This is a genomic window from Micromonospora arida (genome assembly GCF_003857035.1).
GTDB classification, from domain to species: domain Bacteria; phylum Actinomycetota; class Actinomycetes; order Mycobacteriales; family Micromonosporaceae; genus Micromonospora; species Micromonospora arida.
Window position 1 is genome coordinate 1 of sequence record NZ_QGSY01000218.1, and the last position, 46,047, is coordinate 46,047.

Genomic DNA, 46,047 nt, shown 5'->3' on the forward strand with positions numbered 1-46,047 from the left:
TGGGGGGGGGGTGCCGTCGCCGAAGGGGCGGCCACCGAGGGACTCCCGACCGTGCGGGGTGAGCCAGTTGGACAGGTCGGGGCCGAGCGGAACGATCCCGGTCGGGTTGATGTCGCGGTGCACCTCGTAGTAGTGCCGCTTGATGTGGTCGAAGTCGACGGTGTCGCCGAACCCGGGGGTCTGGAACAGGTCCCGGGCGTACGCCCACAGCACCGGCATCTCGCTCAGCTTCTGCCGGTTGCACTTGAAGTGGCCGTGGTAGACCGGATCGAAGCGGACCAGCGTGGTGAACAGCCGTACGTCGGCCTCGGTGATGGTGTCGCCGACCAGGTAGCGCTGGTCGGTCAACCGCTCGGTGAGCCAGTCCAGCCGGTCGAAGAGCTGGTGGTACGCCTTGTCGTACGCCTCCTGGCTGCCCGCGAAACCGCACCGGTAGACGCCGTTGTTGACGTCCCGGAACACCACCGCGTTGACCTCGTCGATCTGCTCCCGCAGGTGCTCGGGGTAGAGCTGCGGGGCGCCCTCGCGGTGGTACGCGCCCCACTGCGTGGACAGGTCCAGGCTCATCTGCGCGTAGTCGTTGGTCACCACCTGCCCGGTCGGCACGTCCACGATCGCCGGCACGGTGATGCCGCGCTCGTAGCCGGGGAAGCGCTTGAAGTAGGCCTCCTGGATGCGCTCGATGCCGAGCACCGGGTCCCGGCCGTCCGGGTCGAGGTCGAAGGTCCAGCTCCGGGCATCGTGGGTCGGGCCGGCCACCGCCATCGAGATGGCGTCCTCCAGACCGAGCAACCGCCGCACGATAATCAGTCGGTTGGCCCACGGGCAGGCCCGGCTGACCGCCAGCCGGTACCGGCCCGGCTCCACCGGATATCCGTCGCGCCCGTCCTGCGTGATCCGGGTGGCGATGTACCGCTGGTCGCGGGTGAACTCGCTCCCCGGCTCGACGTACTTGCCGCCTTTTTCCTCGCCCACGTCACCCTCCCGGTCTGGATCAGTGTGTCTCTACCCCATCCTTACGGATCTACGGCTCAACAGCGGTGCCGGATACCCTGCCGGCATGACGGATGTGGAGGCGGCGGCCCGGCGGTTCATCGCCGACGTGTGGAATGCCCGCCAGGAGGAGTCGGCGTACGAGTTGGTCGCCGAGGAGTGCCCGGGGCTGGGCGGCACCGGGCCGGAGGCCACCCTCGCCTGGCACCGTGAGCGCCGGGCGGCCTTCCCGGACCTGCGCTACAAGATCGTCGACGTGGTCGCGGCCGGCGAGCGGGTGGCCGTGCACTGGAGGGCCGCCGGCACCCACGTCGGGCAGTTCGGGCCGGTACCGCCCACCGGTCAGGTGGTCAGCTACTCGGGGGCGACGTTCCTGCGCTTCGACGCGGCGGGCCGGATCGTCGAGGTGTGGAGCTGCAACGAGCTGTTCCAGTTGCTGCAACAGCTCGGCGTCGAGATGCTCCCACCGGCTGTCGTCAGCGGACCCGGGGCGTGATCCGCCAGTAGGGCGGGTGGACGCTCTGCAGGGCGGCGGTCATGGCAGGTCCTTCCAGGTGCGTTCGTTCTCCCCGCGACCACGGTACGGCCCTGGACCTGTGGGTGGTGGTCGCGCGCGCCGTGGCCACAGGGCAGGATGGTCGACATGAGCGACCCCGGCGAGCGCGGTGACACCAGCGGACGCGGCCTTCCCGGCGCGGGCCTGGTGAAGGGGCTGGCGGTCACCCTCAAGACGATGACCAGCCGTTCGACCACCCAGCAGTACCCGGACGTGGCCCCCGACCTGCCGCCCCGCTCGCGTGGCGTGATCGCCCTGTCCGAGGAGAACTGCACGGTCTGCATGCTCTGCGCCCGCGAGTGTCCGGACTGGTGCATCTACATCGACTCGCACAAGGAGGAGGTGGCGGTGCCTGGCGCCGCCCGCCCCCGCCAGCGCAACGTGCTCGACAAGTTCGACATCGACTTCTCGCTCTGCATGTACTGCGGCATCTGCATCGAGGTCTGCCCGTTCGACGCGCTCTACTGGTCGCCGGAGTTCGAGTACGCCGAGTACGACATCAAGGACCTGCTGCACGACAAGGACCACCTCGGTCAGTGGATGGCCACGGTTCCGCCGCCGCCCGCGCACGACCCGAACGGCGAGCCGGCCAAGGAGGAGACGTCCGCCGCCCGCAAGGCGGCCGCGGCCCGTCCCGCTCCGCCAGCGGTACGCCCCGACGCCGACCAGGACCCGGCGTCGTGAGCGCCCGAGCCGGAAGGGCGCCCCGATGACCGGCGCGGACGTGCTGCTGCTCGCCCTCGGCGCGGTGGCGGTCGGTGCCGGCGTGCTGGTGGTGACCACGAAACACCTGGTCCGGGCCGGGCTCTACCTGGTGGTGTGTCTGGGCGCGTTGGCCGGTGACTTCCTGGTGCTCAGCGCCGAGTTGGTGGCGTGGGTGCAGGTGTTGATCTACGTGGGCGCGGTGGTGGTCCTGCTGCTGTTCGCGGTGATGCTGACCCGGGCTCCGATCGGCGCCTCCGACGACCTGGACCGGCCCGGTTGGCCAGCCGCGCTGATCGGTGGCGGCGCCGGGCTGGGGCTGACCGCCCTGCTGGTCGACGCGTACCGCTGGAGCACCGTCACGCTGCCGCACGCCGGCACCGCCGAGCGGTTGGGCGAGCAGATCTTCCAATCCTGGGTGCTGCCGTTCGAGGTGCTCTCGGTGCTGCTGCTCTCCGCCCTGGTGGGCGCGATCGTGCTGTCCCGTCCGGACATCGGCCGAGCTGCCCCGCACCGCGACGGCACGGCAGCGGACCTGGTCGACAGCGAGCCCGGGGGGCGCCGGTGAGGCCGGTCATCCCGTACGTCACCGCCGCGCTGCTGTTCGGCCTCGGCGTGTACGGCGTACTGCGCCGCCGCAACGCGGTGCTGGTGCTGATGTCGGTCGAGTTGATGCTCAACGCGGTCAACCTGATCCTGGTCACCGCTGACACCACCGCCCGCGCCGTGCTCCCGCACTCGGGGCAGGTCTTCGCGTTGTTCGTCATCGTCCTCGCCGCCGCCGAGATCGGGGTGGGGCTGGCGATCGTCCTTCAGCTCTACCGGCTGCGGGCGACCGTCGCCGTGGACGACGTGCCGCTGACCGAGTCGCCGGACCCCGTCACCGGCCGCGAGCCGGCCGTCGTGGACTCGGAGGCGGGCCGGTGACCGGGCTGCTCGGGGCGCTGCTGCCCGCCGTACCGCTGGTCGCCGGCCTGCTCGGTCTGCTGCTGCCACCGGCCCCCCGGCGCGACAGCGCGACCGGCGGTGACCGGGCCCGGACGGCCGCCGTGACGCTCGGCGTCGCCGGTGCGGCCGGTGCGCTGGCGCTGGCCGTCGCCTTGCTGCTCACTGTCGACGGGCCGACGGAGACGTCGGCCACCTGGGTCGACTTCGGCGGGCTGGCGGTGACCCTCGGCGTACGGCTGGACGGCGCCGCCGCGCTGGTCGCGGTGGCGGTCACCGCGGTCGCCCTCGCCGTGCAGGTCTACTCGATCGGCTACCTGCGGCGCGGTCCCCACGACGACGTCGACGTGGACCACCGCTACCCGCCCTACGCCGCCCAGATCAGCCTCTTCACCGGTGCCATGCTGCTGGTGGTGGTCGCCGGCGACCTGATCATGCTGTTGGTCGGCTGGGAGGTGATGGGCCTCTGCTCGTATCTCCTGATCGCCCACGACCGCCGACTGGCCGGCGCGCCCGCCGCCGCCATGAAGGCGTTCCTGGTGACCCGGGTCGGTGACGTCGGGTTCCTGCTCGGCATCGCGCTGCTGGGCGTGTCGACGGGCAGCTTCCGGATCGCCGACGTCCTCGCCCACGAGCACTCCGGCGCGACGTTGACCGCCGCGGGCCTGCTGCTGCTCGCCGGAGTGGCCGGCAAGAGCGCGCAGTTCCCGCTGCACACCTGGCTGCCGGACGCGATGGCCGGTCCGACCCCGATCTCCGCGCTGATCCACGCCGCGACGATGGTCGCCGCCGGGGTGTACGCGGTGGCCCGGCTCTACCCGCTGTTCACCGCCGCGCCGGTGACGCTGACCGTGCTGGGCGTGCTCGGTGCGATCACGCTGCTGCTCGGCGCGCTCGCCGCCACCGCCCAGGACGACATCAAACGCGTGCTGGCCTGGTCGACAGTGTCCCAACTGGGCTACATGACCGGCGCGCTGGCGGTCGGTTCACCGTCGGCCGCACTGTTCCACCTGCTCACCCATGCCGCCTTCAAGGCGCTGCTGTTCCTCGCCGCCGGCGCGGTGATCCACGCCGTCGGCACCACCCTCATGTCGGAGATGGGCGGGCTGCGGCGCAGCATGCCGGTGACGTTCTGGTGCACGGTGGTGGGCCTGGGCGCGCTGGCCGGGGTGCCGCCGTTGGCCGGTTTCTGGAGCAAAGACGGCGTACTGACGGTCGCCGAGTCGGCCGCGCTGGAGGGCACCGGCCCGGCCCCGTCCTGGGTGGGCTGGATCGTCTGGATCGCCGGGCTGGTCGGCGTGGCGATCACCGCCTGGTACGCGGGTCGGCTGCTGCTGCGCGCCTTCTTCGGCACCCCGCGCCTGCCCCTGGTCCAGCCGCACGACCCGCCGGCCGTGCTGCGCTGGCCGGTGCTGCTGCTGGCCGTGCCGGCCGCACTGCTCGGTCTGGCCGGGTTCGTCGGGGCGTTCGCCGACCGCCTGCGGTTCCCCACCGTCCCGGTGGCGGGCTCCGAGGACGGCCTGGTCCACCTGGGGTCGGGGGTGCTGCTGCCGCTCGCGTTCCTGCTGCTCGGCGCCGCGCTGGTGGCGCTGGGCTGGCGGCGCGACCCGGCCGCCGACCCGGCCGCGGCGCTGGGTCCGCTGCGGCCGGTCTTCGCCCGCGCGTTCCGGCTCGACGACGTCCAGCACACACTTGTCGTACGCCCCGTCCGCGCGCTGGCCCGCGCCGCGCGCGCCGGCGACGAGGTGGTGGTAGACGGCGCGGTCGAGGGCAGCGGGCGAGCCGCGTCCGGTCTGGGCGCGGGGCTGGCCGCGCTGCACCGCGCGGCGCTGCCCCGGGCCGCCGCCGGCGTACTGGCCGGCGCGCTGCTGATCGGCCTGGCCGCCGCCCTGGTTGGAGCCAACCAGTGAGCGTGAGGAGTGAGCCGGGTTTGCGAGCCCCGCAGTCGCGAACAGAGGCGGTCCAGTGAGCGTGAGGAGTGAGCCGGGTCTGCGAGCCCCGCAGTCGCGAACAGAGGCGGTCCAATGACGTTGGGGCAGGTGTTGCTGGTCGCGGTGCTGGCGGTGCCGGCGCTGGGTGCGGTAGCGGTGGCGGCGACGCCCCGGGACCGAGCGGCCCGGCTGGTCGGCACGATCGCGGCGGCGTTGACCCTGCTGGCCGCGGTGCCGCTGGTGTTCGGCGGTCGGGGCTGGGTCGCCTGGTCGGCGGACGCGCCGGCGGTGCGCCCGTGGCACCAACTGGACCTGCCCTGGGTGCCCGGTCTGGAGCTGCGCTTCCATCTCGGCGTCGATGGCATCTCCTGGCCGCTCGTGGTGTTGACCGCGCTGCTCACGTTGCTCTGCTGCGCGTACACGATGTGGCGGGTGCCGGACGGCGGCAGCGGCCGGGCGCTCGTCGCGTTGCTGCTGGTGGTCGAGGTGGGCATCCTGGGCACCTTCCTTGCCCTGGACCTGGTGTTGTTCTTCCTCTTCTTCGAGGTCGTCCTGCTGCCGATGTACGCGATCATCGCCGGCTGGGGTGGGGCGGACCGGCGTCGGGCGGCCCGGAAGTTCGCCCTCTACACGCTGTTCGGCTCGGTGCTGCTGCTGGTCGGTGTGTACGTCGTGGTCGCCGCCGCCGGCACCGCCGACCTGGTGACACTGACCGGTGGCGCGGGGATGTCCCGGGGCACCCAGTTGGCCGCGTTCACACTGCTCGCGTTGGCGTTCGCGGTGAAGAGCCCGCTGTGGCCGTTGCACTCCTGGCTGCCCGACGCGCACACCCAGGCGCCCACGGTGGGCAGTGTCGTGTTGGCCGGTGTGCTGCTCAAGATGGGCACGTACGGCCTGATCCGGGTAGCGGTGGGGGTGGCGCCGGAGGGCGCCCGTTGGGCGGCGCCGGTGCTCGGCGTGCTCGCCGTCGCCGCGATCCTGATCGGTTCGCTGGTCTGCCTGGCCCAGTCGGACGTGAAGCGGCTCATCGCGTACTCCAGCGTGGGGCACATGGGCTTCGTGCTGCTGGGCGTCGCCACGCTGACCGCCACCGGCATCCAGGCGGCGTTGATCGGCAACGTCGCGCACGGTGTGATCACCGGCCTGCTGTTCTTCCTGGCCGGGGCGGTGAAGGACCGTACCGGCACGGGCACCCTCGCCGAGCTTTCCGGGCTGCGGGAGACCGCGCCCCGGTTGGCGGGTCTGCTCGCGTTCGCGGCGATCGCGTCACTGGGCCTGCCCGGGCTGGCCGGTTTCTGGGGCGAGGCGTTCGCGGTGATCGCCGCCGTGCAGGTGGGCGGCCCGCTCTGGACCACTCTCGGTGTGCTGGCGGCGGTCGGTGGGGCGCTCACTGCCGCGTACTTCCTGCGGTTGCTGCGCCAGGTCACCCACAACCGGCCGAGCCCCGCCGTCGGTCAGGTCGGCCCCGGTCTGGCCGGTGCGGAGCTGACCGCCTGGGTGCCGCTGGTGCTGCTCGCGTTGGCCATCGGGTTGGCGCCGACGCTGGTCCTCGGCGTCGCCGAGGCCCCCGTCGACGCCCTGATCGGAGTGGTTTCCCGGTGAGCGCGAGGAGTGCAGCGGAGCGGAGCCCCGCGGTCGCGAACGAAGGCGGGCATCGGTGAGCGCGAGGAGTGCAGCGGAGCGGAGCCCCGCAGTCGCGAACGAAGGCGAGCCCCGATGAACGTCGTGCAGAGCGTGGACAGCGTCGCGCTGCTGCCGGCCTACCTGGCCGCCGGCACGGCCGTACTCGTGCTCATCACCGATCTGCTCGTGGCCCGGCCACGGGCCACCATCGCCGTGGCCGCGCTCGGCGCGCTCGGCACCGCCGTCGGCTCCGCGCTGGTCGGGGCGGGTGCGGAACGGCGGACGTTCTGCGTGGGCGCCGACTGCTCCTGGATCTTCGGCGGTCGCGCGGCCCTGGTCGCCGTGGTGGTCGCGCTGATCACGGTGGGCGTGCTCGGGCTGTCGGTGCCCGCGCTGCGGGCCGGACGGTCACCGGTCGGGGAGTACGCATTCCTGTTGGCCTGCTCGATGACCGGCGGCGTCGTGCTCGGCGCGGCCGGCGACCTGATCACGCTGATCGTCGCCCTGGAGACGCTGACCCTGCCGCTGTACGTGCTGGTCGGCCTGCGCCGGGGGAGCCTCGCGAGCGCCGAGGCGGCGGTGACCTTCTTCGTGGTCAGCGTGGTGGCGACCACGCTGACCCTGCTCGGCGCGGCACTGCTGTACGCGGTGACCGGTGGGCTGCACCTGGACCGGCTCGGCGCGTTGCTCGCCGAGCAGCCGGAGCTGCGGGACCTGCCGTTGACCACTGCCGCGGTGGCGGTGCTGCTGGTCGGCCTGGCCTTCAAGGTGGCGGCGGTGCCGTTCCACGCCTGGGCACCGGCCACCTACGACGGTGCGCCGCTGCCGGTGGCCGCGTACCTGTCCACCGCGTCGAAGCTGGGCGGCCTGGTCGCCCTGCTCGCCGTCGTGCAACGGGCGCTGCCGGCGGACCAGACCGGTCCGGTGCTCGCCCTGCTCGCCGTGCTCACCATGACCGTCGGCAACCTGGTCGCGCTGCGTCAGCGGCGGACCGTCCGGCTGCTCGCCTGGTCGTCCGTCGCGCAGGCCGGGTACATCCTCGCCCCGCTGGGAGCGTTGGCTCTGGCCGCCGGACGCACGGACGAGGCACGGTCCGCCGCGTACGCCGCCGCCATGGCGTACGCCGTCTTCTTCGTGGTGTTGGAGCTGGCCGCGTTCGCCGGAGTGACCGCGCTGCGGCCGGCGGGTGCGGACGGCGGCACGCTGGACGACCTGCGCGGGGCAGCCCGCCGGCACCCGTGGCGAGCTGCGGCGTTCGGCCTCGCGCTGGTGGGTCTGGCTGGTCTGCCGCCAGGGCTGGCCGGCCTGTTCGCGAAGGTGACAGTGGTCCGGGCGCTGCTGGACGGTGGCGCTGCCTGGCTGGCGCTGGTGGTGGCGCTGAACGCCGTGATCGGGCTCGCCTACTACCTGCGGGTGACCGCCGCGCTCTGGGCACCGACGCCCCTCGCCGCCCCGAACGTCGGCGGTGCCGCGGCCGTACCCGTGGTGGGTGTGGTGGGTGTGGTGCTGGCGGTGGTGACGGTGGCCACCGTGGTGCTGGGCGTCGCCCCGCAGCTGGTGCTCGACCTGGCCGGCCGTTGACCTGACCTGCGACTTCGGTCTCAGTGAACTCTCAGCGTTGTAACGGATGGTTGGCGGGTACCGGGTTGTTGAACCGGTCAGCGGATCCCGGCGATCCGTGCACCGAAGGAGACATCGTGCACCACAACCGTCTGAAGACCGCAGCGCTGCTCGGCCTGCTCAGCGCCCTGATCCTGGCGGTGGGCTACTGGTTCGGCGGCAGCGGCGGTCTGGTCATCGCCGTCGTCGTGTCTCTTGTCATGAACGGCGTCACCTACTTCTACTCCGACAAGCTCGCGCTGCGCTCGATGGGGGCGCAACCGGTCACCGAGGCACAGTTCCCCGAGCTGTACCGGATGGTCCGGGAGTTGGCCACCGACGCCCGGCAGCCGATGCCGCGGCTCTACGTCAGCCCCACCGCGCAGCCCAACGCGTTCGCCACCGGTCGTAACCCGCAGCACGCGGCCGTCTGCGTGACGCAGGGCATCACCGAGATCCTCGACTACCGTGAGCTGCGCGGCGTGATCGGGCACGAGTTGTCCCACGTCTACAACCGGGACATCCTGATCTCCAGCGTGGCGGCCGGCCTGGCCAGCATCATCACCCTGCTGGCGAACCTCGCCTTCTTCATCCCGCTGGGCGGCGGGGATGACGAGGACCGACCCAACCCGGCTGTGCTGCTGCTCACCCTGATCCTGGGCCCGATCGCGGCCACGGTGATCCAGTTGGCGATCAGCCGGAGCCGCGAGTTCCAGGCGGACGCCTCTGGCGCCGAGCTGAGCCGCGACCCGCTGGCCCTGGCCAGCGCGCTCCGCAAGATCGACGCGGTGGCCCGACGTCGGCCGTTGCCGGCCCAGGGCCAGCTCACCAGCACCGCCCACCTCATGATCGCCAACCCGTTCCGGGGCGGCGGCATGGCAGCGCTCTTCTCCACCCACCCGAAGATGGAGGACCGCGTCGCCCGGCTGGAGCAGATGGCCCGCAACTCGGGGCCGGTGCAGTTCCAACGCTGACCCGCTGATCCACCGCATCCGCCCGTACCCGGCCAGCGCCGGGTACGGGCGGAGTGCTGTATTTCCGTTGTCTGCCGGCCGGGCGCTGGCGTTAGGGTCGTAACGGCTCACGCTCATTACATCCTCGGGAGGTTCACGGTGACCGCGCTGCGTCAGTACCTGGGTGTCTGGCGGATCCCCGGCGCGCCCATGCTGCTGATCACCGGCATCATCGGGCGGCTCGGAATCGGCATGACCCCGCTGGCGCTGCTCCTGGTCGTCGAGCAGGTGACCGGGCGCTACTCACTGGCCGCCGTCGCCGGCGGCATCTACGCCCTCGCCGGTGCAGCGCTCAGCCCGGTGGCCGGACGGATCGCCGACCGGGTCGGTCCCAGCCCCGTCCTGCTGCTCACCGCCGTGGCCCACCCGCTGGCGCTCATCGGGCTGCTGTTGGCCAGCCGCTCCGGCGACGACGCGCTCCCCGTCATCTACCTCGCCGCAGGCGTGGCCGGCGCCACCTACCCGCCGCTCAGCGCCGCCATCCGAGGCGCCTGGAACGACCTGACCGGCCCCAACTCCGGCCGATACCACCTCCGCAACACGGCTCTGGCCGCCGAGACCACGCTGTTCGAAATCGTCTTCGTCCTCGGTCCACTGCTCGTCGCCGGGTTCGTCCTCGTCGCCGACGCGGCGGCCGCGCTGATCGGTGCGGCCGTGGTCACCCTGGTCGGCACGACCGCCGTGGCCCTCGGCCGGGTCATGCGCGGCTGGCGTCCGCACCCGCAGGAACACCACGCCCGTGGGCTCGGCCCGCTACGGGTCTCCGGCTTCCCAGCCCTGCTGATCTGCGTCGCCGGCCTGGGCATCGCATTCGGGGCCGCCGGTGTGATCGTGCCGGCATTCGCGAGCGACCACGCCACCGGCGACCCGGAGAGCCTCGCGGGCATCCTGCTCGCGGTCTGGGGGGTCGGCAGTGCCATCGGTGGACTCTGGTTCGGCGTCCGCAAGCCAGCACCGAACATGACCCGGCAGTTCGCCCTGCTGCTCGCCGCGCTGGCCGCCACCTTCGCCGTGTTCGCGGTGATGCCCACCCCGCTCGCGCTGGGTGTCGCGCTGGTCGCCGGCGGGGCCACCATCGCGCCCGCGCTGACCCTGGAGAACACCCTGGTCGGCCGGATCGCCCCGACCGGCATGTTGAACGAGGCGTACACCTGGGTGGTCACCGTCGCGGTGGCGTCGAGCGCCGCCGGCGGCTCGGTGGCCGGCGTGATCGTGGACCACGCCGGCGGCGTCCGCTGGGCGTTCCTGTTCGCCGGGGCGGCGGTCGCCGTCGGGGCCGCGGTCGCCGCACTACCCGCCGGGCCCATCGCCCGCGCGGAAACCACAGCGGTACGCGCCGAACACCCCGTGCCCGTCTGACCTGCTGGCTTCTGGCTGTCTTCCCTGCGGCTTCGTGCCGGCTTGACTCGCGCGGCTTCCTGTTGGCTTGATCCGCGCGGCTTCCTGTTGGCTTGATCCGCGCGGCTTCCTGTTGGCTTGACTCGCGCGGCTTCCTGTTGGCTTGATCCGCGCGGCTTCCTGTCGGCTTGATCCACCCGGGTTCCGCCCGCCTATCCTGGGTCCATGGCCAAGGTTCTATATTCGGCGACGGCGTCGCTCGACGGCTACATCGCCGGCCCCGGCGGCGACATGTCGTGGCTGACCGACCACCTGGGCGGCGACAACCCGACGGCGGAGCGCCTACTCGACAGCGTCGGCGCGATCCTGGCCGGCAACGGCACATTCGGCGGCGACGACCCCAACCGTGGCACCGACAGCGAAGGCGCCTTCGGCGGCCAGTACCACGGGCCGGTGTTCGTCCTCACCCACCGGCCACCGGCCGAGCCACCCGCGGACGTCGCGTTCGTCGGTGACCTGCACACCGCCGTCGCCCAGGCCAAGGAGGCCGCCGGGGACAGGTACGTCAACATCCTCGGCGCCAACGTCGCCAAGCAGTGCATCGAGGCCGGGCTGCTCGACGAGGTCCTCATGTTCTTCGCCCCGGTGCTGCTCGGCGACGGGGTGCGCATGTTCGACCACCCCGGCGGCACCAAAGTGCGGTTGGAGTCGCTGCCCGGCGAGACCGAGCACTGGTACCGCGTCGTCTACTGAGCTGTCGCGCAGACAATGGGAGCTGGCGGCCCACTGCGCCGCGCACTGGGCCGCCGTCGCCAGCAGCGTGGGCCACGAGCAAGAGGCGACCGTGCTTGCGCTCTGTCCACGCACTCGTATGGTCGACGGACTCCGTGCGGAGTCAGCCTGACCGGCGGGGTGAGTCGACGCCGACCTGGGTGGGTCGACGCCGACTCGGGCGGGTGACTTCCTCAGCTTCAGTGGGCCTGATGCCTGCTCATCGGGTGGCGTCCCCGGTTCGTCTGGGCTTGACGCCTGCTCGGCGGTTGGCGTCCCTGGTTCGGGTGGGGTTGAGTCCGGCTCGGGTGGGTCGGAGAGGGCCGCCGAGGTCCGTCGTGAGTGACGAACGACGGCTGCTCGGCTGGCCGCATGCCGCCGGCCCGATCGCCCAGCCGGCCAGAAGTCCCTACCTGTAGTTGTTGAACTGGAGGGATACCGCCCGCTACCAGCCAGAACGTAGCCATGATCGCTGTTAGGCCGTCGCCAGGCCGTCCGAGGGTGACCCGAACACCTTGTCCACAGCACGCCGTGTGCGGTCCTCGCTGGTCGGCATTAAATGCGTGTACGTGCGCAGGGTGAAGCCCGGGTCGGCGTGGCCCAGGTACTCCGAGAGCGCCTTGACGCTCTCCCCAGCGTCGAGAAGGACCGAGGCGTAGAAGTGCCGCAGCGCGTGCATCCCGGTGGCCCGTGAGGACTGAATTCCGGCAGCCGCCAACGCGTGATGCCAGGAGTCCCGGTTGAATGTGTGCCGGTCCATCGCGACGTTTGTGCGCCCGTGGACGACCAGATTGGCCGTGACCGGAGCGCCGCCGGGTACCTCCCAAGGCAGCGTCACCGGCACCGGAGGGAACGCCTCCAGGTGACTGGTAAGGGCAGTCCCCACCGACACGGGCAACGGGATGTCTCGCGTCTTGCGACCCTTGGGCAGCGCATAGACGAGCCGGCTACCTACGATCTTCAACTGACGGACGACATGCAGGGTGCCCCGAAGGAGGTCGATGTCTTCCACGGCCAGGGCTAGAACTTCACCTTGACGAAGTCCGCAGCCCGCGCCCAGGTCGACGGCGACCCGGTAGCGCGCCGGCAGGCCGGCACGGATGCCGAGCACCTGTTCCCGGGACCAGGGCACCACTTTGCGGGGCGGCACCTTCGGCGGCCGGACAGTCTTCGCGTGGCACGGGTTCCGACCGATCCGACCGTCGTCGACAGCCGCGTTGAGGATCGTGGCGACATTGCTGTAGGCGACGACGCGGTAGGTGGCCGCCAGGCCGCGCTGCTGTAGTGAGCGGTCCAGCTCGCGCAGGTGAGTCGGCAGGATCGCGGCGAGGGACCGGCTACCGAGGAACGGAAGGATGTGCCGACGTAGCCGCCGCTCCGTTGCCTCCCGGGTCGACTCGTCGAAGGTCTGTGCAGCCAACCACTGCTCGGCGTACTGACGAAACGTCAGCTTCCCGGCGGCCGGGTCAATGTAGGTGCCCCGCAACTTGTCGGATTCCACCGAGACGAGGAATGCCTCAGCGGCCCGCTTTTCCTTGTCAGGAAAGGACTTCGACCGCTCCCGACCATCCGGCGCGATGTATCGCACCCGGTAACGAAGCCCCTTCCCATGGAGGGATGTCTTGACCCGTTCCGACTTGCCCTCTGGGCGGACAACCGTCTTGAACCAGCGATCTTCGACGTGAGCCAACGACGTCTCTCCCCTCAGGCTGCGGCTTGCTGCTCGAACCAGGCCCGGACGGCGTCCGGGTCGTAACGCAGATGACGACCGACGCGGCCGGCGGGCGGACCTATCCGGCGCTTGCGCCAGGTGTAGAGGGTCTGGACCGGGACGCCGAGGTAGGCCGATACGTCGTCGACGGTCCAAAGCGTGAGGGGTTTTGCGGTGGTCATGTCGTCTCCTGTGAGTGAGCGGTGATCAGGCGGCAGCCGGCGCGGTGCCGGCAGGGGTGGTGCTGAGTTCGTGGGCGAGTTCTTCGCGGCCGGTGGTTCGTCGTTCGCGGGCGAGGGCGGCGGCGGTGTTGGCGAGGAGTGCGTCTCCGGTGGTGTGCCAGCCGACGCCGGCGAAGGTGAGGGTGCCGACGATGAGCGTCGTGTCTTCGTCGAGGTGGTCGACGGCGCGGAGGGTGCCGGGCTGATCGTCGGCCTGGTGCTCGTGCTCGTGGCGTCGGTAGGTGACGCGGGTGTCGCGCAGGAGTTGGAAGGTGACGGAGTAGCGGCGGGCTTTGGTGAGGAAGTGGCCGCCGAAGCCGAGCATGTGCGCCCAGCGGCGCAGCCGGGCGTAGGGATTGGTGGCCTGTGGTCTGCTGGCCGGTTGGGTGTCAAGGGCGGCTTGACGGTGGGCGACGCAGACGGGGCAGGCGGGGTATCGGGTGTGGGTGCCACAGTCGGGGCATTCCCAGCGCTTCACGTAGCCGGGTGTGGGCCGGTGGTCCCGGGGCCGTTCCGAGAGGGGGACGGGTGTGGTGGTGGGTCGGCCGGTGTGCCAGCAGGCGTTGATGAGGCGGGCGGTGTGGTCGCCGTCGGGGTCGGCGTAGTCGCCGATTGAATCGGCGTCGAGCCTGACGGAGCGGTGCCCGGTTACCTCGGTGCTTTTGGTGGCGTACTTGGCAAGGTATCCCGCGACCATGCTGTCAGTGACGTCACCGTCTCCGGTGAGGCTGATGGGTCGGATGTCGAGGCCCTTACCCGGGTCACCCCAGGCGACCGGCCAGCCGCCAGGCTGGTCAGGGTGGGTCGGGGTGGTGAACGTGACCTGCTCGACAGCGGTGCGGATCGCGTCGTCCAGGTCCGCGACGGTGAAGGCAGCCGGCGGTGGGATGACCGCGGTGGGGTCGTCGGGGTGGACGCCGTCGAGGCGGACCAGGACGTGGAAGTGCACCGCCCCGCGTGCCTGGAACTCGGCCACCTTCCCGTGTGACAGCCGAACCGGCGGGACCGTGCTGATGTTGCCGGAGGCGGTGACGACGTGGACGCGGGGGATGCCCCGGCGGCGGGCAACCTTGGCGAGGTGACGTTCCGCAGCTTGCTTGGTGCGGTGCCACAGCTCCCCGGAGAAGAGGTTCCACACGACTTGGTGGGTGTGGTCGTAGCAGTCCAGACACAACGGCTGCCCGAGGATGGCGTCACCGGTTTCGTGCCTGGCCCAGCAGACGGCGGGTCGGCCGTGCTCGCAGAGTCCGGTGTCGCGGCGGGCGTGACAGGGCTCAGCGCGGCAGTCGCAACGCTTCCGGTTGCCGCAGGTGTGCCGCTTAACCGCCCGGGTGTGCACGGTCCCGAAGGACGGTGCGGTGAAAGTGGCGAACACCGCCGGATGTGAGGCGACGGTCTCGGGGACACCCTTGCCGCCAATGAGGCCAGCGCGCAGGAGTTGGAAAGCATCGCGTTGGTAGGTGTGGGCGCAGGCGGGGCAGACGGTGGCGCGGCGGTTGCCGCAGGCGGTGTAGATGGCGGCATCGGGCATGGCGTCGGTGTGCCGGGCGTCGAGGATGCGGCCGGTGCCCTGCTCGACGGTGAGGAGTTGGCCGGCGAGGCGGATGGGTCGGGTGCAGCCGGCGGCGGCGCGGACGTGTTCCAGCCAGCCGAAGTAGTCCGGCTTGGTGGCTCGGGTGAAGGCAGAGCCTTCGGCGGTGTAGTCGTGGACGGGGATGGTGTCGGCGTTCGAGCCCACACCCCGGGCCAGAGCGGTCCGGGGTGTGAGGTCCAGCGTCGAGGCCATCAGCCGCGTACCTCGGTGAGGTGGCGGGTGGTGATGGTGTGTTCGGTGACGATGACCCGGCAGGCGCCGCACTGGCGCTTGACCGGTTCGTGCCTGCGGCACGGGATCAATGCGGTGGTGTCGCCGCAGCGGATGGTGACCGGTGCCCGGCAAGGACCACCAGGGATGACGTCGACCAGGGTCCGGCGGATGTCGAACGGGTGGGCGTCGGGGTAGGCGGGGCAGGTGTGGGTGACCTGCTCGATGTCGACCAGAACGATGGTCATCGGACACCACCGATGGTGGCCAGGAGCTGCCCGGCGACGGCCGGGCTGATGTCGAGGCGGTCGGCCAGCTCGGTGGGCGTGATTGGTGCTCCGGTGGCCTGTTGGTGCTGCACGGCTGCGAACCGGGCGGTAGGCAGCAGGTGGGCGGGGACGTCGACCGGCTCCGAGGCCGGCACGGTGACGGGGTCCGGCTCGACGGCCGGGGTCGGCTCGGGAGCCAGGGTGATGGCGGCCGGTGGAGCCGGCTCGGTGGTGACCTGCTCGGCCACCTGAACGCGGATCGGCTGCCCCGGCTCAGAGGGAGCCGTCATGGGTTGCGCGGTGGGTGCGGGGGCGAGGACGAGTTTGACCAGGGCCATGAACGCCAGCGCGGGAACCGCCGAGAGAAGCCACCCGGACGGTCCGGGCTTGGCGACCGCGAGTTGGGCGGCGAGGGAGAGGCCGGCGGCGGCGATGAGCAGGACAATCGGGTAGCCGATGGGAGCGCCGGTGCGGCGGCGTCGGCGGATGGTGAGCAGGGCGGCGATGGGGACGAGTTCGGAGATGACGGCGTTGGCCCAGCCGAACCATCCCGGGGTGTTGTCGGGGCTGTTGGCCATGGTCCAGTCGTGAACGTGGGTGAACGAGGCGGCCCCGGCGGAGCCGCCGACGGCGATGAGGATGAGGACCAGGACCAGGCCCTCCAAGCGGGTGCCGGCGCTGGCCGGAGTGGTGGTGGTCATTGGTGGCCTCCGTGGCAGTCGAGGCAGCAGCCGTAGCGGCGGGGGATGTAGTAGGGCTTCACCTGCTCGCAGTGGCGGCAGGTGCGGCGCGCGAGTAGGGCTTTGGCGATGGCCTCCCGCTGTGCGGGGGTGGCGGTGCGCTTCGCCTTGGCGAGGTCAGCGCGGTAGAGGTAGGCGACCCGGCGGTTGCTGCGGTGTCGCCAGAGGATCTGGGCGACCGGGTCGTGTCCGCCGGGGCGGAGGCCGGCGGCGCGGAGCTGCCGCAGGGTGGCCAGGCCGGTAGGGGCGCAGTGGTAGGGGAAGGTGGGGAATCCGTAGCGGGTGCCGAGCGGGTCGTAGAACTCGACCCGGATGCCGGTGCGGTCGGCCAGGTTGTCGAGGTCGACGGCGCGTAGGTCGGTCATGGCTTGTCACCGCCCCAGCGCTGTTGGGCGGCTTGGCGGGTGATGCCGAGGCGGGAGCCTATTTCGGCCCAGGAGTAGCCGAACGCGCGCAGGCCGATCACGGCTTCTCCGATGGCGTCGTCGATGACGGTGGAGAGGGCGATGAGGTCGCGGAGTGCTTCGACGTCTCCGGTGGCGACGCGGCGGCCGTGGGCGCGGATGATGCGCCGAGCGAAGCCGGCGAACTGGTCGTTCTCGACCACGTCCCGACGCCGTTGCCGTGGCAGGTTGGGCGTCAAGGACTTCTTGACGGTGTTCATCGGATCTCACCTCCGTTGGTGCGGAGGGAGTCCCACTCGTTGGCAGCCGCCGTCAGGGCGGTGATGACCTGCTCGACGGTGCGGGCGGGGTCGTCGTTCCACGAGTAGGGAGAGGTGTGCTCGTCGAGCAGGTAGCCGTCCTCGTCGATGTGGAAGACCGGGGCGGTGGTGTCGAGGTAGTCGACGAACACGCCCAGGGCGGCGAGGTAGTCGGCGAGGGCGTCGGGGTCGAGTTGGGAGAAGTGCTCGACGGTGTGTCCGGCGCAGGCGATGCCGATGGCCCCGGCGGCGCAGGCCGGCGGGGTGAGGGTGTCGGGGGTCTTGGCGTAGTAGGTGCCCTGGTGCCAGCCGTGCCGGCGCAGGTAGAGGGCAGCCATCCGCAGCAGATCGGCCGGTGTGACCTGGATCTGTGTGGGTGGGTTTTGGGTAGCCTTCATGGCAACCACGTCCTTTCAGTAGGGCGGTTGGTGGAGGTCGGCAGGACCAGCGGTTGCTGGCAGGCGTTGACTGGTCCTGTCGACCGGCTATCGGGCGCGCAGCCGCAGGTAGCGGCGGTGCCGGTTGTCGTCACCCGGCATCTGCGTGGGTGCGGAGAGGTAGACCAGTCGCCCACTGCGGGCGACGGCCTGGACCAAGGCGGCGATGTCCTCAGGACTGCCGGTAACCCACAGCTCGGTGAACTGCGCGGCGCGTTGGTTGTTGGCCTTGGCGTAGGCGCGCTCGCGGGTGGTCATGCCGCCATCTCCCACTCGGTGGGGTTGACCGCCGGGGTGCCAGTGCTGCTGGTGGGGCGGCGGGTCCAGGCGGCGTAGTCGGCGATGTTGTAGATGTCGGTGTCGGTGAGGTAGGCGGCTTTGATGCGGCGGGGTACGCCGCCTTCGGCGAGGAGGTAGGCCGCGCCTTGGTTGGTGGGTGAGATGTCGGAGGCGGTGTAGCCTTGCTCGGCCCAGCCCTGGCCGAGGATGATGTTCGAGCTGTTCAGCGAGGTGCACCGGAATGCGGCCCGGTAGCCGAACAGGTCCCGCAGCGAAGCGGGGATGATGTCCCACGACGGGCGCTGAGTCGCGGCAACGACGGGCATACCGCAGGCCCGGCCGAGGGAGACGAGCCCTCGCAGGAGAGTGGAGAATTCCTCCTGTTGCTGCTTGGTGCCGAGCACCGTGGAGAACATGGCGAGTTCGTCGATGATGGTGACGATGACGGACATGCCGTCGCCGTCGGCGAGCTTGCGGCGCCGGTTGGCAAGCAGCCAGGCGTAGCGGTTGGTGGCGACGACCAGGAGGCGACGTAGGACGTCGATGCCCTGGTCGATGTCGGGGCCGATGAACGCGTCGGCGAGGTCGCGCCAGGGGCCGAGTTCGACGAGTTTCGCGTCGAACAACACCAGGCGGGTGTTGTCGCACAGGGCGGCGTGGCCGCAGATGTTGTTGATCAGGCCGGACTTACCGCCGCCGGGTTCGCCTGCGGTAAGCAGGTTGCGGTAGATGACGTCCAGGTAGACGGGTTGGCCGAACTCGTCGATCCCGATGAAGATCGGGTCGAACATCGACAGGCCGGGCCCCACCGGCACCGCATCAGCGGTGGTGGGAATCGTGGTGGTCATGACAGCCCTCCTGGGCGTTGTGGGCGCGAGGAGCCACACGAACGAGCCGCCATGGCTCCTCGCGTCCGGGTTGGGTGGGGTCAGATCCAGTCGGAGACGTCGTCCGCTTCGGGCGACGCGGACGAAGCCGCGGGCTTACTGCCGTTGGCCGTAGACGCGGCCGGCTGCTTCGTGGCCGGCTTGCCCTGGGCAGGGATCCTGATCGTCGGAGCGTCGACGTCCGGCAGGTCCAGGGCAGTGGGAACCGTCAACGGCGATGCCGAGACGGGGGCGCTCGGGTCGATCACGTCGACCAGCGGGGAACCGACGTGAGCGGTCAGCACCTCACGGCGTTTGATGTCGAACCGCAGGTAGGCGGCGTTGTTCTCCGAAGCGCGCTCGATGAGCACGGTGGAGGCGTGACAGGTGACCGCGATCTTGTCGAGGCGGCCCTCTAGGTCCTTGGCGGACAGGCCGGGGCGCAGGTAGACCCAGACTCGTTCGCCGACCGGGGTGGGCTTGGCCCAGAGGATCAGCGGCAGGCTGCCGGACTGGTTGGCGATGATGAACTGCGCGAAGCACACGCGCAGCCGGTGCCGCACGATCAGGCACCATGTCCAGGCTTTGACCTGGCGGCGGACCGGGCGGATGGCGGCGGGGACGCCGACGACCAGGGCGACCACGAGCAGGGTCACCAGGGTCGGGGTGTGGTTGGCGAGCTGCACCCACGCGGTGAGCAGCAGAACCGCCAAGGTGGTTTCGAGGCTCCACCACCACAGCAGCCGAATCACCGGCCAGACGCGGACGAGCAGCCACACGGCGGCTCCGGTCGGAACGCCGATCAGCGCGCCGACGACCAGGGAGACGATGGGGTGCCAGTAGGAAGCGGCCACCACGGCCGACAACAGGCCGACGATGACCGCCGTCAGGATGAACGCCATCTTGGCGTTCCGCGCGGAGGAACGGTGGACCTTGGCCTCGATGACCGTCACCGTTCCGGTTGACCTGCCGGCGAACCGGCGGGGGCTAGACTTGGACACGACGAGTCCTCCCAAGCACATTGGGTTGGATGAGTGGAGGGCACGGGGTCGGCAGGTTTGGACGCCAGTACCGACCCCGCGCCAGCTCTTGCGGGATGTGACCACCGATCGTGATCACCAGGCCGAGAACGTTGGACGCCAGAGCCGCCCTCGGACTGCTTGCTTCACTTGTTGGTCAGCGGACCTCAGCCGCTTCGATTGCCACGGACACCGGTGGCGAACACAGCACGGTGATCGAGGACCTACTTAGCCGCCGAGTTACCAGCCTTCGGCTTCAGCGTGATCGCACGGAACGCGACGCCGTTACGCCCGTTGGTCGCCCACGGAATAGCCTCCAACTGCTCGACAGCGACGAGCTGTCCCACCGTCACGCCCGGCTTCTCTCCCGCCGTGGTGATGGTGATGATCTCGCCGCCAGTCTCGTCGAGCACGAAGACCTGGGTCGACCACATGAGCCGGCCAGTGTTCTTCTCCGACCGCTGGTTGCCGTTCTGGTCGTTCTTCGGCTCCGGGTCCTTCGTCACCTGGACCTGCTTGCTCTGGGTGTCCACGTACAGCTTCACAACGAACCTCCTGTGTCTAGGCGCATCCCTTGTTGGATGACTGCCTCGAAATCAAAGTACCAACTGAGTTGGTACTACGCCAGACTGTCGCCGTCTTTCTTTCGGCGTTCTGCTGACACCCACAACGATGACCTTGAGTGCGATAGAACGACAGGTGTCACTGCGGTGACAGGGCAAAGTCCCCTCGCCATGTCCCCTGTGTCCGGGCGATACTGGCTGTATGGCTGACGTTGCTGCTGACCTCGATCGACCAGCCTGGGCATCGCGCCTCAGGGCTGAACGCACCGCGCGGGGCTGGTCGCAGGGCGAGGCTGTCCGCGCCATGCGAGCCCATGCCAGCGAGCAACTGCCGGCGGATAGCACGCTCCTGCGGAATTGGAAAAGGTGGGAGGCCGGCAGCTCTGAGCCTGACGGCTTTTACAGGTCGCTGATCGCGAAGACTTTTGGGACGGTCACAGCCGCCTTCTTTCCGCCGACCGTTCGGCATGACGCTGATGCTGAACTGATCGCCGGCACCGGCATGGAAACGGTGGAAATCCTCGCTCGTCTACGGACTTCCGACGTATCGAACGCAACGTTGGAAGCGCTGCGTATCACCGCCGACCGGCTTTGCAGCGAGTACCCGTACATGTCATCCGAGCAGCTCCGGGTCGAGGGGCGAGCGTGGCTGCGCCGAATCACTGCGCTGATGGATCGCCGGCTTACCCTCGCGCAGCACCAGGAGGTGCTGAGCCTTGCGGGATGGGTCGCGTTGCTCGTTGGCTGCGTCGAATACGACATGGGGCTACGCCGCATTGCTGAGGGAACGCGCAAGGCGGCGTTGACGCTCGGCGAGGAGGCGGGAAACACTGCTGTCTCCGGATGGGCTTACGAGATGCGAGCCTGGTACGCGCTGACACAGGGCGACTATCGAGGTGTCATCGCTGCGGCAGAGACCGGCGAGTCGATCGCGGCCAGCAGCAGTGCTGCCGTGCAGCTTGCCGCCCAGCGTGCCAAGGCGTGGGCCCGACTCGGTGACAGACGGCAAGTTGAGATGGCGCTAGACAAGGGCCGGGCGCTGCTTGATTCGCTGCCGTATCCCGAGAACACGGATCACCACTTCGTCGTGGATCCAGCAAAGTTCGACTTCTACGCCATGGATTGCTACCGGCTGGCAGGCGAGGATCGCCTAGCGGAGATGTACGCCGGGCAGGTAATTCGCTCGTCAACCGACCCGGATGGCACCGAGCGTAAGCCGATGCGAATCGCGGAAGCGCGGGTCACGCTCGGGGTAGTCGCTGCCCGCTCAGGCGACCTTGAGCTTGCGGTCGCTGAGGGACGCCGGGCCTTGGAGGGCGACCGCAAGTCGTTGCCGTCTCTCTTGATGTGCTCTAGGGAGTTGGCGACCTTGTTGCGGGAGCGGTACCCCAACGAGCCGGAGGTCCTGTCGTACTTGGACGAGTTACGGACCCTTAGCCCGAGCTGACATCGGGTTCACTCACGCCTGTGCTGACTGGACTGGGGCGACCGCCGACTCCGGGACGCGGTCGGTTCTCGTGCCAGGTCACGACGCGGATCGGGCGCCACATGTGGGTCCGACCGACGGTCGCGTCGGGCTCGGGCATCTGGCCCCGCTTCCGGTAGTTGGAGACGGTTGCCACCTTGACCCCGAGGTACGCGGCCACGTCGGAGGTCGTCCACCACTCCGCGGTTGTGTCTGGGCCAGCTCCCACGCCCACCATTCTGGCATTCCTTACTCCCGCGCCGCTTCTCACTTCCGCCTATCGAACATGTGTACGATGTTCATGTGGCGAAGGAGCTGGTCACGCGTTGGTGGAACGGCGTGTGGGGACGACTGACCCGACGTGACGTGTGGCTTGCTCGGGAGGTGCGGTGGCACGTCGTCGCCAGGGCGGGCGACTCCGAGACGGGCAGGGTGCTCCGCTGGGAGTTCGACACGGAGGACGAGGCTCGTCGGATGGTGCGGCGTCTCGTCCAGGCTGACGGGAGTCCCTGGCGTGAGCACTCCCGTGATGCAGCCACGCAACCACCGGAGTGAGGCCAGCGGCCGGACTGCCGGCACGAAGTGGTTCAAAGTTTCTGTACGTCTTCAAGGCGGCCCTGAACGGGCCGCACGCGCCGCCGCCTGGGCGCGCGTCCGTCGCTCCGCTGACGCTCCGACTCCGGCCACGCAACACGCCCGGCAGCTGGCGCGGAAAGCGGAAAGCCCCAAGGGGCCGCCGCAGAACGACAGGGCGGTTGACCGGGTGGTGGTGGGCCGGCAGCCGGCCGGGCCGCGCGGCCAGCACCGCGCGGCGTGAAAGGAGCGCACGCCGCCCGCGTCGGCGAGCCGGCGGCGGTCGCGGGGTTGCGGTCACTGCGCCTCCGGCGGGGGCGCTCCGGCTCCAGGATGGCCAGGGCTGCGTCGGCGGGTCACGGCCCATGGGTGGTTGCGGTAGGCCTATCCCGCCTGCCATCGACCCGGGCAAGCCGAGCAGACCACCGCCCGACCCGCCAGCGTCCGAACATGCGTCAAGGCCCGCTTGACGTGGCGGGCCGGGCGGTGGCCCGCTCCCCAGGAGGGCGGGTCGACGGCAGACGGGATGGCAGCCGCGTTGCTAGGCGACGCGCAGGGAGAAGCCTCGGACAAGGTCGCTGAACGACTTAAAGTATCGGGCGTGCGTTCGGCGGAGCTCATCCTCAGAGTCAGCGACAAACACGACGATCTCTATGTCCGGGTTGTCCTTATTTGAGCGCTCCAAGGCGAAGCGCTGCCGCATTGCGGCTTCCTGGTTCGGGAACCGGTCCAGTCGCAGCACGTCACCCTTGGCTCGGTCGTACACCATCAAAAAGTTACCCATGGGTACCTAGCCCTTCAACGACGTCCGCAACGTCCCCGAGAGCACCTCGGATCTGGTGGCGGGCCTGCCCAAGAGTATCCCGCGCTTCCTCTACATCGTGCCACAGGTTGTCGGATGCTGGCTGCTCGGTGAACGAAAGCTGCACCTCTGCCTTGTCGACGGTGTACTGAGCTTCCTCGTATGTGGCAATGCTGCCAGCGAGGTCTTGCAGCAGCTTCACGAACCGCCCTCGCGTTATTACCGAAGGGGGGAATACTAATTTTTCCGGTTCGTCCGGGCCGGCTCCGTAACGTAGCCCCCGTCCCCATCGGTCTCCAAGACGCTCCGTGGCCTCAGCCCACATGTGTTGTAGTTCTGTTCGGACCTGCACTTCGACAGGAACGCCTTCAAGAAACACAATCACGTGTACTGCTCGGTATCCATGACTTGGATTAGCGCGTCGGTCAATTTCTTTAGGGGCCTTCGACGCTAAGGGAGGTACAAACACGTTCAATATCTTGCGTACCGCTATTTCCTGCGCGAAGAGCCCGTCTCGCACTTCGAAATCCCTCTTGCATTCTGCATCCTGAACCCGGAAGCCCTTTGGTAGGGTTACCGGCCGAACAAGCACACGACTGCCAGCGAGGTCATGTACGCCCCGTATCGTTAGGCCGGGCGTTCGGCGTAGCTTGTCAACGAGAGTCCCTGTCGTCTTTACCCTGCCGGTCGCGGGGAGTTCCAAGGCAGAAAGGCCAGCTTGGGCAAGCTCTAGCGCGCGTCCGTATCGGATGCGAACTTCCTCGAACATCTTCTCGTCATCATCGCTGGCGGTGCCGTCGGCCAGACGCTTACCCAGACGGTCGAACTGCGAGCCAGAGAGTGGCAGAAGCGTCACGGGTGCAAGATACCGCAGGTTTTGACGAGGGTCGACGAAGTAGATGAGCGGGCTGTCTACCGACCAGTGAGGTGTTCCTAGGCCGTCGCCAGGCCGTCAGGGGCTCATCAACGATGGCCAACGCCGACCAATGGCGACGACGTTTGAGCAGGTGACTGTATGCGACCAACCTGACGACCGGCTACTACGGCGACGCCCTACCTGTAGTTGTTGAACTGGAGGGCGACGCCGAAGTCCTCGCCCTTGAGCAGCGAGATGACCGCCTGGAGGTCGTCCCTCTTCTTGCCGGTGACCCGCAGCTGGTCGCCCTGGATCTGCGCCTGCACGCCCTTGGGGCCCTCTTCGCGGATCTTCTTGCTGATCGCCTTGGCCTTGTCCGTCTCGATGCCCTGGATCACCTTGCAGTCGATCTTAAAGATCTTGCCCGACGGACGCGGCTCCCCAGCATCCAGCGACTTCAGCGAGATGTTCCGCTTGACGAGCTTCTCCTTGAACACATCCAGCGCGGCGCGGACGCGCTCCTCGGTCTCCGCCTGAAGGCCGATCGCCTCCTCGCCAGACCAGGAGATCTCAGCGCCGGTGCCGCGGAAGTCGAACCGCGTCGCAAGCTCCTTCTCCGCCTGCCGAAGGGCGTTGTCGACCTCCTGACGGTCAACCTTGCTCACGATGTCGAACGACGGGTTCGCTGCCATGTTTCTGCTCCTGCTGTCCGGCGGTCTGGGCCTGCCGTCGGCCGCGACCAGCGGCACGACCCCCTGACCGTACCCGGTTGCGTAGGCGCCGGGGGGAGCCGCTATCCTTGCTTCCGCCGCCGCGTTACGACGCGGTGGGGTGCCCTGGCGGGTTGCCCGAGCGGCCAATGGGAGCGGACTGTAAATCCGTCGCGAAAGCTTCAGAGGTTCGAATCCTCTACCCGCCACCAGGGAACGGCGAGGCCTCTTACCTGCGGAAACACAGGTTGGGGGCCTTTGTCGTCTCCTGCTGCCGTTGACCGCGAGCGCCCCCGGTTTACTGGGTGATCGGGCACGCAACGGGCACGTAGGCGAGTTGTCGGTGAGGTCCGCAGAAGCGCCGGCATGGTTGGGAGGCACGGTTTGACTGTCAGTGCCGCTCACTCTGCTGCGTTCAGGAGCGAGGCTCCTGCTGCCGGGCGTGTTTGGACCCTCCTGGAAAATGACGGCTCCTACATCGCGCCTCACAAGCCCGATGGGAGCCGGGCGATGCCCTTCTGGTCGCTGCGGTCACGAGCGCAACGTGTGGTCGAACAGGTGCCCGCTTACAACGGGCTCGAGATCGTCTCCATGCCGTTCGATCAGTGGCTGCGCGATTTTGTGCCCTGGTTAGCGGAGCAGGGAGTCCTGATCGGCGTCAACTGGAGCGGGGAACGAGCCACCGGCTACGACGTGAGCCCTCAAGACATGCTCGGCTGGTTCACCGGGCTTGAAGGCAGCTCATCGCCTACAGCTGCGATTGATTGACCGCCGGGCTGCCCCCATCCCTCTCAGGTTCGGCAGGCGTACCGGCTGCTGTCGCAGATCATGGCCTCGGCCGTCGACAACGGGCTGATCCCGGTGACCCCGGGCCGGGGAGTCAAGCTGCCTCGGCTACCTGAGCCGAGTCCGTCGCCCAGCTCCCCGGCGGCCCGGTCATAGACACCCCGAAGAGTCACCAGCGCCGGGAGTTCGCCCTGCCGGCCTTGGTGGTCGATCGGCTTCGACAGTACCTAGCCGAGCTGCCCGATGACCCGGACGCGTTCCTCTTCCCCGGCCGGCAGCAGCGGACCGCCGGACGCCCGCAGAGCTACAACGGCTGGAAGTACCGATTTGACCGGGCGGTCGAGCGGGCTGGCCTGACCGACCTGATCCCGCACGACCTTCGGGCGGCGCACGGTTGCTGGATTCAGGCAGATCGGTCCTGGGCGCCTCTCGACGGCGTACCGGCGTGGGGCGGGCCTTGGTAGGTATGTGCGGGCCGGCAGCGGGACGCTCGGGGCAAGCCAGTCCCGTTTCTGGGACTGGTGCGGCAGTTGGAAGCCCAGACCTCGACGGCGGCCCGGCTTCCGTAACGCCTTGCGGTGGTCTGGTTCGTCGGCTGCGGAGTCTGGTCACTCCCGGGCATGGGACGTCGGCGGACCGGCAGGATAGCCCGGTGGAGCGAGACACCCTGATCATCCTTCTTAGTGCTGAGGACGGCGACATCTACGAGTCATGTCGCGACGCTCTGCGAGCGGGCTACGACTTCAAGGTCTTCGACGGGGCGGCACCGGTTGGGGCCCTGGTGACCGCCTACCGGCGTCGAGAGCATCACACCCGTACGCGTGGCATCCGGATGCTCGGCTTCGTCCAGGCGGTGAATCGGCTGATCTCGGCCGAAGAACTGGGAGAGTTGCTGATCGGTCAGGTCGGCGGCGCCGAGACGCCCTGGTTTTTCCAGCTCTTCCTCGCACCTGACGCCTCCCGCGTCGTCGCTTGCCTCGCGGTTAGTCAGGACAGGGAAGACGCTTCACGCCCGTAGCCAGCGGATCGACTGCCGCACCTCGGCGCGGGGGCGGCTGCCCGACGGTATTCGGTGGCTTCCCGTCCCGGCCGCGTAGCGGTCCGGGGCGGGAAGCCGTCACTGCAGCCTTGCTCCGTGGGGCGCGTACCTCTACGGTCTCAACCCCCACCACTGGTCCGAGAGATCCCGGCCGAGCACGCGGCGGCGCTTGCCTGGCTGGAAACCGCGTCCCTTCCGGTCGTCGAGCTGGACTCGCCCGGGATGGTCCGCCGCGTCCTGGACAGCCTCTGCCGGTCTCGGTCCCGTCGGCTTCACCACGTCCCCGGCGAGGTCTGGGCCGCTCCGCGGAACTGGGCCGAAACGGTCTAGTCGGCCTCGGTACTTCAACGAGGTTGACCGCGGCGGCCACTTCGCGGCCTGGGACGAGCCTTGTGGGGCTCGCCGATCGGTCGCGAAGGCTACAGAGTCTCGAACCATCCTCCGTGGGCGGTGATAATCGAGAGACTCCGATCCTATGGATCCGAGGGGATTGTTGTGTTCAACTGGTCACCGGTTGCCAATTGCCGACCGGCGCCCGTCGTTCTAGGGGAGTTCCGGTGGTGGAGAGGTTCCGGTGCCGCCCCCCACGCTTGTCGGCTTTGGGTTCCAGGCGGGCTTTGCAACCGGAAGTGGCATCCATGACGTAGATCCAAATTGTGGCTATAACTTGAACATGCATCATCTGCGCGTCTCCTGGGGCGAGCCAACGACCTTGCTGGGCATCCGTCGTTGAAGCGCTCGGGCCGACTGGACGGCCTGCGCTGCTCAGCCGTCCGACCGCTTTGCGGGCTGCCCCCGGTGTGGCACCATCGTGGAATCTTGCCTTCCCGACACCCCTGCCACGAGGAGCACGCGATGTCTGGTCAAAGGCTGGCCCGGCGGGTCGGCATGGTGTTCGCAGTTCTGGCCCTCGCCGTGATGGCTGGCGGAGCCTCCGGTTACGGAGAGTTCCAAGCCTTCGATTTCGTCTGGACGGCACCACTCCGCTAGGTCGGGCAGGCGGCCAACACCGTGATCGGCGTTGTCCGCCAGCTTCGTTCGCCGGCCGTGCATGGTTCTGTGGCAGTGACCGGTAAGGAGTGGTATGGCCGAGCGTCGGCCCGCAGCGGGTGGCTCAGGGTCTCCTAGCCGCCCTGCCCAATACGCCTGGTTCATCACCGGGCCGTTGGCATTCGCGGCCGCAATCTTCTCGACGGCTATCGGGTTGGCCAGTCAGGACCATCTCCGATCCTGGGGGCTCGCCGCCGTCCTGTTGGCCGTGATGGTGATCGCCGGCCTACCGATGCTCAACTTCGTCATCGGGCGCCAGTCCTTCGGGTCGCGGCTGACCGAGATCCCACTCGTGTTGGCGTTCTTCTTCCTGCCACCGTTGATGGTGGTCGCGGCGTACACGCTCTCGACGCTGATCACCCATCTGCGGTACCGGTTCGGCCTCGCGAAACTGGCCTTCAACGTCGCGAACGCCTCTGCCGCCGCATCGCTGGCCGGGCTCGTGCTGCTGGCGCTCCCGCCCATTCAGGGGGAGGTCGGGCCACGGACGTGGGCCGTGCTCTTCGTCGCGGTCAGCACGATCCTCATCTCGACGTTGGCTGGTGTGGCCGGCGTCATCGCGATCATGCACGGCTGGCAGGCGGCACTGGGCGTGCTGCGCAACGCGTTGCCGCCCCTGCTGACCTCCGGTGTCAACATCGTCGTCGGGCTGGTCGTCCTGATCGCGGTGCGGACGACCTGGTGGTCGTCCGTGCTGATCGTCGTGCTTGCGGCCGCGCTCGCGAAGGTCTACCGGTCGTACGAGCAGTTCTTCCGTCAGCACCGGACGCTCGGCGACATGTACGAACTCACCAAGGCGATGACCGCCAACGGGCAGAGCGGCAACCTGGCTGACGTCCTCCTCGGTCGGATCCGGGGGCTCATGCAGGCCGAGTACGCGACGTTGTGGCTGCCGGCCCAGGGGCGTCACCCGGAGGTGATGCTGACGGCGCGGGTCGACGACGCCGGCCTTTTGGACACGTCGCCGACGCCGGTGGTCGTTCGCGAGGAGGCTCGCCGTCAGCGCCGCAGTCTGGCCATGGGTGTTCGCCTCGGGGACGAGGAGAGCCTGCGGGGCTCGCTGCGCGCCACCGGTGTGAAGGACATCATCGTGGTGCCGCTCTACTCGGGGCAGGCGGTGATCGGCACGCTCGAGGTGGTCAACCGGCTCAGCGACGTCGGCCATTTCACGCCCGGTGACATCCCCGTCTTCGAGACGGTCGCCGCGCACGCGGCCGTGGCCCTGGAGAATTCGCGGCTGGTCGACCGGCTCCGGCACGACGCACACCACGACACGTTGACCCGACTGCCCAACCGGCGGCGGATCACCGGAGCGCTGGACGAGTCGGTCAAGATCCGCGCGCCGGGCGAGGTGGTGGCGCTGCTGCTCTTCGACGTCGACGGGCTGCGCCAGGTCAACGAGTCCCTGGGGCACGCGGCCGGGGACAAGGTCCTCACCGAGGTCGCCAATCGGTTGCGGGCCAGCGCGCCGTCGTCGGCTCTGGTTGGCCGCGCCGGCGGGGACGAGTTCCTGGTGACGCTGCGGTTGGAGAGCGCTGAGGCCGCGCTCGAGTTGGCCGCCCAACTGCGCGACCAGATCCGCGACGAGATGGTCTTCGACGCGCTCACCCTCGACGTGGACACCGCCGTCGGGGTGGCCGTACACCCGGATCACGGCAGCGACGCGGCGACCCTGCTGCTCCGGGTCGACCTCGCCGCCACCGCGGCCAAGTCGGTGCCGGGCAGCGTGCAGCTGTTCAATCCCGCCCTGGAGTCCCGTTCACTGCGCCGGTTGGGTCTGGCCGGCGATCTGCGCCGAGCACTGGACCAGGACGAGCTGGAGGTCTACTTCCAGCCCAAGGTGACTCTGCGGGACCGGCGCCTGGTGGGTGTGGAGTGTCTGGCCCGCTGGGAACATCCGGCGCACGGCACGGTCGCGCCCGAGGACTTCGTGGCGGTGGCCGAGCACACGGGCCAGTTGAGCCGGCTCACCGAGGTGGTGCTCCGGGAGGGCCTTCGGCGCAGCCGGGACTGGGCGCTGGCCGACCAGCCGCTGCCCATCGCGGTCAACCTCTCGGCTCGTACGCTCATCGACCAGCACTTCCCGGACCGGGTCCAGGAGTTGTTGACCGAGTACAAGGTGCCGGCACAGCGCCTCACCCTGGAGATCACCGAGTCGGGGGTGCTGGACGGCACGGACCGGCCGATCCCCACCCTGCAACGGCTGCGGGATCTCGGCGTACGGCTGTCGGTGGACGACTTCGGCACGGGTGACTCGTCCCTGGCGCACCTGCGCCGGCTGCCGGTGCACGAGGTGAAGGTGGACCGCTCCTTCGTGCAGGGCATGGCGACCGATCCGGGGGACCTGGCGATCGTCAACGCGGTGGTCACCCTTTCCCAGCAGTTCGGCCTGGCGGTGGTCGCCGAGGGGGTGGAGAGCGAGCTGACCCTGGAGCTTCTCCAGGACATCGGCTGCGAGATCGGGCAGGGTTTCCTGTTCAGCAGGCCGCTGCCGTACGAGCGGTTGGCCGCCTGGTTCGGTGCCCAGGTCGAGCCGGAGACGGTCGCCAACGGGGAGCTTCCGCGCCTGCGTGTCGTGCCCTGAGCAGGGCGCGGACGATCACCGGGGATCCGATTTCACCTGTCGAGCCGGGCCGTGTACTCTTACTCCTGCGCGCCCCACGGGGAGATCGCGCAGGCCCCCTTAGCTCAGTCGGCAGAGCGTCTCCATGGTAAGGAGAAGGTCTACGGTTCGATTCCGTAAGGGGGCTCGAGGGTTCAGCTGGACCCATCGCAGCGGTGTAGCTCAGATGGTAGAGCAAGCGGCTCATAATCGCTGTGTCGCCGGTTCAAGTCCGGCCACCGCTACTCTCGTCTTCCGGGCTCGTTGCCGGTGGTCGTAAGAAAATGGGCGCTTCTGGCGCCCACTTTGCATGTCCGCGCTGTCAGCGTCTAGGCTGGCGCGTCGTAGTTGTTTCCGTTAGCGAGGAAGGCACTCCGCCGTGGCGAAGGCTACCGATGTCCGGCCGAAGATCACTTTGGCGTGTGTGGAGTGCAAGGAGCGCAACTACATCACGCGCAAGAACCGGCGCAATGACCCCGACCGCATCGAGCTGAAGAAGTTCTGCCCGCGTGACGGTCGGCACACGGTCCACCGCGAGACCCGCTGACTGCTGGCCGGCCTCACGGCCGGCCGTTGTCGAAGCTTTCCGATCGCCGATCTGACCGGTTTGGTGCGGCTCCGCCGCCGCCTACCGATCAGGTCGGCGATTGGGCTTTCCGTGTAGGTTCGCGGCATGCCTCTGGACCCTTCCTTCGTCGGCCGGACGTATCCGCCGACCGCCCCCTACCAGGTGGGCCGAGAAAAGATCCGCGAGTTCGCCAGCGCCATCGGCGCCACCGACCCGGCCCACCACGACCCGGAGGCCGCGCGGGCGCTGGGCCACCCTGACGTGGTGGCCCCGCCGACCTTTCCGGTGATCGTGACGATGGCCGCGAGCAGCCAGATCATCGAGGACCCGGCCCTGGGTGTCGACTACAGCCGCCTGGTGCACGGCGACCAGCGGTTCGCGTACACCCGGCCGGTCGTCGCCGGCGACGAGCTGGTCTGCACCAACACCATCGAGGACGTCAGCGCCAGGGGCGGGCACGGCTTCCTGACCACGCGCACCGACGTGAGCACCGTCGGCGGCGAACCCGTGGTCGCGGTCTGGGCCAGGTATGTCATTCGCGGGGAGGCGTGAGATGGAGTTGCCAGCACAGACGTTTCAGGTGACCCGCGCGGACCTGGTCCGCTACGCCGGCGCCTCGGGCGACTTCAACCCGATCCACTGGAGCGACCGGGTCGCCACCACTGTGGGTCTGCCCGGGGTGATCGCCCACGGCATGTTCACCATGGCGCTGGTCGGGCGGGCGGTCACCGAGTGGGCCGGGTCGCCGGACGCCGTGGTCGAGTACGGCGTGCGTTTCACCCGGCCGGTGGTGGTCCCCGACGACGACCAGGGGACCGAGATCGAGGTGACCGCGCGGGTCCGCGAGGTGACCGAGGACGGTCTCACCCGACTCGAGGTGACCGCCACCTGCCTTGGTGAAAAGGTGCTGTCGCAGGCGCGGGCAACCATCCGGACGGCACGCTGAACCGAGCCCGCCACGCGTGGCGGAGAGACCGGTTGGGAAAGTCGGGCGGCTACCCGTACACTGGTCCGCCGTGGGGCAAGTGACCCCTGCTCGGTCGTCTGTGGCCGCGTGGGGCGAGTGTTGCCACATAGGGGTGTAGCTCAATTGGCAGAGCAGCGGTCTCCAAAACCGCAGGCTGCAGGTTCAAGTCCTGTCACCCCTGCGCCTCAGGCCTGACCGTTCCCGTGGGTCGCGCCGCCAGCTTGGCGGCGTCCGGCCCGTGGTGGTGGCATCGGCGGGGTGGCTCCGAGGCAATCGGGCCCTCCTGGTGATCCACCGGCCGCGGCCCGTCGCGGGACGGTTGGGTCCGGCCGGCGTGACCAGCGCCGCGTACGCCACTCGGCGTGCGACCCCAGATTCCGCGACGGAGGGCGAAGTGGCCGACAACAAGCGGCGCGACGACGACGGCGACGATCGTCTGGACGACGAGGTCGTCGACGACGTGGCCGACGACGACGCCTCCGGCGCGGACGAGCCGGTTTCCCGGGGAGGCACCGCCACGCGGTCCCGTGCCCGGGCGGAGTCGGCGGACAGCCGGCCGACCACGCGGTCGGAAACGGGTCGGGTGGGCGTCTTCGGCCGCATCGCGCGGTTCTTCCGCGAGGTCGTAGCCGAACTGCGTAAGGTCATCTGGCCGACCCGCAAGGAGTTGCTGACCTACACCGCCGTGGTGGTGGCGTTCGTCGCGGTGATGCTGACGATCGTGGGTGTGCTGGACTTCGGCTTCGCCAAGGTCGTGTTGTTTGTCTTTGGCAACTCGGACTGACCGGCTGCCTCCAGCCATAGTGACGGAAGTGAGCGAGCGTGCCTGAGTACGACGAGACCGCCGGACCGGTGGACGAGCAGTCCACGGTCGCGACGGCGGCTGGTGACGAGTCGGTTGAGGCCGCCAGCGAGCCGGAGTTCCCAACGACCGAGCCCGCACCGGACGAGGACTACGACCCCGTCGCGGAGCTGAGGCAGAAGCTGCGCTACGCCCCGGGTGACTGGTATGTGGTGCACTCGTACGCCGGCTACGAGAACAAGGTCAAGACCAACCTCGAGACCCGGATCACGAGCCTCGACATGGAGGACTTCATCTACCAGGTCGAGGTGCCGACCCGGGAAGAGGTCGAGGTCAAGAACGGTAAGCGTTCGCAGATCCAGGCCAAGGTCTTCCCGGGCTACATCCTGGTCCGGATGGAGTTGACCGCCGAGTCCTACTCCTGTGTCCGGAACACCCCTGGTGTGACCGGCTTCGTCGGCGCGACCGACCGGGCCGACCGGCCCGCTCCGCTCTCGCTCGACGAGGTGCTGAAGTGGCTGGCGCCGGCGGTCGAGACCGAGCAGAAGAAGGCGAAGCCGGAGATCAAGGTCCTCGACTTCGAGGTGGGCGACTCCGTCACCGTCACCGACGGCGCGTTCGCGTCGCTGCCGGCCACGATCAGTGAGATCAACGCCGACCAGCAGAAGCTCAAGGTGCTGGTGTCGATCTTCGGCCGTGAGACTCCGGTGGAGCTCAACTTCAACCAGGTCGCCAAGATCTGATTGGTCGTCGGCGGCGGGCCCGACCCGCCGCCGACGTCGGCGTACACGCTCTCGCTCGACCTCGGCGGACGAGTGGGCTGCGGCCTGCGCTACTCTTGAATGTCGCCGCTGTCGCACCGCGCTGACCGTGCGCGCCCGAGGGCGGCGACAGCCGCATTTTCCCAGCTCCAAGCCCCAGGAAGTGACATGCCTCCGAAGAAGAAGCTCGTCAAGACGTTCACGCTTCAGTTGCCGGCGGGCCAGGCCACGCCGGCGCCGCCGGTCGGCCCCGCGCTCGGCCAGCACGGCGTGAACATCATGGAGTTCTGCAAGTCCTACAACGCGCAGACCGAGTCTCAGCGGGGCGACATCGTCCCCGCCGAGATCAGCGTGTTCGAGGACCGGTCCTTCACGTTCGTGCTGAAGACCCCGCCCGCTGCCCGGCTGCTGATCAAGGCTGCCGGTGTGCAGAAGGGTTCGGGTGTTCCGCAGTCCGAGAAGGTCGGCTCGGTCAGCCGCGCCCAGCTGCGTGAGATCGCCGAGAAGAAGATGGCCGACCTCAACGCCAACGACATCGCCCAGGCCGAGAAGATCATCGCCGGCACCGCCCGGTCGATGGGCATCACCGTCAACGACTGACGTCGGCCCCGGCCTTCGTTCCGACCGTGGGAGGGTTCGCGCCGAGCGGCCCGCCAGAGACCACAGGAGTAATCAGCAATGCAGCGCAGCAAGAGCTACCGCAAGGCCGCCGATGTCATCGACCGGTCGAAGCTCTACACCCCCACCGAGGCCGTGAAGCTGGCCAAGGAGACCACCAACGTCAAGTTCGACGCCACGGTCGAGGTCGCCATGCGCCTCGGCGTCGACCCCCGCAAGGCGGACCAGATGGTCCGCGGCACGGTCAACCTGCCGCACGGCACCGGTAAGACCGCCCGCGTGATCGTGTTCGCCAGCGGCGCGAAGGCCGAAGAGGCCGCCGCCGCGGGTGCGGACGAGGTGGGCACCGATGAGCTGGTCGCCCGCATCCAGGGTGGTTGGCTCGACTTCGACGCGGCGATCGCCACGCCGGACCAGATGGCCAAGATCGGCCGGATCGCGCGGATCCTGGGCCCGCGCGGTCTCATGCCGAACCCGAAGACCGGCACGGTGACCATGGACGTCACCAAGGCGGTGTCGGACATCAAGGGCGGCAAGATCACCTTCCGGGTGGACAAGCACTCCAACCTGCACCTGATCATCGGCAAGGCCTCCTTCACGGAGACCCAGCTGGTGGACAACTACGCTGCGGTGCTCGACGAGGTGCTGCGTGCCAAGCCGTCCGCGGCCAAGGGCAAGTACCTTCGCAAGGTCATCCTGACCACCACGATGGGCCCGGGCGTCCCGGTCGACCCGAACCTGGTGAAGAACCTTCGGGAGGACCAGGCCGACGCCTGAGTCGACAGATCGCTCCGCCGGGGCGCCGCCACGACCGTGGCGGCGCCCCGGCGCGTTCCAGGTGTGGCAGGCTCGACGCCATGCGGCTGGAGAACGTCTGGTTGCGGTACCACCGGCGGGGGCCGTGGGTGCTGCAGGGCATCGACGTGCGGATCGGTCCCGGCGAGGTGGCGATCGTGCTGGGCCGCAACGGGGTGGGCAAGTCGACACTGCTCCAGGTGGCAGCGGGGGTTCTCCGTCCGGGCCGGGGCCGGGTCACCGACCGGCCGGCACGGGTGGGCTGGGTGCCGGAGCGGTTTCCTGCGGACCAACCGTTCACGGTGACCCGCTATCTGACCGGGATGGCCCGGGTGGCAGGGCTGGGCAGGGCTGCGGCCGACGAGGCGGTGACCTTCTGGACGCACCGGCTCGGGCTGTCCGCCTTCCGCTCGGTCCGGTTGCCGGAGCTGTCCAAGGGCACCGCGCAGAAGGTCGGCCTCGCCCAGGCGCTGCTGCGCCCACCGGGCCTGCTGGTGCTCGACGAGCCGTGGGAGGGGCTGGACGCCGCCACCCGTGAGTTGGTGCCCGAGCTGATCGCCGAGGTGCTCGCCGCCGACGGGTCCGTCCTGGTCAGCGACCACCGTGGCGAGACGGTCCGGCTCCCGGCCGCGCGCCGCTGGTTGGTGGCCGACGGCTCGCTCTCTGAGGAGACGTCGTCGACGGACGAGACGATCGCGGTGGTCGAGGTCGCCGTGCCGGCCGCGCGGGTCGCCGGCACCGTCGCCCGGTTGCGCGCCGAGGGCCACCAGGTGCTGCGTGTGCGCCCCGACGCCTCCACCGCCGCATCCCAGGTCCTACCCGTCGAGCCGCCCCGGTCGACCGGCGCCGCCCGACCCGCCGAGCCGCCGCTCGGGATGGCCGGGGAGCTGACAGCGGAGCAGCCGGAGGCCGCTGACGCCGCGGTCGAGTCGGCGGCGGGGGAGGCCCGGTGAGCGCCCTGGTCCGGATGCGGTTGGCCGGTTTCCTGCGCACCGGCCGGGCGTTGGCACCGTTGCTCGCCGGCCTGATCACGCTCGGCACCCTCTACGGCGGTGGCCGCGCCCAGCCCGCGGAGGCGTACGGCGTCTCCGCAGTGGTGCTCTTCCCGGTGCTCGCCTGGCAGACCAAGATCCTGTTGGACGTCGAGCCGGACGTGCAACGTCGGCTGGCGCAGGTGACGGTAGGGGTGGCGCGGGAGCGGTCGGCCGGGCTGCTCGCCGCCGCAGTGGCGGCGCTGGTGACGGTGGCAGTCGCGCTGCTCTTTCCGTGGCTGGTCGGCGGGGTGTCCGGCCCGGTCGACCCGGGGGACCGGTCGATTCCGGTCGGGCTGGCCCTGGGGTTGTGGGCGCACCTGCTGGTCGTACCCGCTGCGGTTGCTCTTGGGGCGCTGGCCAGCCGTGCCTCCGTGGGCGGCGCGGGGTACGGCGTCGCGGTGTTGGCCCTCGGCGGGGTCGGCGCGGTGGTGTTCGGCCTGACCGGCTCGGTGGCCCCCTGGCTGGCGCCGCCGATCATGGCGGCCGCCCGCACCACCGCCGGCGACGCGGCCGCGCTGACCCTGCTGGCGCTGAGCGGGTGGGCGCTGGCCTGGAGCGCCGCGGTCGTCGGCGGCTACCTGTGGCGCCGGCGGGCCCAGGGCTGACCGGCTCCGGTACGGGTGACGCGGCTCACCCGGAGCGATTTGGCGCTGCTGGTCGGGGCGCGTACTCTTCAACCGTCATCCGTGTTCTCATGGATGAGGAACCACCCAGAGACCGCTGGTCGCCGTGCTTCGGCACGGTCGAAGGTCCCGCGACAACGGGCGACCCGCGTAGGGCGGCAAGCGTAATTCGGCAGTGAGCGTGGTCCGCCGACCATGACGATCCGCCGGCCCTCGCCCCGTGCGCCCTGCGCCGGGGCTTTTCGTTGTCGCGCTGCCTCCGCCCCCGTTCCGGCTTCGGCCGAGACGGGGACCAGCCTCGAGTAACGAGAGAGGAGGGACATGGCGGACAAGCCGATCCGGGCCGACAAGGCCACGGCCGTCGCTGAGCTGACCGAGAGCTTCCGCAGCTCGGGCGCCACCGTGCTGACCGAGTACCGCGGTCTGACGGTTTCCCAGCTCACCCAGCTTCGGCGCTCGCTCGGCGCCGATACCAGCTACACGGTCGCGAAGAACACGCTGGCCAAGCGTGCTGCGACGGACGCGGGCATCACCGGCCTCGACGAGCTGTTCACCGGTCCTACCGCGCTGACTTTCGTTTCGGGCGACGTCGTCGAGGCGGCGAAGGGGCTTCGCGACTTCGCGAAGGCCAACCCGAAGCTCGTCATCAAGGGCGGTGTCTTCGAGGGCAAGGCCATCACCGCGGCCGAGGTCACGAAGCTCGCCGACCTGGAGTCCCGCGAGGTGCTGCTGGCCAAGCTGGCCGGCGCGATGAAGGGCAACCTGAGCAAGGCCGCGGCCCTGTTCCAGGCCCCGCTGTCGAAGACCGCCCGTCTGGCGGCTGCACTGCAGGACAAGCGCGAGAAGGAGGGCGCCGAGGCGGCCTGAGGCCCCCACGGCGCACCAGTTCTTACTTAACAGAATCAGGAAAGGACGCCAGATATGGCGAAGCTCAGCACCGACGAGCTGCTCGACGCGTTCAAGGAGATGACGCTGATCGAGCTCTCTGAGTTCGTGAAGCAGTTCGAGACGACCTTCGAGGTCACCGCTGCCGCTCCGGTCGCGATCGCCCAGGGTGGCGGCGGCGGCGGCGCTGCGGCCGAGGCCGAGCCGGAGCAGGACGAGTTCGACGTCATCCTCGAGGCTGACGGTGGCAAGAAGATCCAGGTCATCAAGGTCGTGCGTGAGCTGACCGGCCTGGGCCTCAAGGAGGCCAAGGACGCGGTCGAGTCCGCGCCGAAGGCCATCCTGGAGAAGGTCAACAAGGAGACCGCCGACAAGGCGAAGGCCAAGCTCGAGGGTGAAGGCGCCAAGGTCACCCTCAAGTGACCTGACGTTCCACCAACGCGTACCCGGCTCGTGAGCTGGGACACCATCGCGTCACGGCGGGCGGTGATCCGACACGGATCACCGCCCGCCGTGTTGGTGGATCTGGCTGCGACCGGTCCTGAGCTGGGCTCCAACCATGGGTACCCTTGACCCGAGCGAGCGTGTCGGGTCGCCCTCCAGTGGGAAACAAGGGACAACCCGGATACCGGCCCTTGACGCGGCCCGGGGCTGCCAGGCACGCTGACACCAGCAAGACACCGCGCTTGCGACGGCCACGACGTGGGTATGACAGCGGCGGCACCATCGGCCGCTGTAACCCGAGCGGCCCAGTGGGGAGTTGCGTTCTGAGCGGCCCGGCAGACCCCGGTTGACGGGGGCCGAGGCGCGCTCCGCAAACAACCTGCGGGGTGGGCTGGACAGCGGTTAGCCTCTCGGCTACACTGCTAGTTTGCGCTGCCTTCCGACTTGACCCCTGCTCGGAAATGTCCGTTTACGGATATTTCTGGTGGGGTCATTGGAGTGCACGCGTACCAGCCGTTCTGCAGCACCGGTCCTCGGAAGGACGCATCTTGGCAGCTTCCCGCCCTGCGAAGACCAGTCGTACGTCGAGCGCATTCGCTCCCCGCCGAGTTTCATTCGGCAGGATCACCGAACACCTCGAGGTCCCCAACCTCCTTGCCATTCAGAACGAGTCCTTCGACTGGCTCGTCGGCAACGAGGCTTGGCAGGGCCGGTCGGCGGACGACCCGCACGCACGATCGGGTCTCGCGGAGATCCTTGAAGAGATCAGTCCCATTGAGGACTTCTCCGGCACCATGTCGCTCTCCTTCTCAGCGCCGCGCTTCGACGAGGTCAAGGCCTCGATCGAGGAGTGCAAGGAGAAGGACCTGACCTACTGCGCTCCGCTCTTCGTGACCGCGGAGTTCACCAACAACACCACTGGCGAGATCAAGAGCCAGACGGTGTTCATGGGTGACTTCCCGATGATGACGCCCAAGGGCACCTTCGTCATCAACGGCACCGAGCGCGTCGTGGTCAGCCAGCTCGTCCGGTCTCCGGGCGTGTACTTCGACAAGCAGCCGGACAAGACCTCCGACCGCGACCTCTCCAGCGTCAAGGTCATCCCGAGTCGGGGTGCCTGGCTGGAGTTCGACATCGATAAGCGCGACACGGTCGGTGTACGTATCGACCGCAAGCGTCGGCAGGCCGTCACCGTCCTGCTCAAGGCCATCGGATGGTCGGCCGAGCGGATCCGTGAGAAGTTCGGCTGGTCCGAGCTGATGATGACCACGCTCGAGAAGGACCACATCGCCGGCGCCGACGAGGCTCTGCTCGACATCTACCGCAAGCTGCGCCCTGGCGAGCCGCCGACGCGCGAGAACGCCCAGACCCTGCTCGACAACCTCTTCTTCAACCCGAAGAGGTACGACGTCGCCAAGGTCGGGCGCTACAAGTTCAACAAGAAGCTCGAAGTTGGTGTGCCGATCACCACCGGCACGCTGACCGAGGACGACATCGTCGCCACCGTGGAGTACCTGTGCCGGCTGCACGCCGGTGAGGACGGCTACGAGGCCGACGACATCGACCACTTCGGCAACCGGCGCCTCCGTACCGTGGGCGAGCTGATCCAGAACCAGGTTCGGGTCGGCCTGTCCCGGATGGAGCGTGTCGTCCGCGAGCGGATGACCACGCAGGACGTCGAGGCGATCACCCCGCAGACCCTGATCAACATCCGCCCGGTGGTGGCGGCGATCAAGGAGTTCTTCGGGACGTCCCAGCTGTCCCAGTTCATGGACCAGACCAACCCGCTGGCGGGCCTGACCCACCGGCGTCGGCTGAGCGCGCTCGGCCCGGGTGGTCTGTCCCGGGAGCGGGCCGGCTTCGAGGTCCGTGACGTGCACCCGTCCCACTACGGCCGGATGTGCCCGATCGAGACGCCGGAAGGCCCGAACATCGGCCTGATCGGCGCGCTGTCCACCTTCGCCCGGGTCAACCCGTTCGGCTTCATCGAGACGCCGTACCGGAAGGTCGTCGAGGGTCGGGTCACCGACCAGATCGACTACCTGACCGCGGACGAGGAGGACCGGTTCGTCAAGGCCCAGGCCAACGCGCGCCTGAAGGCTGACGGCACGTTCGCCGAGGACCGGGTGCTCTGCCGTCGTAAGGGCGGCGAGACCGAGGACGTCGTCCCCGGTGCCGTCGACTACATGGACGTCTCGCCCCGGCAGATGACCTCGGTCGCGACCGCCATGATCCCGTTCCTCGAGCACGACGACGCCAACCGGGCACTGATGGGCGCGAACATGCAGCGCCAGGCGGTGCCGCTGGTCAAGGCCGAGGCGCCGCTCGTGGGTACGGGCATGGAGTACCGGGCCGCTGTCGACGCTGGCGACGTGGTGGTCGCCGAGGTCGGCGGTGTGATCGAGGATCTCTGCGCCGACTACGTCACCATCCACCAGGATGACGGCCACCGCCGGACGTACCTGCTGCACAAGTTCCGCCGCTCCAACGCCGGCTCCTGCGTCAACCAGAAGCCGGTCGTCTTCGAGGGCGACCGCGTCGAGGCCGGTCAGGTCATCGCCGACGGTCCGTGCACCGACGAGGGCGAGATGGCACTCGGACGCAACCTGCTGGTGGCGTTCATGTGCTGGGAGGGCCACAACTACGAGGACGCGATCATCCTGTCGCAGCGCCTCGTGCAGCAGGACGTGCTCACCTCGATCCACATCGAGGAGCACGAGGTCGACGCCCGGGACACCAAGCTCGGTCCGGAGGAGATCACCCGCGACATCCCGAACGTCAGCGAGGAAATGCTCGCTGACCTCGACGAGCGCGGCATCATCCGGATCGGCGCCGAGGTCGTCCCCGGTGACATCCTGGTCGGCAAGGTCACGCCCAAGGGCGAGACCGAGCTGACCCCGGAGGAGCGTCTGCTCCGCGCGATCTTCGGTGAGAAGGCGCGTGAGGTTCGGGACACCTCGCTGAAGGTGCCGCACGGCGAGACCGGCACGGTCATCGGTGTGCGCACGTTCTCCCGCGAGGACGGCGACGAGTTGCCGCCGGGTGTCAACGAGCTGGTCCGGGTCTACGTCGCCCAGAAGCGCAAGATCCAGGACGGCGACAAGCTCGCCGGCCGGCACGGCAACAAGGGTGTCATCTCGAAGATCCTGCCGATCGAGGACATGCCGTTCCTTGAGGACGGCACCCCGGTCGACATCGTGCTCAACCCGCTCGGTGTGCCGAGCCGGATGAACATCGGCCAGGTGCTGGAGACCCACCTCGGTTGGGTCGCCAAGACCGGTTGGAAGGTCGAGGGCGACGACGCCGACTGGAAGCGCCAGCTGCGCTCGATCGACGCGCACGAGTCCGAGGGCGACACCAACGTGGCCACCCCGGTCTTCGACGGTGCCCGCGAGGAGGAGATCTCCGGTCTGCTCGAGTCGACCCTGCCCAACCGGGACGGCAAGCAGCTGATCGGTCGTACCGGCAAGGCGCAGCTGTTCGATGGTCGTTCCGGCGAGCCACTGCCGGACCCGATCGCGGTCGGCTACGTCTACATCCTGAAGCTCAACCACCTGGTCGACGACAAGATCCACGCTCGTTCGACCGGTCCGTACTCGATGATCACGCAGCAGCCGCTGGGTGGTAAGGCGCAGTTCGGTGGTCAGCGTTTCGGTGAGATGGAGTGCTGGGCGATGCAGGCGTACGGCGCTGCCTACGCCCTGCAGGAGCTGCTCACGATCAAGTCCGACGACGTGCTCGGCCGAGTGAAGGTCTACGAGGCCATCGTCAAGGGCGAGAACATCCCGGAGCCGGGCATCCCGGAGTCGTTCAAGGTGCTGCTCAAGGAGCTGCAGTCGCTGTGCCTCAACGTTGAGGTGCTCTCCAGCGACGGTGTGGCCCTGGAAATGCGCGAGACCGACGACGAGGTGTTCCGGGCCGCTGAGGAGCTGGGCATCGACCTGTCCCGGCGCGAGCCGAGCTCGGTCGAAGAGGTCTGAGGTGAGCGGTCGGGGGGCGGCTCGCCGGCCCCCGACCCCACCCGAGAATTAGCAGTACAGACGACGACATAGGGGACATAGTGCTCGACGTCAACTTCTTCGACGAGCTGCGCATTGGTCTCGCCACCGCCGACGACATCCGTCAGTGGTCGCACGGCGAGGTCAAGAAGCCTGAGACGATCAACTACCGCACCCTGAAGCCGGAAAAGGACGGGCTCTTCTGCGAGAAGATCTTCGGTCCGCAGCGGGACTGGGAGTGCTACTGCGGTAAGTACAAGCGCGTCCGGTTCAAGGGCATCATCTGTGAGCGCTGCGGCGTCGAGGTGACTCGCTCCAAGGTCCGTCGTGAGCGGATGGGGCACATCGAGCTCGCCGCTCCGGTGACCCACATCTGGTACTTCAAGGGCGTTCCGAGCCGGCTGGGCTACCTGCTGGACCTCGCTCCCAAGGACCTCGAGAAGATCATCTACTTCGCCTCGTACGTCGTGACGAGCGTGGACGCGGAGTCGCGTCACCGCGACCTCTCGACGATCGAGAACGAGATCCTGGCCGAGAAGCGGCAGTCCGAGAACAGCCGCGACTCGGAGATCGAGAAGCGGGCCGCCAAGCTCGAGGCCGACCTGGCCGAGCTGGAGGCCGAGGGTGCCAAGGCGGACGTCCGGCGCAAGGTCAAGGAGGGCGGAGAGCGCGAGATGCGCCAGATCCGCGACCGGGCCCAGCGCGAGATCGACCGCCTGGACGAGGTGCTGGACACCTTCCGCAAGCTGGAGCCGAAGCAGCTGGTCACCGACGAGCTGCTCTACCGCGAGCTGCGCGACCGGTTCGGTGAGTACTTCACCGGTTCCATGGGCGCCGAGGCGATCAAGGCGCTGGTCCAGAACATGGACCTCGACGCCGAGGCCGAGAGCCTGCGGGAGACCATCCGGTCCGGTAAGGGCCAGCGGAAGATCCGGGCGCTCAAGCGACTGAAGGTCGTCGCGGCGTTCCTGAACACCCGCAACTCGCCGCTCGGCATGGTGCTGGACTGCGTCCCGGTCATCCCGCCGGACCTGCGCCCGATGGTGCAGCTCGACGGTGGCCGCTTCGCGACCTCCGACCTGAACGACCTGTACCGCCGCGTGATCAACCGGAACAACCGCCTCAAGCGGCTGATCGACCTCGGCGCGCCCGAGATCATCGTCAACAACGAGAAGCGGATGCTCCAGGAGGCCGTCGACGCACTGTTCGACAACGGCCGTCGCGGCCGGCCGGTCACCGGCCCGGGTAACCGCCCGCTCAAGTCGCTGTCCGACATGCTCAAGGGCAAGCAGGGCCGGTTCCGCCAGAACCTGCTGGGCAAGCGCGTCGACTACTCCGGCCGTTCGGTCATCGTGGTCGGTCCGAAGCTCAAGCTGCACCAGTGCGGTCTGCCCAAGCAGATGGCGCTGGAGCTGTTCAAGCCCTTCGTGATGAAGCGGCTGGTCGACCTCAACCACGCACAGAACATCAAGTCCGCCAAGCGGATGGTCGAGCGTCAGCGCCCGGTCGTGTGGGACGTGCTGGAAGAGGTCATCGGCGAGCACCCGGTGCTGCTCAACCGGGCGCCGACCCTGCACCGCCTGGGCATCCAGGCCTTCGAGCCGCAGCTGGTCGAGGGCAAGGCGATCCAGATCCACCCGCTGGTCTGCACCGCGTTCAACGCCGACTTCGACGGTGACCAGATGGCGGTGCACGTGCCGCTGTCCGCCGAGGCTCAGGCCGAGGCGCGGATCCTGATGCTGTCGTCGAACAACATCCTCAAGCCGGCCGACGGTAAGCCGGTCACCATGCCTACCCAGGACATGGTCATCGGTCTGTACCACCTCACCCACCTCACCGCCGGTGAGAAGGGCGAGGGCCGGGCGTTCAGCTCGGACGCCGAGGCGCGGATGGCCTTCGACAACGGCGAGCTGCACCTGCAGGCGCCGGTGAAGATCCGCCTGCGTGGCGTGGTCGGTGTCGACAACGGCAACGGCTCCGAGGCGTGGAGCGCCCCGGAGGGCTGGGTCGAGGGTGACCCGCTGACCGTGGAGACCACGCTGGGTCGGGTGCTGTTCAACGAGACGCTGCCGCAGGGCTACCGCTTCGTGAACTACGAGATCCGCAAGGGTCAGCTCTCCGCGATCGTCAACGACCTCGCCGAGCGCTTCCCCAAGGTGGCGCTGGCCGCCACCCTGGACGGGCTCAAGGAGGCCGGTTTCCACTGGGCCACCTGGTCCGGCGTGACGATCGGTATGGAGGACGTCATCGCTCCGCCGCGCAAGGCGGAGATCCTGGCGCGGTACGAGAAGGACGCCGACCAGATCGACAAGCAGTACCAGCGTGGTCTGATGACCGCCGAGGAGCGTCGCGGCGAGCTCATCGAGATCTGGACCAAGGCGACCAACGAGGTCGCCAAGGAGATGGACACCGCGCTGCCGCAGGAGAACCCGCTGTGGAAGATGATCAACTCGGGTGCTCGCGGTAACCTGCTCCAGCTCCGGCAGATCGCGGCGATCCGTGGTCTGGTGGCCAACCCCAAGGGCGAGATCATCCCGCGGCCGATCAAGGCCAGCTACCGGGAGGGTCTGTCCGTGCTGGAGTACTTCATCTCCACGCACGGTGCCCGTAAGGGTCTCGCCGACACCGCGCTGCGGACCGCCGACTCGGGTTACCTGACCCGTCGTCTGGTGGACGTCTCGCAGGACGTCATCATCCGCGAAGAGGACTGCGGCACCGACCGGGCGATCCCGATGCAGATCGGCGAGAAGCTGGACGGCAAGCTCGTCGTCCACACCCACGCCGAGACCAGCGTGCACGCCCGGACCCTCGCCGACGACATCAAGGGGCCGGACGGCACCGTGGTCGCCGAGCGCGGTCAGGACATCAACTCCATCGGGGTCGACAAGATCGTCGCCGCTGGTGTGGAGACGGTCCGGGTGCGCAGCGTGCTCACCTGCGAGTCGAAGCTGGGCGTCTGCGCGGCCTGCTACGGCCGGTCGCTGCCGACCGGTAAGTCGGTCGACATCGGCGAAGCGGTCGGCATCATCGCCGCCCAGTCCATCGGTGAGCCCGGTACGCAGCTGACGATGCGTACCTTCCACACCGGTGGTGTCGCGGGTGAGGACATCACCCAGGGTCTGCCGCGTGTTCAGGAAATCTTCGAGGCTCGGGTCCCGAAGGGTAAGGCGCCCATCGCCGACACCCCCGGTCGGATCCGGATCGAGGATGGCGAGCGCTCGCGGAAGATCATCGTGGTGCCGGACGACGGCAGCGAAGAGATCGTCTACGACAAGATCTCGAAGCGGGTCAAGCTCCGTACCCACGACGGCGGTCACGTCGCGGTCGGCGAGAAGCTGACCGAGGGCACCATCGACCCGCACGAGCTGCTGCGGATCATGGGTCCGCGGGCGGTCCAGGTCCACCTGACCAGTGAGGTCCAGGAGGTCTACCGCTCGCAGGGTGTGCTCATCCACGACAAGCACATCGAGATCATCATCCGCCAGATGCTCAAGCGGGTGACGGTCATCGACTCCGGCTCGACCGAGTTCCTGCCGGGTGTGCTCGTCGACCGGGCGCTGTTCGAGTCGGAGAACCGCCGGCTCGTCTCGGAGGGCGGCGAGCCCGCCGCTGGTCGTCCGGTGCTGATGGGTATCACCAAGGCCTCGCTTGCCACCGACTCCTGGCTCTCGGCGGCCTCCTTCCAGGAGACCACCCGGGTGCTGACCGACGCTGCGATCAACTCGCGCAGCGACTCGCTGGTCGGCCTCAAGGAGAACGTGATCATCGGAAAGCTCATCCCGGCCGGTACCGGCATCAGCAAGTACCGCAACGTCCGGGTGGAGCCGACCGAGGAGGCCAAGGCCAAGGTCTACTCGATGACCGGTTACCCGGAGACCGACTACGGGTTCGGGCCGGCCAGCGGGCAGGCAGTGCCGCTGGACGACTTCGACTTCGGGTCGTACCGCTAAGCACCAGTCACACGACGAGGCCCCCGGTGAAAGCCGGGGGCCTCGTCGTGTCCGTGCCCACCCACCCCCGGGCCGGGTTCGGCATGATGGGGGGATGACGATCGCACCCGGGCAGGTGTCCGTCGCCCAGCAGGGCCTGCGCCACCCGCTGGACCCGGACCCGGCCCGCGCCACGAAGGCGCGGGCGGTCTTCGCGCTGGGCCTGCTCGGCATGCTGACCGGGCTGTTCATCGGTGGCGTGGTGCCGGCCACGGTGGCCCTGCAACTGGCCCGGCAGGCGCGCCGCGAGGCGTACGCCTCGGGGGGTTTCCTGACCGGCGGCGTGTGGCTGCGACGGGGGGAGTGGATGGCCTGGACCGGCCTGGTGCTGGTCGCGGTCAGCGTGGTGGCCGCGGTGGTCATCGGGGTGGTCCGGTTGGCCGGCGCCCCGTTCGGTCATGACTACCCTGCGAACATGGACTGAGCCGCCGGTGACCGCGCCCGGCGCGGGCGGCGGTGCTCGCGGCGGTAGCCTGGCCGATGTCCGCCGTGTGGCGGTGGCGGCCTTTCGACAGGAGGACCTCGTGACGGAACCGGCGCGGCCCCCTGCGGACGAACCGGCCGGCCCGCCGGACCCGTCGGCTCCGCCATCCGAGC

The 46,047-nt window shown here is 69.0% G+C and carries 43 protein-coding genes and 4 tRNA genes; 32 read left to right on the forward strand and 15 right to left on the reverse strand.

Going from position 1 to position 46,047, the window contains the following annotated elements; translation table 11 throughout:
- Positions 1-975: glutathione S-transferase family protein (locus DLJ58_RS21125; protein WP_124858750.1), on the reverse strand; the 975-nt coding region annotated here is incomplete at its 3' end.
- Between the two features lie 85 nt (positions 976-1,060).
- Here DLJ58_RS21125 and DLJ58_RS21130 point away from each other — a divergent pair.
- From DLJ58_RS21130 to DLJ58_RS21175, 10 genes are all read left to right on the forward strand, one after another.
- Positions 1,061-1,489: an ester cyclase gene (locus DLJ58_RS21130; RefSeq protein ID WP_124858751.1), complete on the forward strand. Its 429-nt coding sequence runs from the start codon at positions 1,061-1,063 to the stop codon at positions 1,487-1,489.
- Between the two features lie 138 nt (positions 1,490-1,627).
- A complete protein-coding gene (locus DLJ58_RS21135; RefSeq protein ID WP_124858752.1) occupies positions 1,628-2,233 on the forward strand; it encodes a NuoI/complex I 23 kDa subunit family protein in 606 nt (201 codons plus the stop codon).
- A 25-nt stretch (positions 2,234-2,258) separates the two neighbouring features.
- A complete protein-coding gene (locus tag DLJ58_RS21140) occupies positions 2,259-2,819 on the forward strand; it encodes an NADH-quinone oxidoreductase subunit J family protein (protein ID WP_124858753.1) in 561 nt (186 codons plus the stop codon).
- Positions 2,816-3,178 (forward strand): NADH-quinone oxidoreductase subunit NuoK, encoded by a 363-nt coding sequence (gene nuoK / locus DLJ58_RS21145; protein WP_124858754.1) that lies wholly within the window; start codon positions 2,816-2,818, stop codon positions 3,176-3,178. The genes DLJ58_RS21140 and nuoK overlap by 4 nt, the downstream gene beginning before the upstream one ends.
- On the forward strand, positions 3,175-5,106 hold the full coding sequence (locus DLJ58_RS21150) for an NADH-quinone oxidoreductase subunit 5 family protein (protein ID WP_124858755.1): 1,932 nt from the start codon (positions 3,175-3,177) through the stop codon (positions 5,104-5,106). Before nuoK ends, DLJ58_RS21150 begins: the two co-directional genes overlap by 4 nt.
- 114 nt (positions 5,107-5,220) lie before the next feature.
- Positions 5,221-6,729 carry a complex I subunit 4 family protein gene (locus DLJ58_RS21155; RefSeq protein ID WP_124858756.1) on the forward strand — a complete coding sequence of 503 codons (1,509 nt, stop codon included), beginning with the start codon at positions 5,221-5,223 and terminating at the stop codon, positions 6,727-6,729.
- A 114-nt stretch (positions 6,730-6,843) separates the two neighbouring features.
- Positions 6,844-8,331, forward strand: coding sequence for an NADH-quinone oxidoreductase subunit N (locus tag DLJ58_RS21160; RefSeq protein ID WP_124858757.1), 1,488 nt, complete (start codon positions 6,844-6,846; stop codon positions 8,329-8,331).
- A gap of 116 nt (positions 8,332-8,447) precedes the next feature.
- A complete protein-coding gene (gene htpX / locus DLJ58_RS21165; protein ID WP_124858758.1) occupies positions 8,448-9,323 on the forward strand; it encodes a zinc metalloprotease HtpX in 876 nt (291 codons plus the stop codon).
- Between the two features lie 138 nt (positions 9,324-9,461).
- Positions 9,462-10,721 carry an MFS transporter gene (locus DLJ58_RS21170; RefSeq protein ID WP_124858759.1) on the forward strand — a complete coding sequence of 420 codons (1,260 nt, stop codon included), beginning with the start codon at positions 9,462-9,464 and terminating at the stop codon, positions 10,719-10,721.
- A gap of 204 nt (positions 10,722-10,925) precedes the next feature.
- Positions 10,926-11,453: a dihydrofolate reductase family protein gene (locus DLJ58_RS21175; RefSeq protein WP_124858760.1), complete on the forward strand. Its 528-nt coding sequence runs from the start codon at positions 10,926-10,928 to the stop codon at positions 11,451-11,453.
- Between the two features lie 493 nt (positions 11,454-11,946).
- Here DLJ58_RS21175 and DLJ58_RS21180 read toward each other — a convergent pair whose 3' ends face one another.
- From DLJ58_RS21180 to DLJ58_RS21235, 12 genes are all read right to left on the reverse strand, one after another.
- Positions 11,947-13,059 carry a tyrosine-type recombinase/integrase gene (locus tag DLJ58_RS21180; protein WP_244219064.1) on the reverse strand — a complete coding sequence of 371 codons (1,113 nt, stop codon included), beginning with the start codon at positions 13,057-13,059 and terminating at the stop codon, positions 11,947-11,949.
- A 116-nt stretch (positions 13,060-13,175) separates the two neighbouring features.
- Complete coding sequence (locus tag DLJ58_RS21185) at positions 13,176-13,364, reverse strand: helix-turn-helix domain-containing protein (protein WP_124858762.1); 189 nt, start codon at positions 13,362-13,364, stop codon at positions 13,176-13,178.
- A gap of 25 nt (positions 13,365-13,389) precedes the next feature.
- Positions 13,390-15,189 carry a replication initiator gene (locus DLJ58_RS21190; RefSeq protein WP_124858763.1) on the reverse strand — a complete coding sequence of 600 codons (1,800 nt, stop codon included), beginning with the start codon at positions 15,187-15,189 and terminating at the stop codon, positions 13,390-13,392.
- Entirely contained in the window at positions 15,189-15,455 is a 267-nt protein-coding gene (locus tag DLJ58_RS21195; RefSeq protein ID WP_124858764.1) for a hypothetical protein, read from the reverse strand. Before DLJ58_RS21195 ends, DLJ58_RS21190 begins: the two co-directional genes overlap by 1 nt.
- Positions 15,452-16,177, reverse strand: a complete 726-nt coding sequence (locus DLJ58_RS21200) for a hypothetical protein (RefSeq protein ID WP_124858765.1) — start codon at positions 16,175-16,177, stop codon at positions 15,452-15,454. Before DLJ58_RS21200 ends, DLJ58_RS21195 begins: the two co-directional genes overlap by 4 nt.
- Entirely contained in the window at positions 16,174-16,581 is a 408-nt protein-coding gene (locus DLJ58_RS21205; RefSeq protein WP_124858766.1) for an RRQRL motif-containing zinc-binding protein, read from the reverse strand. Before DLJ58_RS21205 ends, DLJ58_RS21200 begins: the two co-directional genes overlap by 4 nt.
- Entirely contained in the window at positions 16,578-16,880 is a 303-nt protein-coding gene (locus DLJ58_RS21210) for a hypothetical protein (RefSeq protein WP_124858767.1), read from the reverse strand. The genes DLJ58_RS21205 and DLJ58_RS21210 overlap by 4 nt, the downstream gene beginning before the upstream one ends.
- Positions 16,877-17,317, reverse strand: a complete 441-nt coding sequence (locus DLJ58_RS21215; protein ID WP_124858768.1) for a DUF6197 family protein — start codon at positions 17,315-17,317, stop codon at positions 16,877-16,879. The genes DLJ58_RS21210 and DLJ58_RS21215 overlap by 4 nt, the downstream gene beginning before the upstream one ends.
- 87 nt (positions 17,318-17,404) lie before the next feature.
- Entirely contained in the window at positions 17,405-17,614 is a 210-nt protein-coding gene (locus tag DLJ58_RS21220) for a hypothetical protein (RefSeq protein WP_124858769.1), read from the reverse strand.
- The gene (locus tag DLJ58_RS21225) at positions 17,611-18,483 is read right to left on the reverse strand and encodes an FtsK/SpoIIIE domain-containing protein (protein ID WP_124858770.1); all 873 of its coding nucleotides are present in this window, start codon (positions 18,481-18,483) and stop codon (positions 17,611-17,613) included. The genes DLJ58_RS21220 and DLJ58_RS21225 overlap by 4 nt, the downstream gene beginning before the upstream one ends.
- 80 nt (positions 18,484-18,563) lie before the next feature.
- Complete coding sequence (locus tag DLJ58_RS21230; protein WP_124858783.1) at positions 18,564-19,454, reverse strand: hypothetical protein; 891 nt, start codon at positions 19,452-19,454, stop codon at positions 18,564-18,566.
- A 290-nt stretch (positions 19,455-19,744) separates the two neighbouring features.
- Positions 19,745-20,065 carry a hypothetical protein gene (locus DLJ58_RS21235; protein WP_112681382.1) on the reverse strand — a complete coding sequence of 107 codons (321 nt, stop codon included), beginning with the start codon at positions 20,063-20,065 and terminating at the stop codon, positions 19,745-19,747.
- A gap of 220 nt (positions 20,066-20,285) precedes the next feature.
- On the opposite strand from DLJ58_RS21235, the gene DLJ58_RS21240 reads away from it, so the two are divergent.
- Positions 20,286-21,530 (forward strand): helix-turn-helix domain-containing protein, encoded by a 1,245-nt coding sequence (locus tag DLJ58_RS21240; RefSeq protein WP_244219065.1) that lies wholly within the window; start codon positions 20,286-20,288, stop codon positions 21,528-21,530.
- A gap of 1,367 nt (positions 21,531-22,897) precedes the next feature.
- Here the strand turns inward: DLJ58_RS21240 and DLJ58_RS21255 are convergent.
- Both DLJ58_RS21255 and DLJ58_RS21260 read right to left on the reverse strand, forming a co-directional pair.
- Positions 22,898-23,779 carry a RelA/SpoT domain-containing protein gene (locus DLJ58_RS21255; protein ID WP_124858772.1) on the reverse strand — a complete coding sequence of 294 codons (882 nt, stop codon included), beginning with the start codon at positions 23,777-23,779 and terminating at the stop codon, positions 22,898-22,900.
- A 197-nt stretch (positions 23,780-23,976) separates the two neighbouring features.
- Positions 23,977-24,471 carry a YajQ family cyclic di-GMP-binding protein gene (locus DLJ58_RS21260; protein ID WP_091402478.1) on the reverse strand — a complete coding sequence of 165 codons (495 nt, stop codon included), beginning with the start codon at positions 24,469-24,471 and terminating at the stop codon, positions 23,977-23,979.
- A gap of 146 nt (positions 24,472-24,617) precedes the next feature.
- Here DLJ58_RS21260 and DLJ58_RS21265 point away from each other — a divergent pair.
- From DLJ58_RS21265 to DLJ58_RS21380, 21 genes are all read left to right on the forward strand, one after another.
- Positions 24,618-24,701, forward strand: a tRNA-Tyr gene (locus DLJ58_RS21265).
- Between the two features lie 154 nt (positions 24,702-24,855).
- A complete protein-coding gene (locus DLJ58_RS21270) occupies positions 24,856-25,257 on the forward strand; it encodes a DUF2750 domain-containing protein (protein WP_244219066.1) in 402 nt (133 codons plus the stop codon).
- Positions 25,258-25,927: 670 nt separating this feature from the next.
- On the forward strand, positions 25,928-26,293 hold the full coding sequence (locus DLJ58_RS21280) for a hypothetical protein (protein ID WP_124858774.1): 366 nt from the start codon (positions 25,928-25,930) through the stop codon (positions 26,291-26,293).
- Between the two features lie 1,105 nt (positions 26,294-27,398).
- Positions 27,399-29,948, forward strand: coding sequence for a putative bifunctional diguanylate cyclase/phosphodiesterase (locus DLJ58_RS21295; protein WP_124858775.1), 2,550 nt, complete (start codon positions 27,399-27,401; stop codon positions 29,946-29,948).
- Positions 29,949-30,041: 93 nt separating this feature from the next.
- Positions 30,042-30,114: transfer RNA gene (locus DLJ58_RS21300), tRNA-Thr, on the forward strand.
- 24 nt (positions 30,115-30,138) lie between these two features.
- Positions 30,139-30,211, forward strand: a tRNA-Met gene (locus DLJ58_RS21305).
- Between the two features lie 134 nt (positions 30,212-30,345).
- Complete coding sequence (rpmG, locus tag DLJ58_RS21310) at positions 30,346-30,513, forward strand: 50S ribosomal protein L33 (protein ID WP_007073056.1); 168 nt, start codon at positions 30,346-30,348, stop codon at positions 30,511-30,513.
- Positions 30,514-30,639: 126 nt separating this feature from the next.
- Positions 30,640-31,086 carry a MaoC family dehydratase N-terminal domain-containing protein gene (locus DLJ58_RS21315; protein ID WP_124858776.1) on the forward strand — a complete coding sequence of 149 codons (447 nt, stop codon included), beginning with the start codon at positions 30,640-30,642 and terminating at the stop codon, positions 31,084-31,086.
- A 1-nt stretch (position 31,087) separates the two neighbouring features.
- The gene (locus DLJ58_RS21320; protein WP_124858777.1) at positions 31,088-31,480 is read left to right on the forward strand and encodes a MaoC family dehydratase; all 393 of its coding nucleotides are present in this window, start codon (positions 31,088-31,090) and stop codon (positions 31,478-31,480) included.
- Between the two features lie 129 nt (positions 31,481-31,609).
- Positions 31,610-31,682: transfer RNA gene (locus tag DLJ58_RS21325), tRNA-Trp, on the forward strand.
- Between the two features lie 213 nt (positions 31,683-31,895).
- The gene (secE, locus tag DLJ58_RS21330) at positions 31,896-32,285 is read left to right on the forward strand and encodes a preprotein translocase subunit SecE (RefSeq protein ID WP_091403530.1); all 390 of its coding nucleotides are present in this window, start codon (positions 31,896-31,898) and stop codon (positions 32,283-32,285) included.
- Between the two features lie 38 nt (positions 32,286-32,323).
- Entirely contained in the window at positions 32,324-33,046 is a 723-nt protein-coding gene (nusG, locus tag DLJ58_RS21335) for a transcription termination/antitermination protein NusG (RefSeq protein ID WP_112584800.1), read from the forward strand.
- A gap of 186 nt (positions 33,047-33,232) precedes the next feature.
- On the forward strand, positions 33,233-33,664 hold the full coding sequence (gene rplK, locus DLJ58_RS21340; protein WP_091402426.1) for a 50S ribosomal protein L11: 432 nt from the start codon (positions 33,233-33,235) through the stop codon (positions 33,662-33,664).
- A gap of 78 nt (positions 33,665-33,742) precedes the next feature.
- Positions 33,743-34,459 carry a 50S ribosomal protein L1 gene (gene rplA, locus DLJ58_RS21345; RefSeq protein ID WP_124858778.1) on the forward strand — a complete coding sequence of 239 codons (717 nt, stop codon included), beginning with the start codon at positions 33,743-33,745 and terminating at the stop codon, positions 34,457-34,459.
- 80 nt (positions 34,460-34,539) lie between these two features.
- Positions 34,540-35,430, forward strand: a complete 891-nt coding sequence (locus DLJ58_RS21350) for an ABC transporter ATP-binding protein (protein WP_124858779.1) — start codon at positions 34,540-34,542, stop codon at positions 35,428-35,430.
- Positions 35,427-36,116 carry a hypothetical protein gene (locus DLJ58_RS21355; RefSeq protein ID WP_124858780.1) on the forward strand — a complete coding sequence of 230 codons (690 nt, stop codon included), beginning with the start codon at positions 35,427-35,429 and terminating at the stop codon, positions 36,114-36,116. The genes DLJ58_RS21350 and DLJ58_RS21355 overlap by 4 nt, the downstream gene beginning before the upstream one ends.
- A gap of 339 nt (positions 36,117-36,455) precedes the next feature.
- Entirely contained in the window at positions 36,456-37,001 is a 546-nt protein-coding gene (rplJ, locus tag DLJ58_RS21360) for a 50S ribosomal protein L10 (protein ID WP_112584808.1), read from the forward strand.
- A gap of 54 nt (positions 37,002-37,055) precedes the next feature.
- Positions 37,056-37,442 carry a 50S ribosomal protein L7/L12 gene (gene rplL / locus DLJ58_RS21365; RefSeq protein ID WP_091402415.1) on the forward strand — a complete coding sequence of 129 codons (387 nt, stop codon included), beginning with the start codon at positions 37,056-37,058 and terminating at the stop codon, positions 37,440-37,442.
- A 569-nt stretch (positions 37,443-38,011) separates the two neighbouring features.
- Entirely contained in the window at positions 38,012-41,443 is a 3,432-nt protein-coding gene (gene rpoB, locus DLJ58_RS21370) for a DNA-directed RNA polymerase subunit beta (protein ID WP_091402413.1), read from the forward strand.
- Positions 41,444-41,523: 80 nt separating this feature from the next.
- A complete protein-coding gene (locus tag DLJ58_RS21375; protein ID WP_124858781.1) occupies positions 41,524-45,411 on the forward strand; it encodes a DNA-directed RNA polymerase subunit beta' in 3,888 nt (1,295 codons plus the stop codon).
- A gap of 94 nt (positions 45,412-45,505) precedes the next feature.
- Positions 45,506-45,874 (forward strand): hypothetical protein, encoded by a 369-nt coding sequence (locus DLJ58_RS21380; RefSeq protein ID WP_124858782.1) that lies wholly within the window; start codon positions 45,506-45,508, stop codon positions 45,872-45,874.
- The last annotated feature ends 173 nt before the right edge of the window (positions 45,875-46,047 follow it).

Bases quoted from the DNA above. Each gene is read 5' to 3' on its own strand.
- DLJ58_RS21160 (WP_124858757.1), top strand. From the start codon at position 6,844: ATGAACGTCGTGCAGAGCGTGGACAGCGTCGCGCTGCTGCCGGCCTAC.
- DLJ58_RS21210 (WP_124858767.1), bottom strand. From the start codon at position 16,880: ATGAACACCGTCAAGAAGTCCTTGACGCCCAACCTGCCACGGCAACGG.
- rplJ (WP_112584808.1), top strand. From the start codon at position 36,456: ATGGCGGACAAGCCGATCCGGGCCGACAAGGCCACGGCCGTCGCTGAG.
- DLJ58_RS21295 (WP_124858775.1), top strand. From the start codon at position 27,399: ATGGCCGAGCGTCGGCCCGCAGCGGGTGGCTCAGGGTCTCCTAGCCGC.
- DLJ58_RS21135 (WP_124858752.1), top strand. From the start codon at position 1,628: ATGGTCGACATGAGCGACCCCGGCGAGCGCGGTGACACCAGCGGACGC.
- DLJ58_RS21185 (WP_124858762.1), bottom strand. From the start codon at position 13,364: ATGACCACCGCAAAACCCCTCACGCTTTGGACCGTCGACGACGTATCG.
- DLJ58_RS21225 (WP_124858770.1), bottom strand. From the start codon at position 18,483: ATGACCACCACGATTCCCACCACCGCTGATGCGGTGCCGGTGGGGCCC.
- DLJ58_RS21315 (WP_124858776.1), top strand. From the start codon at position 30,640: ATGCCTCTGGACCCTTCCTTCGTCGGCCGGACGTATCCGCCGACCGCC.
- DLJ58_RS21260 (WP_091402478.1), bottom strand. From the start codon at position 24,471: ATGGCAGCGAACCCGTCGTTCGACATCGTGAGCAAGGTTGACCGTCAG.
- DLJ58_RS21190 (WP_124858763.1), bottom strand. From the start codon at position 15,189: ATGGCCTCGACGCTGGACCTCACACCCCGGACCGCTCTGGCCCGGGGT.
- DLJ58_RS21320 (WP_124858777.1), top strand. From the start codon at position 31,088: ATGGAGTTGCCAGCACAGACGTTTCAGGTGACCCGCGCGGACCTGGTC.
- rplK (WP_091402426.1), top strand. From the start codon at position 33,233: ATGCCTCCGAAGAAGAAGCTCGTCAAGACGTTCACGCTTCAGTTGCCG.
- DLJ58_RS21130 (WP_124858751.1), top strand. From the start codon at position 1,061: ATGACGGATGTGGAGGCGGCGGCCCGGCGGTTCATCGCCGACGTGTGG.
- rplL (WP_091402415.1), top strand. From the start codon at position 37,056: ATGGCGAAGCTCAGCACCGACGAGCTGCTCGACGCGTTCAAGGAGATG.
- DLJ58_RS21350 (WP_124858779.1), top strand. From the start codon at position 34,540: ATGCGGCTGGAGAACGTCTGGTTGCGGTACCACCGGCGGGGGCCGTGG.
- rplA (WP_124858778.1), top strand. From the start codon at position 33,743: ATGCAGCGCAGCAAGAGCTACCGCAAGGCCGCCGATGTCATCGACCGG.
- DLJ58_RS21270 (WP_244219066.1), top strand. From the start codon at position 24,856: ATGGTTGGGAGGCACGGTTTGACTGTCAGTGCCGCTCACTCTGCTGCG.
- DLJ58_RS21140 (WP_124858753.1), top strand. From the start codon at position 2,259: ATGACCGGCGCGGACGTGCTGCTGCTCGCCCTCGGCGCGGTGGCGGTC.
- DLJ58_RS21380 (WP_124858782.1), top strand. From the start codon at position 45,506: ATGACGATCGCACCCGGGCAGGTGTCCGTCGCCCAGCAGGGCCTGCGC.
- DLJ58_RS21205 (WP_124858766.1), bottom strand. From the start codon at position 16,581: ATGACCGACCTACGCGCCGTCGACCTCGACAACCTGGCCGACCGCACC.
- DLJ58_RS21155 (WP_124858756.1), top strand. From the start codon at position 5,221: ATGACGTTGGGGCAGGTGTTGCTGGTCGCGGTGCTGGCGGTGCCGGCG.
- DLJ58_RS21220 (WP_124858769.1), bottom strand. From the start codon at position 17,614: ATGACCACCCGCGAGCGCGCCTACGCCAAGGCCAACAACCAACGCGCC.
- DLJ58_RS21240 (WP_244219065.1), top strand. From the start codon at position 20,286: ATGGCTGACGTTGCTGCTGACCTCGATCGACCAGCCTGGGCATCGCGC.
- DLJ58_RS21200 (WP_124858765.1), bottom strand. From the start codon at position 16,177: ATGACCACCACCACTCCGGCCAGCGCCGGCACCCGCTTGGAGGGCCTG.
- DLJ58_RS21215 (WP_124858768.1), bottom strand. From the start codon at position 17,317: ATGAAGGCTACCCAAAACCCACCCACACAGATCCAGGTCACACCGGCC.
- DLJ58_RS21175 (WP_124858760.1), top strand. From the start codon at position 10,926: ATGGCCAAGGTTCTATATTCGGCGACGGCGTCGCTCGACGGCTACATC.
- DLJ58_RS21195 (WP_124858764.1), bottom strand. From the start codon at position 15,455: ATGACCATCGTTCTGGTCGACATCGAGCAGGTCACCCACACCTGCCCC.